Annotated in this window: 46 protein-coding genes and 3 pseudogenes (1 of these 49 running past the window's edge); 31 read left to right on the top strand and 18 right to left on the bottom strand. The window is 63.4% G+C overall.

Going from position 1 to position 57,671, the window contains the following annotated elements; translation table 11 throughout:
• Positions 1 to 261: 261 nt before the first annotated feature.
• The gene (locus ACP4XC_RS05215; RefSeq protein WP_427173802.1) at positions 262 to 1,125 is read right to left on the bottom strand and encodes an SDR family oxidoreductase; all 864 of its coding nucleotides are present in this window, start codon (positions 1,123 to 1,125) and stop codon (positions 262 to 264) included.
• 98 nt (positions 1,126 to 1,223) lie between these two features.
• Here ACP4XC_RS05215 and ACP4XC_RS05210 point away from each other — a divergent pair, with 98 nt between their 5' ends.
• The 3 genes from ACP4XC_RS05210 (at position 1,224) to ACP4XC_RS05200 (ending at position 2,755) form a co-directional block, all read left to right on the top strand.
• Complete coding sequence (locus tag ACP4XC_RS05210) at positions 1,224 to 1,619, top strand: winged helix-turn-helix transcriptional regulator (RefSeq protein ID WP_427173801.1); 396 nt, start codon at positions 1,224 to 1,226, stop codon at positions 1,617 to 1,619.
• Between the two features lie 168 nt (positions 1,620 to 1,787).
• Entirely contained in the window at positions 1,788 to 2,165 is a 378-nt protein-coding gene (locus tag ACP4XC_RS05205) for a TfoX/Sxy family protein (RefSeq protein WP_427173800.1), read from the top strand.
• Positions 2,166 to 2,302: 137 nt separating this feature from the next.
• Positions 2,303 to 2,755, top strand: coding sequence for a DUF4383 domain-containing protein (locus ACP4XC_RS05200; RefSeq protein WP_427173799.1), 453 nt, complete (start codon positions 2,303 to 2,305; stop codon positions 2,753 to 2,755).
• A 132-nt stretch (positions 2,756 to 2,887) separates the two neighbouring features.
• On the opposite strand, the gene ACP4XC_RS05195 is transcribed toward ACP4XC_RS05200, so the two are convergent.
• Complete coding sequence (locus ACP4XC_RS05195; RefSeq protein WP_427173798.1) at positions 2,888 to 3,574, bottom strand: haloacid dehalogenase type II; 687 nt, start codon at positions 3,572 to 3,574, stop codon at positions 2,888 to 2,890.
• Between the two features lie 287 nt (positions 3,575 to 3,861).
• On the opposite strand from ACP4XC_RS05195, the pseudogene ACP4XC_RS05190 reads away from it, so the two are divergent.
• A pseudogene (locus ACP4XC_RS05190) lies at positions 3,862 to 4,926 on the top strand (tellurite resistance/C4-dicarboxylate transporter family protein).
• A 279-nt stretch (positions 4,927 to 5,205) separates the two neighbouring features.
• Positions 5,206 to 5,377 (top strand): annotated as a pseudogene (locus tag ACP4XC_RS05185) (alkaline phosphatase D family protein); the annotation flags it as partial.
• A gap of 117 nt (positions 5,378 to 5,494) precedes the next feature.
• Here ACP4XC_RS05185 and ACP4XC_RS05180 read toward each other — a convergent pair.
• Together ACP4XC_RS05180 and ACP4XC_RS05175 are read right to left on the bottom strand one after the other, a co-directional pair.
• A complete protein-coding gene (locus ACP4XC_RS05180) occupies positions 5,495 to 7,768 on the bottom strand; it encodes a DUF262 domain-containing protein (RefSeq protein WP_427173797.1) in 2,274 nt (757 codons plus the stop codon).
• Positions 7,765 to 9,504: a DUF262 domain-containing protein gene (locus tag ACP4XC_RS05175; protein ID WP_427173796.1), complete on the bottom strand. Its 1,740-nt coding sequence runs from the start codon at positions 9,502 to 9,504 to the stop codon at positions 7,765 to 7,767. The genes ACP4XC_RS05180 and ACP4XC_RS05175 overlap by 4 nt, the downstream gene beginning before the upstream one ends.
• A gap of 45 nt (positions 9,505 to 9,549) precedes the next feature.
• On the opposite strand from ACP4XC_RS05175, the pseudogene ACP4XC_RS05170 reads away from it, so the two are divergent.
• The 8 genes and pseudogenes from ACP4XC_RS05170 to ACP4XC_RS05135 all read left to right on the top strand — a co-directional run.
• A pseudogene (locus ACP4XC_RS05170) lies at positions 9,550 to 10,155 on the top strand (alkaline phosphatase D family protein); the annotation flags it as partial.
• A gap of 198 nt (positions 10,156 to 10,353) precedes the next feature.
• Positions 10,354 to 12,384, top strand: a complete 2,031-nt coding sequence (locus tag ACP4XC_RS05165; RefSeq protein ID WP_427173795.1) for a hypothetical protein — start codon at positions 10,354 to 10,356, stop codon at positions 12,382 to 12,384.
• A gap of 649 nt (positions 12,385 to 13,033) precedes the next feature.
• Positions 13,034 to 13,282, top strand: a complete 249-nt coding sequence (locus tag ACP4XC_RS05160; RefSeq protein WP_427173794.1) for a hypothetical protein — start codon at positions 13,034 to 13,036, stop codon at positions 13,280 to 13,282.
• Positions 13,283 to 13,325: 43 nt separating this feature from the next.
• Complete coding sequence (locus ACP4XC_RS05155; RefSeq protein ID WP_427173793.1) at positions 13,326 to 18,746, top strand: DEAD/DEAH box helicase; 5,421 nt, start codon at positions 13,326 to 13,328, stop codon at positions 18,744 to 18,746.
• A gap of 512 nt (positions 18,747 to 19,258) precedes the next feature.
• Positions 19,259 to 20,209: a DUF262 domain-containing protein gene (locus ACP4XC_RS05150; RefSeq protein WP_427173792.1), complete on the top strand. Its 951-nt coding sequence runs from the start codon at positions 19,259 to 19,261 to the stop codon at positions 20,207 to 20,209.
• A gap of 8 nt (positions 20,210 to 20,217) precedes the next feature.
• The gene (locus ACP4XC_RS05145) at positions 20,218 to 21,174 is read left to right on the top strand and encodes a hypothetical protein (protein WP_427173791.1); all 957 of its coding nucleotides are present in this window, start codon (positions 20,218 to 20,220) and stop codon (positions 21,172 to 21,174) included.
• A gap of 324 nt (positions 21,175 to 21,498) precedes the next feature.
• Positions 21,499 to 22,431 carry a NaeI family type II restriction endonuclease gene (locus ACP4XC_RS05140; protein ID WP_427173790.1) on the top strand — a complete coding sequence of 311 codons (933 nt, stop codon included), beginning with the start codon at positions 21,499 to 21,501 and terminating at the stop codon, positions 22,429 to 22,431.
• Positions 22,428 to 23,273, top strand: a complete 846-nt coding sequence (locus tag ACP4XC_RS05135; RefSeq protein ID WP_427173789.1) for an HNH endonuclease — start codon at positions 22,428 to 22,430, stop codon at positions 23,271 to 23,273. Before ACP4XC_RS05140 ends, ACP4XC_RS05135 begins: the two co-directional genes overlap by 4 nt.
• On the opposite strand, the gene ACP4XC_RS05130 is transcribed toward ACP4XC_RS05135, so the two are convergent.
• Positions 23,266 to 24,273: a DNA cytosine methyltransferase gene (locus tag ACP4XC_RS05130; protein ID WP_427173788.1), complete on the bottom strand. Its 1,008-nt coding sequence runs from the start codon at positions 24,271 to 24,273 to the stop codon at positions 23,266 to 23,268. The two genes, ACP4XC_RS05135 and ACP4XC_RS05130, sit on opposite strands and share 8 nt — an antisense overlap.
• Positions 24,274 to 24,813: 540 nt before the next feature.
• Positions 24,814 to 25,776 carry a DUF3883 domain-containing protein gene (locus ACP4XC_RS05125; protein WP_427173787.1) on the bottom strand — a complete coding sequence of 321 codons (963 nt, stop codon included), beginning with the start codon at positions 25,774 to 25,776 and terminating at the stop codon, positions 24,814 to 24,816.
• Positions 25,777 to 26,120: 344 nt separating this feature from the next.
• Between ACP4XC_RS05125 and ACP4XC_RS05120 the strand changes: the two genes are divergently transcribed.
• Entirely contained in the window at positions 26,121 to 27,197 is a 1,077-nt protein-coding gene (locus ACP4XC_RS05120; protein WP_427173786.1) for a LacI family DNA-binding transcriptional regulator, read from the top strand.
• A gap of 15 nt (positions 27,198 to 27,212) precedes the next feature.
• The gene (locus ACP4XC_RS05115) at positions 27,213 to 27,434 is read left to right on the top strand and encodes a hypothetical protein (protein ID WP_427173785.1); all 222 of its coding nucleotides are present in this window, start codon (positions 27,213 to 27,215) and stop codon (positions 27,432 to 27,434) included.
• A 259-nt stretch (positions 27,435 to 27,693) separates the two neighbouring features.
• On the opposite strand, the gene ACP4XC_RS05110 is transcribed toward ACP4XC_RS05115, so the two are convergent.
• Both ACP4XC_RS05110 and hisC read right to left on the bottom strand, forming a co-directional pair.
• Entirely contained in the window at positions 27,694 to 29,106 is a 1,413-nt protein-coding gene (locus ACP4XC_RS05110; protein ID WP_427173784.1) for an amino acid permease, read from the bottom strand.
• A gap of 51 nt (positions 29,107 to 29,157) precedes the next feature.
• Complete coding sequence (hisC, locus tag ACP4XC_RS05105) at positions 29,158 to 30,255, bottom strand: histidinol-phosphate transaminase (RefSeq protein ID WP_427173783.1); 1,098 nt, start codon at positions 30,253 to 30,255, stop codon at positions 29,158 to 29,160.
• Positions 30,256 to 30,348: 93 nt separating this feature from the next.
• Between hisC and ACP4XC_RS05100 the strand changes: the two genes are divergently transcribed.
• A complete protein-coding gene (locus ACP4XC_RS05100; RefSeq protein WP_427173782.1) occupies positions 30,349 to 30,852 on the top strand; it encodes an Lrp/AsnC family transcriptional regulator in 504 nt (167 codons plus the stop codon).
• 119 nt (positions 30,853 to 30,971) lie between these two features.
• On the top strand, positions 30,972 to 32,645 hold the full coding sequence (locus ACP4XC_RS05095; RefSeq protein WP_427173781.1) for a thiamine pyrophosphate-binding protein: 1,674 nt from the start codon (positions 30,972 to 30,974) through the stop codon (positions 32,643 to 32,645).
• On the opposite strand, the gene ACP4XC_RS05090 is transcribed toward ACP4XC_RS05095, so the two are convergent.
• Positions 32,642 to 33,718, bottom strand: a complete 1,077-nt coding sequence (locus ACP4XC_RS05090; RefSeq protein WP_427173780.1) for a methyltransferase — start codon at positions 33,716 to 33,718, stop codon at positions 32,642 to 32,644. The two genes, ACP4XC_RS05095 and ACP4XC_RS05090, sit on opposite strands and share 4 nt — an antisense overlap.
• 312 nt (positions 33,719 to 34,030) lie before the next feature.
• Positions 34,031 to 34,642, bottom strand: coding sequence for a hypothetical protein (locus ACP4XC_RS05085; RefSeq protein ID WP_427173779.1), 612 nt, complete (start codon positions 34,640 to 34,642; stop codon positions 34,031 to 34,033).
• Positions 34,643 to 34,871: 229 nt separating this feature from the next.
• On the opposite strand from ACP4XC_RS05085, the gene ACP4XC_RS05080 reads away from it, so the two are divergent.
• Together ACP4XC_RS05080 and ACP4XC_RS05075 are read left to right on the top strand one after the other, a co-directional pair.
• Positions 34,872 to 35,543 (top strand): DUF998 domain-containing protein, encoded by a 672-nt coding sequence (locus ACP4XC_RS05080; protein WP_427173778.1) that lies wholly within the window; start codon positions 34,872 to 34,874, stop codon positions 35,541 to 35,543.
• A 48-nt stretch (positions 35,544 to 35,591) separates the two neighbouring features.
• On the top strand, positions 35,592 to 36,230 hold the full coding sequence (locus ACP4XC_RS05075) for a hypothetical protein (RefSeq protein ID WP_427173777.1): 639 nt from the start codon (positions 35,592 to 35,594) through the stop codon (positions 36,228 to 36,230).
• A gap of 381 nt (positions 36,231 to 36,611) precedes the next feature.
• Here the strand turns inward: ACP4XC_RS05075 and ACP4XC_RS05070 are convergent, their stop codons facing one another.
• Positions 36,612 to 37,967 carry a GmrSD restriction endonuclease domain-containing protein gene (locus ACP4XC_RS05070; protein WP_427173776.1) on the bottom strand — a complete coding sequence of 452 codons (1,356 nt, stop codon included), beginning with the start codon at positions 37,965 to 37,967 and terminating at the stop codon, positions 36,612 to 36,614.
• 379 nt (positions 37,968 to 38,346) lie between these two features.
• Between ACP4XC_RS05070 and ACP4XC_RS05065 the strand changes: the two genes are divergently transcribed.
• The 6 genes from ACP4XC_RS05065 to ACP4XC_RS05040 all read left to right on the top strand — a co-directional run bounded on the left by ACP4XC_RS05065 (position 38,347) and on the right by ACP4XC_RS05040 (position 45,173).
• On the top strand, positions 38,347 to 39,240 hold the full coding sequence (locus ACP4XC_RS05065) for a potassium channel family protein (protein WP_427173775.1): 894 nt from the start codon (positions 38,347 to 38,349) through the stop codon (positions 39,238 to 39,240).
• Positions 39,241 to 39,320: 80 nt separating this feature from the next.
• Positions 39,321 to 39,632, top strand: coding sequence for a hypothetical protein (locus tag ACP4XC_RS05060; RefSeq protein ID WP_427173774.1), 312 nt, complete (start codon positions 39,321 to 39,323; stop codon positions 39,630 to 39,632).
• Between the two features lie 102 nt (positions 39,633 to 39,734).
• The gene (locus ACP4XC_RS05055; protein ID WP_427173773.1) at positions 39,735 to 41,036 is read left to right on the top strand and encodes a hemolysin family protein; all 1,302 of its coding nucleotides are present in this window, start codon (positions 39,735 to 39,737) and stop codon (positions 41,034 to 41,036) included.
• A gap of 76 nt (positions 41,037 to 41,112) precedes the next feature.
• Complete coding sequence (locus tag ACP4XC_RS05050; protein ID WP_427173772.1) at positions 41,113 to 41,865, top strand: ArsR/SmtB family transcription factor; 753 nt, start codon at positions 41,113 to 41,115, stop codon at positions 41,863 to 41,865.
• A 131-nt stretch (positions 41,866 to 41,996) separates the two neighbouring features.
• Positions 41,997 to 42,920 carry an SAM-dependent methyltransferase gene (locus tag ACP4XC_RS05045; RefSeq protein ID WP_427173771.1) on the top strand — a complete coding sequence of 308 codons (924 nt, stop codon included), beginning with the start codon at positions 41,997 to 41,999 and terminating at the stop codon, positions 42,918 to 42,920.
• A gap of 489 nt (positions 42,921 to 43,409) precedes the next feature.
• Complete coding sequence (locus ACP4XC_RS05040) at positions 43,410 to 45,173, top strand: LGFP repeat-containing protein (RefSeq protein WP_427173770.1); 1,764 nt, start codon at positions 43,410 to 43,412, stop codon at positions 45,171 to 45,173.
• A gap of 104 nt (positions 45,174 to 45,277) precedes the next feature.
• Here ACP4XC_RS05040 and ACP4XC_RS05035 read toward each other — a convergent pair whose 3' ends face one another.
• The gene (locus ACP4XC_RS05035) at positions 45,278 to 46,636 is read right to left on the bottom strand and encodes an MFS transporter (protein WP_427173769.1); all 1,359 of its coding nucleotides are present in this window, start codon (positions 46,634 to 46,636) and stop codon (positions 45,278 to 45,280) included.
• Between the two features lie 165 nt (positions 46,637 to 46,801).
• On the opposite strand from ACP4XC_RS05035, the gene ACP4XC_RS05030 reads away from it, so the two are divergent.
• On the top strand, positions 46,802 to 48,133 hold the full coding sequence (locus ACP4XC_RS05030; protein WP_427173768.1) for an MFS transporter: 1,332 nt from the start codon (positions 46,802 to 46,804) through the stop codon (positions 48,131 to 48,133).
• On the opposite strand, the gene ACP4XC_RS05025 is transcribed toward ACP4XC_RS05030, so the two are convergent.
• Both ACP4XC_RS05025 and ACP4XC_RS05020 read right to left on the bottom strand, forming a co-directional pair.
• Positions 48,130 to 48,501 carry a hypothetical protein gene (locus ACP4XC_RS05025; RefSeq protein ID WP_427173767.1) on the bottom strand — a complete coding sequence of 124 codons (372 nt, stop codon included), beginning with the start codon at positions 48,499 to 48,501 and terminating at the stop codon, positions 48,130 to 48,132. The genes ACP4XC_RS05030 and ACP4XC_RS05025 overlap by 4 nt on opposite strands.
• A 25-nt stretch (positions 48,502 to 48,526) precedes the next feature.
• On the bottom strand, positions 48,527 to 48,901 hold the full coding sequence (locus ACP4XC_RS05020) for a cupin domain-containing protein (RefSeq protein ID WP_427173766.1): 375 nt from the start codon (positions 48,899 to 48,901) through the stop codon (positions 48,527 to 48,529).
• Positions 48,902 to 49,020: 119 nt separating this feature from the next.
• On the opposite strand from ACP4XC_RS05020, the gene ACP4XC_RS05015 reads away from it, so the two are divergent.
• Positions 49,021 to 50,832: a RecQ family ATP-dependent DNA helicase gene (locus ACP4XC_RS05015; protein ID WP_427173765.1), complete on the top strand. Its 1,812-nt coding sequence runs from the start codon at positions 49,021 to 49,023 to the stop codon at positions 50,830 to 50,832.
• 46 nt (positions 50,833 to 50,878) lie between these two features.
• Here the strand turns inward: ACP4XC_RS05015 and ACP4XC_RS05010 are convergent, their stop codons facing one another.
• Together ACP4XC_RS05010 and ACP4XC_RS05005 are read right to left on the bottom strand one after the other, a co-directional pair.
• Positions 50,879 to 51,184: an acylphosphatase gene (locus ACP4XC_RS05010; protein ID WP_427173764.1), complete on the bottom strand. Its 306-nt coding sequence runs from the start codon at positions 51,182 to 51,184 to the stop codon at positions 50,879 to 50,881.
• Positions 51,185 to 51,258: 74 nt separating this feature from the next.
• Complete coding sequence (locus tag ACP4XC_RS05005; protein WP_427173763.1) at positions 51,259 to 51,825, bottom strand: hypothetical protein; 567 nt, start codon at positions 51,823 to 51,825, stop codon at positions 51,259 to 51,261.
• On the opposite strand from ACP4XC_RS05005, the gene ACP4XC_RS05000 reads away from it, so the two are divergent.
• Positions 51,800 to 52,207 (top strand): hypothetical protein, encoded by a 408-nt coding sequence (locus tag ACP4XC_RS05000; RefSeq protein ID WP_427173762.1) that lies wholly within the window; start codon positions 51,800 to 51,802, stop codon positions 52,205 to 52,207. The two genes, ACP4XC_RS05005 and ACP4XC_RS05000, sit on opposite strands and share 26 nt — an antisense overlap.
• Before the next feature lie 118 nt (positions 52,208 to 52,325).
• Here the strand turns inward: ACP4XC_RS05000 and ACP4XC_RS04995 are convergent, their stop codons facing one another.
• On the bottom strand, positions 52,326 to 52,811 hold the full coding sequence (locus tag ACP4XC_RS04995) for a hypothetical protein (RefSeq protein WP_427173761.1): 486 nt from the start codon (positions 52,809 to 52,811) through the stop codon (positions 52,326 to 52,328).
• Between the two features lie 70 nt (positions 52,812 to 52,881).
• Between ACP4XC_RS04995 and ACP4XC_RS04990 the strand changes: the two genes are divergently transcribed.
• The 3 genes from ACP4XC_RS04990 to ACP4XC_RS04980 all read left to right on the top strand — a co-directional run bounded on the left by ACP4XC_RS04990 (position 52,882) and on the right by ACP4XC_RS04980 (position 56,513).
• Positions 52,882 to 53,103, top strand: coding sequence for a hypothetical protein (locus ACP4XC_RS04990; RefSeq protein WP_427173760.1), 222 nt, complete (start codon positions 52,882 to 52,884; stop codon positions 53,101 to 53,103).
• A 148-nt stretch (positions 53,104 to 53,251) separates the two neighbouring features.
• A complete protein-coding gene (locus tag ACP4XC_RS04985) occupies positions 53,252 to 54,460 on the top strand; it encodes a mechanosensitive ion channel family protein (protein WP_427173759.1) in 1,209 nt (402 codons plus the stop codon).
• 247 nt (positions 54,461 to 54,707) lie between these two features.
• Entirely contained in the window at positions 54,708 to 56,513 is a 1,806-nt protein-coding gene (locus ACP4XC_RS04980; protein ID WP_427173758.1) for a glycoside hydrolase family 13 protein, read from the top strand.
• Positions 56,514 to 56,917: 404 nt separating this feature from the next.
• Here the strand turns inward: ACP4XC_RS04980 and ACP4XC_RS04975 are convergent, their stop codons facing one another.
• Positions 56,918 to 57,671, bottom strand: partial view of a glycosidase gene (locus ACP4XC_RS04975; RefSeq protein ID WP_427173757.1) — the 3' portion only. It continues 122 nt past the right edge of the window; only the last 754 of its 876 coding nucleotides appear in the window; its start codon lies beyond the right edge, outside the window — the gene reads right to left on this strand; the stop codon is at positions 56,918 to 56,920.

Here is a 57,671-nt window from a genome sequence, read left to right as displayed (position 1 = left end):
GTGGTGGCCTGCTTTAGGCGGGGATTGAAGGTGCTGCATGGTCCCGACAGCCGGCTTGGGCTCGTGCCCCATAGGTCTTTGAATGCCTCTAAGGTGTCCAGGTCCATCAACACAGTGCTAACACACCTTTACCGTGCGCTGCCGCGGGCATGTTCGGCGGCGTCTAGGTTGCCCGGCCCGGAAGGCAGGGCAACCTAGACGCCGGGCCAGCAGAAGGTGCCCACCTGAGGTCGGGGCAGTGCCGCGACGCTCGGCTGCAGATCAGGCGGCGGCAGCTGCTGAGCGGACAGCTTCGGCCAGGGACGTGGCGGGGCGTCCGATAAGCGCCTTCAGGTCTCCGGTGCTGACCAGGAGGTCACCGCGGGCAATCCCCAGATCGGAGTCGGCCAGGATTTCCGCGAAGGCCTCCGGCACTCCAACGCCGGCCAGCATTCCGGCGTACTCCTGCGCGGGGAGGTCCTGGTAGGAGATTTCCGTGCCGGTCGCCGCGCTGATCTCCGCCGCCAGCTCATCCATGGTGAACGGTTCGTCGCCGCCCAGCTCATAGATTTTGCCGGCCTGGTCGTCGGCAACCAGCACAGCAGCGGCAGCGTGGGCGTAGTCGGCGCGGGAAGCTGCGCTGACGCGGCCATCCCCTGCGCTTCCAGCGATCCCACCCTGTGCGAGCGTGCCGGGCAACTGATCGGTGTAGTTCTCCAGGTACCAGCTATTACGAAGGAGAACGAAAGGAACGCCCGCTTCCTGCAGGATGGTCTCGGTTTCCTGGTGCTCCACTGCCAGCTTCATCTTTGTGGTGTCCGCGTTGGCGATGCTCGTGTAGGCGAGCAGTTCAACACCTGCTGCCTTCGCGGCCTCGATGACGGTCCGGTGCTGCTCGACACGCTGCCCCACCTCGCTGCCGGAAATGAGGAGCACCTTCTCCGCCCCCTGCAACGCCTCGGCCACGGAGGCGGGATCGGTATAGTCCATGGACTTGACCTGGACGCCGCGCGCGGCGAAGTCTGCGAGCTTTTCGATGGAGCGGCCCGCGGCCACGATGTCCTCCGCAGGAACGTCGCGTTCCAGCAGGGCCTCGACTACATGGCGGCCCAGCTGCCCGGTTGCGCCGGTGATGACGATGCTCATGGATTTCCTTTCGATTGGGTGTCTATCACCGATCACAACCACGGCATCTTCGACTTACTTCCCAAAAGAGAGTACGCACTTTGAGGTAAGGTACTGGCATGGAAGTTAGTACCGCCGATCCAGCCCCTGCCACGCGGCTCCCCGCCGCCTTGGCCGACGGCGTTTTCCCGGCCGGCTGCCCCAGCCGCACCCTGCTCGACCACATCACCAGTAAGTGGGGCGTGCTGATTCTGCTTGCTTTATCCGAGGGCGGGCAGCGGTGGAGCGAATTGCGACGGCGCGCCGAGGGTGTCAGCGAGAAAATGCTGGCCCAGACCCTGAAGACTCTTGAGCGCGATGGCTTGGTCAGCCGGAAAGCCCAGCCTGTCATTCCGCCCCGGGTGGACTACAGCCTCACGGAGCGCGGCTATGAGCTGAGCGCCCTGCTGGTTCCGCTGGTTGCCTGGGCCTTCGAGAACGCCGACGACATCATCAACGGGCCGCGCACCGACTGACGATGGGGTCGGTAATGCTGCTGATGCATCCAATCGTGGCCGGCGGTGACGGTGGTTGACATTTTCGGGCGCGGAAACGGCCGCGCACGCGGCCTATACCGGCGCCCAGCTACGGGCCTATCCTGCAGGTAAACCCGTCCCTGACAAGCCGTTTTCCGGAGGCACCTCGTGGAAATGCCGAAAGCGTCCGACGCCGATAAGGACCACTTGCGCTCGGTGCTGCCCCACCACCCCGAGGTGGTTATCAAGCCGATGTTCGGGAACCTCGGGGCGTTCGTGAACGGCAACATGTTCGCCGGCCTGTTCGGCCCTACCATCGGCGTGAAGCTCTCCAAGGCGGACAAGGAGACGCTCGAAAGCTCCGAGCTGACCGTGCCGTTCGGGCCGGCCGAGCGGCCCATGGGCAGCTACACGGGACTGCCGGAGATCTGGAACGCCGAGGGCGACGGCGACGAGGCGCGGGCCAAGGCTTGGGTGGAGAAGGCCTTCGAGCACGTGGCCGGGCTGCCGCCGAAGGAACCTAAGGCGCGCGGCAGAAAGGGCTGATGGCGCGGCGGCCGGTGACATAAAAAACCGGCACGCGGCAATCCGCCGCGCTGTGTCCTCCGAATTGCTGGCATAAGCAGCGGACCGGCCGGACACCGGCAGGTCCATCACCGCAACCCGCACTCAAGGAGCCAGCCATGACAACCATGAACCACACCCGCACCGGAACCCGCACCAACGTCCAGAAGGCAAGCCTCGCCGTCGGCGCCGTCTTCCTGCTGGTCGGCATCCTGGGCTTCGTTCCGGGCATCACGAGCAACTACGACCAGCTCGCCTTCGCCGGCCACCACTCCGAGGCCATGCTGCTGGGCCTCTTCCAGGTTTCGGCCCTGCACAACATCGTCCACCTGCTGTTCGGCGCGGCGGGCCTCCTGCTGGCCAGGTCGGCCACCGGCGCCCGTTCCTTCCTCCTCTACGGCGGCGTCATCTACCTGGTTCTGTTCGTCTACGGCCTGGTGGTCCCCGAGGATTCGGCCGCTGACTTCGTGCCGCTGAACAGCTTGGACAACGTCCTGCACCTGGTCCTCGGCGCCGGGATGATCGCCCTGGCCTTGATCCTCACCAAGGGCCACGCCACGGCACGCGCCTAAGCCAGACTTCGCCTGGAGTACCGCACCTCCCGACGACGCCGCGCCCACCGGGATCCGGTGGGCGCCGTCGTCGGAGCGTTCAAGGGTGCCCCCCATGGGGGTATCCGGGCCGCCCGCGGCTGAACCGGCAGCTTAACGATCCGCCGGGGCTCCCAGGGCTTCCGGCAGCTCCGTCAAGGAGGCAACAGTGACGTCGGGCGCGGCGAAGTAGGTCGGGTACTTGGCCCCGGTCCGGTTGATCCACGCTGTCCCGAGCCCGGCCTGTGCCGCGCCGTGGATGTCCCAGGGGTGGACGGCAACGAGCATCATCTCCCCCGGATCCGTGGCGCAGGCATCGGCGGCGTAGCGGTACGCGGCCCGGTCCGGCTTCCACGCCGGGGCGTCTTCCACGGACAGCAGACGTTCAAACTGGTCCAGGATTCCGGCCGGTGCCAAGAGTTTCTCCGCGACCTCGGCGGAGCCGTTCGTCAGCGTGACCAGCCGGTATCCGGCCGTGCGCAGCGAACGGACACCTGGGGCAACGTCAGGGTGCGGGCGCAGCTCGCGCATTCCCGCCAGAATCCGCTTCACCGCCGGCTCCAGATCTGCCTGGATGCCCGCGCCGGGGAGGAGCCCGCGCAGCACCTCCGCGCCGATCTCGGCAAAGGTTGCATTGCTGCCGGCGGCGGCCAGGGCGAAGCCGTCCCGCAGCAGCGTGGCGAACCAGAGTTTCGCTAGGTGCGCAGGGGCTCCGACCTCAGTGAAGCGCTCTGCCATCGGCGACATGTCCGAGAGCGTTTCGTTGACGTCGAAAACAATGACTGCCAGTGCGCTGTTCACGGGTTCTCCTTCATCGACACATCATCGGTCACGGCAGACGCAAGAGCCGTGCCTTAAGCATGCACCAGCACCTTCACCGCCTGACGACCTCCCTGAGCACTAGAGACAATGTCCTTCCGGCCGTATCTATCACCGGTTTCCAGGGGGCGGATTCAGCGCGACGTCGCAGCACCGTGGCGCTTCCATGCTGCCCGCTAGGAGCCGCCGGGGGCTGGAATCAGGCGGGGGCATCCTAAGGCTTAGGTGGAATCAGCAAGCCCTAAGCTGGGTGCCATGACCTCTGCCCGGTGAAACGCAACCCCCTCGGCTCCCGCGTCTCCCAAGCGGTGCAGACCCTCACGCCGGGGTACTTCGCCCTCACTATGGCCAGCGGGATCATCTCGGTGGGTCTCGAGCTCGAAGGCTTCGACGCACTCTCCGCCGCACTCCTTGTGGTCTGTGCGGTCTCCTACGCCGTGATCCTGGTTCTCAGCCTGGTGCGGCTGGCCAGGTTCCGCGCCGACATGCGCCGCGACTTCCTGGACCCCGCCCGGGCGTTCGGATTCTTCACCTTCATCGCCGGCACGAATGTGCTCGGCGTGCGCCTGGGGATGGCAGGGTGGACGGGGACGACGGCGGTGCTTTTCGCCGTCGCGGCGCTCGCCTGGGTGGTGCTTGGCTACGTTGTGCCGTGGACCGCCGTGCTGGGCCGGGAGGAGCGCCCCGTGCTGAAGGACGCCAACGGCAGCTGGTTCATCTGGTGCGTGGCCAGCCAGTCGGTGGCGGTCGCGGCGGCGTCGCTGGAGCCCCTGGCCGCGCCGGACCTGCGCGCCGTCCTGGCGCTGGCCGCCGTCGTCGCCTGGTCGGTGGGGCTCATCCTGTACGCCGCGGTGGGGATCTTCGTCTCGCTGCGGCTCATGACCTACCCCATCCGGGCCGCGGACCTGCGCCCGCCGTACTTCGTGGCCATGGGTGCCATGGCGATCAGCGTCCTCGCCGGTGCACGGATCGTCTAAATGGCCGGCGCGCCGATGGTGGATGCGACGCGGGGGCTCGTGGCCGGTTCCTCCGTCGTGTTCTGGGCCTTCGCCTCGTGGCTCTTCCCCGTCCTCCTCGCGGCCGGATGGTGGAGGCACGTGATCCACCGCGTGCCCCTGTCCTACGAACCCGGCCTCTGGAGCGTCATCTTCCCCCCGGGCATGTACGCCGTGGCCGGGATTTATCTGGGGCGCGCCGACCGTCTTCCCCTTGTGGCGCTGATTGGCCGCACGGAGCTGTGGCTGGCTGTCGCCGCATTCCTCGCCACCCTCGCCGCGATGCTGTGGCACCTGTGGGCCACGCTCGTGCGCCCGGGCCGGGGAGGCCAGAGGTGACGCGGCCCTCTTGCCGGCCTGCCTCCTAAGGATGCACCAGCACCTTCACCGCAGCGTCCTTGTGTTTGATGAGGGCATCGAAAGCCCTGCTCGACGAGGTCTCCGGAACAGCGGCGGCTGTTTAGGCGGCGGCGCTGTCAGCTCTCTTCCAATTCACCGCGGACGAGCCGCCGCGTGACATCGGTGAGCAGCTCGACGCCGCGCAAAGCGTCCACGTCGCGTTCCAGGCCTACTACGAGAACATGCCGTTGCGGCCCTCGTCCGTGCCGTCCGGGTTCGAACCTGAAGTTCTACAACGACAACCGAGGCTACTTGAACACCCGCCTTACCAAGGACGCGGTGATCGCTGACTCTCGGGTGCTGGACCATCACGATGCGGGGGCTCTGGTGAGCACGAAGGCTTCGTTTTGAGATTCGGGACGGGGTTCCGGGGCCTCAGGCACGGGGATAGCAACTCGCCAAAGACACGCACGCACGACGGCGGGGCGTCCAGCAATTCTGCCGAACGCCTCGCCGCTGTTATTTGCACGCAACGAGTCGAGACGCAGGGTTCGGGGGGATCTGTCAATCACAGTCCCGCGTCAAGAAGCCGCCGCATGATTTCTGTTCCGATCGCGATGCGGTCAAGCGTGTCGATTCCGCCCACCTGTTTGATCTCGATGATGCCGTCGTGCGGCGCACCGAGCTGGCGCCGGAGCGAATCGTACAGCTCCGCGAAACCGTCCCGCGCAGGTCCTGACAGTTCAAACCCTCTGGACACTGAGCGAATCCCGATGCCGCTGCGCCTGAGCCGCAGCCATCGCGGAATGGTCTCGTGTCCGGTGAACCAAGGGTCATCGACATCGTCTGGGTTACCGAGATTCCGCCAAATTGCGAGGAGGTAGGGATCCCGGTACCTGCTATTGAGCGTGCTCGTACCACCGCGGAGCATGCACAGCGAGTAGCCCAGCGCTCCGCCTTCTGAGTAGTAGATTCCCGAGCCGCCCTCACGCATGGCCGAGTATTTCACTAAGTAGTACCGCCAGTCGAAATAGAGCTCCGATTCGCGCTGGGCAAGCCATTCGGATTGCACTGCCACTAGCGTCGTCTTCAAATCGTCGCCATCATCGATGGCGTCTAGGAGCTTGGCAAAAGCGGAGCGCGTTGCAGAAAGTGCCTCACGGTCTGCGCCGGTAAGCAGTTCTCGCCACGCATTTTCGAAACGCTTGGACCCTGTTCCGAATTGAAACTTTCTATTGTTTGTCGTCCTTTGATACGCGCCGGCCGCTAGGAGCGCTCCAGTAGCCTCGAGCCAGGACTCGGGCTCTGACGCCAGACGAAGGAACGCGTCGGACCGAGCACCGAACTTCGCCGGATCTAGCCAGAAGGCGCCGATCGACCCACGCAGGAGGTGATGGTCTTCCAGGCGATGAAGCGTCTCAGTGAGCTCTGGGTTTGCGGCCAGGAACTCCCGTTTCAGCAGTTCGTCCTCGACCTGCTGTTTATTGAAGCTGTCAATTTCGCCGAGAGCGCCGTCGCGCACAAGTCGTTCGACGTCTCGGAGCAACCTAGGCATCCGGTCAACGCGTAGCTCATTCGTGGAAGCTTCTATGAGATTACGCAAGGAGCGGATCCGGGCCTGAAGTGCGCCTGTCTCCTCCATGAGATGGAGGAGTATCGCGAAGAGCAGGAGGCTCTGCCCGAACGTGAAGATCCTTGTTCTGCCGCTTGTATCTCCGAAAGTGCGGCAGCAGCTGTTGAACAGGTTGATCCGCGGGTCTCGGAAGAACAGCGCAACGCGGTCGGCTTCAACTTCGTCCGGCCGCTCGGTGGTACTCCTGAAGAGCCCGCTAAATACGCCGGCAACGTCGCGGCCGACCCATACGTCGAACGCCCCAAACAGGAAGTCCAATGACTCGGCCCACTTGGGATTGGCCCCACCAAATACCCGCTCAGTGCGACGGCTGAGACGTTCGCGACGCTCACGAACGTCGCCATCAGGATCGCGCCACTCGCACAACTCGGTGATGAAGCCGATGTAGCGCATGAATTCGTCGTCGACCAGGTCGTCGTCGCCGCGGAATCCCCAGAGTAAGTCTGACCACGCGCCGTCAACATTTAGCGCAAACTTCTCGGCGCGGTCGGTGGACTCGATAGATTTCTCAAAATGCGCTTTGAAGGTTTCGAACTCAGTCAGAGGCTTCCCACGTGAGTTCATCTTGATGTAGAGATCCGCAGCCGAGCCCATGTCAGGCGGTGCGAGCAAGAGGAAGGTCACCGCCGGCTCGATCGGGTCCACGAGCCGCGACCAGGCCAACTTGGCGTCCGCTGTCCGGAATTGCACGTGAATTGCGTCGAGCATGACAAGCATGGACTGGATTGTTGGATCGTGGCGCCAGACGAAGAGGTACCACGGCTGATCAGAGAGCCAGGCTGACGGCTGCTCTACAGCGTCTGGCAGCGGGCCCATCACAAGCCGTTCGCAGAATAGCCGTGCACTCGGCCGAGTGGCGTAGGAGAACTTCATCCATGCCTGAGGAGAACGAAGCTCTCCCGCTCGCGATGCGAGATACCAGTGCAGCAGAAACAACGTGGTGAGCCGCTGCTGACCGTCGAGAGGCTCCAGCACACCGGACTTCACTTCGCCGTAGACGAAGTCAAGGTCGACCGGAGCAGGTTTCTCCCCGGCGACGGCCACGTGCAGAACGTCGATGAAGTTCTGGCGGATCTCGTCGACAGCGACACTTTCTCGGCCCTGCGCGTAGTCCCGCTGAATCAGCGGGATCTCGATCGCATGAATCTCATCTGTGTCGTTGGGTAAGAAGATACCGGTGAACGTCGTGGACCGGCTTTGGATACTCATGCTTCGCTCACTTCTTCCGTCAGATACGCGCCGATTTCATCGCGGAATGCGTCGAGATAGGCGCGCCGATCCGATGCGCCCCAAAAGTGGACCTGCTGGGCACTCTCGTCCGTGTAGTACTTCAGGAACACATTTCGTGTACACACAGGGATATATGAACCCAAGCGGTCCCTTCGGAGTACTTCAAGCCGCTTTACTTCGAAGACCGCGTTGCTCAGCGCGCTATTGTCTCGGCTGTCGAGAAGAGCAAGGTTGTCAATGACGTGCACGTCACCCTCCGCGCCCTCATCACCGGAAGAAAAGATCGTGTTCACCTCGCGCTCCAGCTCCCGGAACGTTTCACGGCTGATCGTCGGGATCGCGTCGTCAATCCGACGGATAAGGTCGCTACGACGGCTCTCGTCGAGCGGCAATCCGACTAACGCGTCACGATGCAATCGGAGCCAGCTCGACCATTGCTCGCCGGTATTAAGTGCTTCGGCATTCTGTGCGTGAATGTGCTCCAGCGACCACGCGCCTGCCGCGTGAGCACAGAATGAATAGCGTTCCGAAGAATGCTGCATTTTTCGAATTGTTTCGACGTTCATCAAGAGCAGTGCCTGCGACGCCTTCTCCCGTCCCGCCGCGCTCTCGTAGGAGAGCCCGGATAGTGCTGTATCCGTCAGGGCCAATTTCGTCTTGATCATGTCGTCTAGCGTCGTTTCGAAGCTGCTCCTGGTCTTGCCCTCCGCGGCGACAACGAGTTCGCTAAAAGGCGTCCTTGTCGCAACCAAATACCCGACCTTATGGAACAAGTTTCGGTCCTCGAACCAGCCAAGAATCAGGGAATGAAGATCAATGACTCTGTTCCAGAAAGTCTTGTAGTTGGCGTCGATCTCCGCTCGCAGCGTACTAAACGTGTGAAAGGGCGCACGCTCGCGTCCTCTCGGCCCGCCTGCAAGGGTGTCGAGCAGCAGGCTAATGTGAGTCGCCTGACTGTTCGCGTGGCCCGCGACGAACGCCCAAACCTCAGGCGTGCGGAGATCGCGCTCGAATGTGTCCCACTGCGCGGCGATCTCCTGCGACCGGTCGGGCTGTCCCGGCGAGCCCTTGGCGCGTGTCAGCAGGAGCGCCTTGACGAGTTCGGCATCGGTCAGCGGGATGCGGCCGATGTTCAGCCGCGTGAATAAATCAGTCGAGTTCGTAGCTTCCGGCGCCTCGTACCAGATCACCTTCACGCGGCGCGAAAGATCAGTGTAGAAGTCGATCGCCGCCTGAATCTCCCCGGGCCCCAGTGCCTCAAACCACGATCTGATTGTAGAAGCAGCCTTGTGGATGTGGAAGAAGTCGATGTTGCGTGTGCTTCCCACCTCATCTGGATCCTTCAGATAATCCTGGCTCCCGACTCGGGTCTCGTATTCGAGCTCGAACCGCGCATTCGCCGACGGTAAGGATCGGCGGATGTCCTGCAGAATCAGGAACAATGTCGTAAGTCGCTGCTGGCCGTCTACAAGTTCCCAACGACCGTCGGTCATGCCTTTCACGACGATCGGCTGCAGATAGTACGACGACTGCTCACGACTGTTGGCAACATCATCGAGGAGACGGGTGACCTCGTCGACGCCCCACCGGTATCCGCGCTGATAGGCCGGGATGAAGAACTTGCCTTCTATATCGCCTACGAATCGCTCTTCAAGCAAACCTGTTGTCTTCACAATCGTCCCCATGTACGCAACTGTACCCAGTGCCTCAAACATTGAATGCAGATTCCAATGGCGTTTCACTAGGGCTCGGTTTTGGAGTTCCGGCAGCGCCGTGCGGCCGCGTTCCAGTCGAACTACAAGAACATGCCGCTGCGGCCGTCGTCCGTGCTGGCCTGGTTCGACATGACTATTTACCGCAGCAGCCAGGGGGCCGGCTGGCCAACTTCCACATGATGGATGGGACCGGAACCAGGCGCCGGAGATCGACGACGTCTCCATGGACGTGTGAGACGGCTACGCGCGACACGCAGGGCTGGGTGAACGCGAACGTGCGCAACTCCGTCATCCTCACCGGAGACGTGCACCGCAACTGGGCCAACGACCTCAAGGGTGGACTCCAAGGATCCCCCGTCGTCCGTGGTGGGCTCGGAACTGGTGGGCACGTCCACCAGTAAAGGCACCGGCTCTATCCCGAACCCTGTGATGGCCTGGAACCCGTACCTGAAGTTCGCCACCGACAACCACCGGCTTCCGGATGCTGGATTACGTCACGACCCCGGGATCTCCAAATCGACGACGGCCTCGTTTGAGATCCGGGATGGGGTCCGGGGCCGAAGGCGCAGGGATGGGCCCGGCAATCCCCCAGTCGAGTGGCGAAACGTCCGCCCCTCAGCTTTCGAACCACCATGGCGAACCCCCATCTGAGTCCGCTCCGCTGGGAGTTTCGCGGCCCTTGGAGGAGCACGGTCTCGAAGCCACCCGGAAATAGCCGACGACGGCGGCCTCGTCTTCAGTCTCTGGTTCCGAACACGGACCGCAGGTAAGAGTTGGCATCCGCCTATTTCTTGGCCCGGTCAGCGTGGGCACCGATTGATGTCAGTACCAGCAATTACAATCATGCGCGTGGGGGACAACGAACTTTCGGTGAAAAATATGGACTACGACGAGTGGCAATCAAAGCTGTCTGAGGAATTTTTTTCGATGGACGAGCCGGAGCAGCCCGTCGTCATGTTTCTCGATGACGAGGAATTGATGCGGATATATCCTTCCATATATGAGCCTGTGGCGTCGCTGCGCTCTGCTGTTCTCGCTGAACTGAGGCAGACCGACAAGTCATCAGTATTCGAACCTATTGATCGCCGGCTCGTCTCCTGGAGGCGGGGTCCGCAGGATCAACCACCACCTGTGCTGCCCCTGTTGGCCGTGACGGTCATCGCAGGATCCCGAATGCGAAATGACGGGCAGTTCTCGTCTGTCGCATATTATCCTCGGCTGGTCAGCCTGATGACGTCTGGGGCGAATAGCCTCACCGCGGCGGGTATCCAGAAGAACTTCGATTTCGTTGCGGACATGTGGCAGTTGCTCGATAACTGGATAGAGCGGAACCAGCACCTCGTGGGCCGCAGTACCATTCGCACCCATGACACATTCAAAAAAATCGGCTATCCACTATCGCAAACGGTCCTGAAAGCGTCTGACCGCGACCGATTGTCAGGTTTCTTAGACAGGCTTCGTGTTGATCGGAGTGCCAACCCTTCGCCCGAGCACTTGCTAGCCCTGCTCCGCCTGTGGCTAGACAAGCCCCGGGGTTTCTCGAAGACGTTCGTCGATCTAGTCCAAAAGAACCCGGGCAACCCTCTGCTACTGGGCGTGATCGCCAAAGTAGCTGCTGAACAACCCTCGGGTTCTACTGTGGTTGGAAGCCTTGTGCGATTAGAGCTGAGCATGAGGATTAACCCTGACGACTGGTCAGTCAGCTGGGTTGTGCCACTTGATTCGCGGTTGGAAGCGGATGAACTCAGGCAGAACAACGGTTCAGTCCTATGCATAAAGAGGCCTGACTACGGATCCGTTTACGACGTTACGGGCAGTCCGCCGGGAGGCGCTGCCCTGATCAATAACCGCTATAAGGCAGTGGGATCGAAGTCCATTCTTTCGAAGCACGTACGTCAGCTGTGGATCTTGAGTATCGATCCTTCATCGGGCCACTGGCAGTCTGTGAGTGATATTCGTCCAGATGAGGACCACCTGCTTGTTGTGCAGAACTCCGATGCGGCGGAAATGGACGAGATTCTCACGACAAGTGCCGCATCTGGTCACTGGAAATTGCGGGGTGACGTCTTCCCCGGATGGGCAGTGTATGTGGATGTGTGTTTAGTAGAGCCGGTTGACGTGACGGCGGCAGGGTCGTTCAAGAGCCTCGGGCAGCTCCTGAAACCACGCCCCAGCTCGCGGCCTAAACTCGCGAACGGTCTTGAACTTCGGACGGATGTCGGTGGCCGCCACTACCTACGCGGGGGTGAACCAGATGTGCAGCTCCCGGACGAAGGCTCTGATGAGTTCGTGGAGATCGTCCTAGATGACAACCTTCCCGGAACACGAGTGAAGGCCAATGGTTCCCTGTTTCCCATTCGGCTCGCCGGGCCCCTGACTGAGGGGAAGCACGTAGTTTCTGTCGCTGGTACGACCTTGCCGTTTTTCGTCCACTCAAGCGGCTCTGCACCTCGTTGGGAGGGCACGCAAACCGAAGGCAGCGAAGTCGTGCGGCCTGGCATGACTCGGAGTGTTGGCCCCCCTGGATTCGTGCTCTGCAGGAGGGGAAAGGACGCGGCTGTATGGTTCGTAGCTCCCTCGGGCCGAGTGCGAAGGTGTGGGGAACCTCCTGTTCCCGCCTTCATGGCACGGCTTGGATTCCCGGAATCCTATCGGTGGAAGACCGCTATACCTGAGGGGACAAGTTGGGTTCTAACAGAGCGGGCAGGTAAGTTGTCCCAGCCTCAGCAGATCACAGCTGATCCACCCCATTTTGGGTCCATAGACGGTCTGGCCAAAGCTTTTTGGAGACGAGCCGCCACGGGAACCATCCGTAACCCCGACCAGCAGTGGAGATCTTATCTGTCACAGTCGATGGAGGACAGCATCTATGCGCGGTGATCTCGTCCTCGAGTGGTTGAGCTTACGTGGCCATGGGAGTCTCGCGGATGTCACTTCCTCAGTCGCTGCGTTGCTGGACGGAGTACCACGCGCCAGGAGTTATGAGGCGCGGGCATATCTACGACGTTTGGAAGTATTGGGGCATGTCGATTTGTTGTGGCCAGAGGGCAAGTGGCAAATTCGACCCACAATGTTGACGCAACTTCCCGGTTCTTCAGCCCTCGCCTTGGTCATCGGTCAACGAACACCGGAACTAGAGGACCGGCTCGAAGCGAACGCGGTATTGCACAGGCGGGAACCGCATGGAACCGGCTTTACCTCGCTCGGCGATCCAGAGCTTCTTCTGCTTGAATACGACAGTGAATCAGAGCTCCAAGAGACAGCCGCCAACGTGGGAGCAACTTTCGCCCCATGTACTGCTCTGTCCATGGCCGCGGATCTTCCCCTGCTAGTTCAAGGAGCCCGATCAGCGGGACCCAACACTTACGGGCCTCCGGTTCAAATGTTCGATGCCATTAGGCAGGAGTTCACTCATGTGGAGGCCTTCCTCCGGAATGGCCTCTTCAGGCAAAAGGTGCACGGACGGAATCAGTATTGGCTATTCAGGTCTGGGCACTGGTCGACAGTTAGCTACGCGGAGGGTATGTGCTTGACCATGGCCGAAATCGGCACCAAAGGTCTGCGGTTGACCATCCAAGAAGATGCCGAAGATCCCATCGGATCATTGACTGTCAGCCCCATGCTGCCGCTACCGGTGCAACACCGGCAAGCGCTGGCCCTGTGCAGCGGGGTCAGCCCCGTCAAGCCTCCGGGCGGAGCGTGGACCTATGAGAATGTACCCAACTCTGTTGCTTTAGCCGTCGCTCGATCGATTCACCAACACCTGCAAGTGCGCTAGAGAATATGCAGCGTTCCCGCTCGTTCTACAGAAAGCCGACATCATGCCTTTAGACATAGTAGAAACGTTCAACCACTTGCGGGAGTCATATTTTCGTTATTACGACACACCGTTCGGACTTGCTGATGAAAACCTTGAAGCAGAACGACGTCGGATCCTCGACAAGGACAACGGCGTCTATAGGGAACCCTTCATCGAACTGCGCCCCGAATACATGGCCTCCACGAACTCCTTCGATGATTCAGTACAACAGGCCCACGCCTCGAAGGACCTGGCTGAGTTCGCGCGGACCGGTCTCATCCCTGCGGATCGGGACCTGTACACCCACCAGGAGTCAGCCCTGATCTCGGTCGTAAAGAATAAACGCAACGTGGTGGTGACCGCAGGCACCGGCGCAGGTAAGACCGAGGCCTTTCTCCTGCCTCTCATTTCTAACCTTTTGGCCGAATCAACTTCCTGGACCGGTCATGGATCATCGTTCGCGACATGGTGGCGAGGGGCAAATAGTCCGTTCGTGCCACAGCGGGAGACAGAGGCTGGACGCACCAAAGCTGTCCGCTCCATCATTTTGTATCCGATGAACGCGCTGGTTGATGATCAGCTCATCCGGCTGCGGAAGGCACTGGACAGTGACGCGGCCCGGACGTGGTTGGATAAGAACAGGCGCGGGCACCGCTTTTACTTCGGTCGGTACACTGGGGCAACGCCCGTCACAGGAGCACTGGACAATAATGTCGCCGTGGGGAATCTACGCTCATATCTTCAAGATATTGATCATCGCAGTACCCAGATGCAGCAGCTCGATGACGAGTCTAAATACTTCATGCCCCATCTTGGTGGAGCTGAAATGGTCTCCCGGTGGGACATGGCCCATGCTGCCCCCGACATTCTCATCACCAACTATTCGATGCTCAACGTCCTGCTCCTGCGCGAGCGTGACAGTCGGTACTTCGACTCAACCCGTGAGTGGCTTCAAGCCAGTTCTGACCATCGATTCACATTCATCGTCGATGAACTGCACTCCTACAGAGGTACCGCCGGCACAGAAGTCGCGCTGCTCATCCGCAATCTGAAAATGAGGCTCGGACTGGCTGAAGACTCCAACCAGTTCCAAGTCATCGCCGCCTCAGCCTCTTTGGAATCTGACCGGGACGAAGCCTTCGTCGAGGAATTCTTTGGTGTGCCGCGCGAATCATTCGATTTCCTTTCCGGACAGCTCATCCGCGCACAGGATCCGGCTCTTGACCTGTCGGAAACGGCATTCGCAACCCCGGAGGGCGTCCCCGGCCACACGGACGAGCTCACGGGAGCCAGTGCCCTGAGTAACGTCTTCTTTCTGGCCGAAAGTGGGGAGTCTCAATCAAAACCGCAGGCGAAGTCTCTTAAGCAGATGGAACATCACCTATTCCCCGCGCTGCCTGAAGATTCGCGCCGTCAGGCAGTACAGAAGCTCTTGAAAGCTGCAGCAACCTCTCCAGAGAAGACAGGCGCGGTCAAATGGCCTTTACTGCGAAGCCATCTTTTCTTCCGAAACGTACCGGGTATGTGGGCCTGCACCGACCCGACGTGTCCTGAAGTTCAGGAAGGAGGCAGTCAGACGCGTCCTGTAGGGCGCCTGTACTCCGAACCGGTCAGCCGGTGCATATGCGGCTCCAGAGTACTGGAATTCCTGTACTGCCAAAATTGTGGAGACGTCTTCCTGGGAGGGTACGTACCCGCCGGTTCGACCCAGCCTCCGGGAAAATCAGTAACCCTGCTGGCAGACCTGTCCGACATCGAACATCTACCCGATCAGGTGGGTCTCGAGCGGACAGCCAATAACTACCTTCTTTACTGGCCGCAGAAGCAGAACCCGGATCTGGAGGATCGGGAATGGACTGCAGACAGCAAGAAAGTAGAGTACGCATTCAGACGCTCAATCCTCAGGCCCGAGACGGGCGAGCTCCGTCCGACCGGAAGTAATGACCACACAGGCTGGACGTTCCAGGTGGCCACACCAGCAGGCAAGCGCGGCCAGAACTCGGGCGTCTTCAAACGGAACCCCGAGCAGTTGTCGCCGTTCCCGACGCGGTGCCCTAATTGCGCCGATGACTGGGAGATAACCCACACCGCTGACGGGCCTGTGGCAGCGTCAGACAAGAAACGTCAAAGATCACCCATTCGGGCCATGCGCACCGGTTTCGAAAAAATTAATCAGGTGCTCATCACAGAACTGCTCCAAGACCTCGAGCCTGCGAACCGGAAAACCATCGTCTTCACTGACAGCCGACAGGACGCCGCCAAGTTATCGTCCGGAATCAGCCTCCGGCACTACCAGGATCTGTTGCGGTTGCTCCTCCGTACAGAACTTGCGGCATCAGATCAGGTTGCAGCCGATATTCCGTTAGCCAAGGAACATATCGTCGACGGAAAGAAGACCGCAGAGTCCAAGGACGCGATCAAACGCCTGCGCGCCAAGGATCTGAACGCATTCACCCTCCTGCAGGACGTGTGGGACCTTGAGAGTGACGTGCCGGAAACGGAAGCCATCCGCCGGCTTACTCAATCTCCTTCTCTTCCCGTGCTCACTGACCGTGTTAGTCAGCGGCTGGTGGAGATGGGTATAAATCCCGGCGGTCCATCGGCTTCCCTCCAGCAAACTGACGAGAAGGCCCCCTCATCCTGGTCGCTTATCTACCGCTGGGATCCTTCACCAGCACGGAAAACGGACCTATCCACTGCCCAGAAGAAGCTCGAGGGTGCCATAGACAAAAACGTGCAGAAGGAGATCATTGACGGGTTATTTTCTGGGGTAGGACGCGACTATGAGTCTCTAGGTTTAGGTTGGGTTGGACTCGTAGGATCTGTCAGCGCCACTGAGAATGTCCCATTCTCTCCGGCTGCCATCGCACAGTCCAGCCTGCGCATTCTTGCAGGAATGCGCCGATTCGCCGGTATGAGAAACGTATCCGACACGCCACCGAGGAAGCTGAAGACCTTCTGGCAGGCAGTCTCGGTGAAGTTCGACATGGACGTCGATGACGTTCAGACGTCGGTCAGTAAGGTATGGAGCGACGCAGTATCCAACTTCCTCATCCACGCCGAGATGGCAACCATCTACCAGCCCTCCACTAGTGAATGGATATGTCAGAACTGCCGACGGCGGCACCTGGTATACGGGTGCGGGCTGTGCACGTACTGCGGTAAGGACCTCCCAGAGGCAACGGCTCATGGGACAGAACTTGATTACTACGGGCATAAGGCCACCTATGGCCAGGGCCAGTTCCGTCTTACAGCGGCTGAACTTACCGGCCAAACCGATCGGCTCGCCGCGCAATCCCGGCAAGCCCGGTTCCAGAATGTTTTCCTCAACCAGACGGAGAACAAGCAGTCCGATGGGATTGAGCTACTCTCCGTCACAACAACGATGGAAGCGGGCGTCGACATTGGCGCGCTCGATTCCGTCATATTGGCCAACATGCCACCTACCCGTTTCAACTACCAGCAGCGGGTAGGGCGTGCCGGCCGGCGTCTGACGCCCATGGCGGTGTCACTCACCGTGTGCAGGGGCCGCAGCCACGATGAGTACTACTTTGGACGGCCCGAACTCATCACTAATGAACCAACACCCCAGCCTTACCTGGCCCTCAACCGTCCCGAAATTTATACACGTGCTTTGAGAAGTGAAACGCTTCGGCGTGCATTCATCGGCTTTACTGGCACCCTTTCTCTGGATGACGGATTCTCCGGATTGGGTAACAACACACATGGCCAGTTCGGATTGGTGTCGGACTGGGCCCGGGTGAAGCCACTGCTAAGTCGGTGGCTCAATGACAACTGGTCAACAGTTGAGGAGGCGGTGACCGGTTTGGCGACGTACACGAACCTAAGCCAGAATGACTTGGACGTGGCACGTGCCAGTATCGCCTCCCTGCCTGAGGATATTTCCGTGGTGGCCTTCAGTGACATCCCCGGCCATTCCGACCTTAGTCAGCGGCTGGCCGAAAGCGGCCTCCTCCCGATGTTCGGGTTCCCCTCAAAGGTTCGGGACCTCTACCTCAAGAAGCCAAGCACCGCTTTCCCCTGGCCGCCGGACAATGTGATTGACCGCGATGCTGCGATGGCAGTTAATCAGTTCGCTCCCGGCAGTGAGCTGGTGCGCGACGGGAAAATTTATCCCGTCATCGGAGTGGCCTCCTTCTACCCCGCTGGTCGCACCGTCACGGCTGAAGACAATGCATTGGGCGACCAACGACTAATCGACGTATGCAGGCAGTGTGCATACGTGGAAGAAAAACCAACAGGCTCAGAATACGCAGCAGGCAATTGCCCGCAGTGCGGAGCTGACCCCGGAACCTTCAGTACCATCGATCTCCGGGAACCCAAAGGATATCGCGCAGGCACCCCCCGAGACTTCGACGGCAACTTCTCCTGGTCACCCAAGTCGACCTCTACCCGAGCCGTGGCCGATCTCCAAAAACTGCAACCCGTTTCCCTCCCCGGTTCAGTCGCATACTCGGGCCGCGGGAAGAGGTATGTGATCAATGACAACTCCGGCAAATCCTTCCAGTTCAAGCAAGCCCTCCCGAACGATTACTGGGGCGGCTACATAGCCATAGCTCCTGACGGGACGAGCGCGGTGCACACCGACCAATCCGAACCTTCCATCGCTGCTGCGCTGGGAACTATTCAACCGACGGACTTCCTGTTCTACGGCCCGCAGGCGGCAGTAATCCCGTCTCAGGGGCTACGGCTGGATCTGAGCAGCGGATTGCCTCAACAACACGGCGCGTATGACTCTATTCAAGGCCGCCGAGCCGCCTGGTACTCACTAAGCTTCCTGATGAGGACAGTGGCTGCGAAAAAGCTAGACATTCAATCCCAGGAATTCAACGCCGGAATCTATACCGGGCTGAAGGACGGTGAACCCACCACGTTCGCTTTCCTTGCCGACACCTTGGAGAACGGCGCGGGCTTCAGCAGCCACCTGGGAAAACCCGAGATCCTTCACGAATACCTTGCTGACGTTGACACATACCTGGACGAGCTCGCAGGTGAACACTCACTGGAGTGCTCGTCTTCTTGCTACCGCTGCCTGCGCGACTATTCGAATATGGCGTACCACGCACTTCTTGACTGGCGTCTAGCCAAAGACCTGAAAGCAGTACTGGATGGGCGGAGCCTGACCATTGAGCTGGACAAGCAACGGCAAGCAATCAATAACTGGGCGGCGGTCTACAACGTCTCTACGCTCAAGAACACTTTTGCCGCCTGCGCTTTGTGGGACAAACCAGCCGCCGAGGGACGCATCGCGGTAATCCTGCGGCATCCCCTGGAATCAGGAGAAGTTGCCCTTTTGTCGGACAGACTGGCAAAGGCAACAGCACAAATCAATGCAGAACATGTCGGCCTAGATGGAGTGGTCTATGTCGATACGTTCATGCTCGACCGCAATCCAAGTCGAAGCCTGAGGTTTAGTGCTTGAACATCCGGTTCCGACTGAAAGTTACATGCGGCACTAGCAACTCCCGGAGGTCGAGATGTTGAATCTCGCAGGAGAGCCCAGGGCTGAATCAGCGGTGTCGAGGACCGATGCCACTGGCCTGCTGATCTCCTTCTGGATCCTCCTTGTTCGGGGTTGTAGGATTCTTGTGTTAAGGCCAACCGAAAATTGGGCCAGAACATGATCCGCGAATCAGCGCAGTGGTCAGCCCCCTTCATCAGGTCAACCCAACATCGGGAGGCTCCGATGCGGTGCGCTGAACAGTAGCCGCAGTACGGGTCGGATCCACCCCGGGACTGGCGAAGACTTTCCTCCACGCTGCGATTCAGTAATCTCACTCAACATGTGACTTGTGGAACCAGGCCTGTTCGACGGCTAGATGGCAAGAATTCTTTGGGTCATGTAAATTCATTCCAGAACAGTCGCCCACCGGGAAGCGGAACTCATCAATGCAGCGTCGACCAAATACTCAAACTGTACAGTGGTTTCTTGAGATGGACGCCTCCAAACAGCTGGACCTTGACCCCAAGTATCAAAGGCGATCAGTCTGGAACGATGAGTATAGAAGATTCTATGTAGATACTATTCTTCGTAACTATCCTTCGCCTGCCATATATCTGGAAATAGAGACGCGCCCAGCAACACCGACGATGTACCATGTTATTGACGGAAAGCAGCGACTAGAGACTCTAATTTCATTTACTAAAGATGATTTTCATATCGGAAGCTACTTTGCTAGCGAAGGATTGGAGAATGCATATTATTCCGATCTTCCTCCCGAGCTGCAAGATTCCTTTGTCGACTACGTTCTGAGTGTTGAAAACATTACACGAGCGAATTCTGAAGAAATCAAGTCCGCCTTTGAGCGGCTCAACAAAAATACCGCAAAACTAAATCGGCAGGAACTTCGAAAAGCCCAATATGAGGGCGCCTTTATTACAAAAATGACTGTCTTGGCTGAAGATCCCTTCTGGACCACGGTCGGTGTGGCGAGCCGAGCTAGAATTTCCCGGATGCTGGATGTCGAGTACGTCTCCGAGATCTACTTGCTGACTATGCATGGTATTCAGGATGGCAGCCCGAACTCACTCGATAAATTCTATGCAGAGTACGACGAGGAGATACCGTCGGAGGACTCAAGCGACATTCGATACTACGCTGCACTGCAGTGGTTGAAGGAAATCGACATCCAAGGGACGCGATGGAACAATTTGGGTGACTTCTATGGAGTCTGGGCCGCCGTCCTAGACCTAATTGATAAGAATGAACTGCCCGATCACACCACGGCCCTCGATCGCCTCAAGAAGTTCAGCGAGCGTGTGCAGGAGCCCAGCGCAGACGTCGAGTTGGAGTACAGTGACGCGGTGCGGCAGGGTACGAACAAAGAAGCATCTCGCAGGACCCGTGCAGCAATTGTCACACGCATCATTCTCGACAAGCTGTAGCCAGATCGTTGCGGATTCCGGACAGCGTCGCGTTTGCCTACGACAGCGCCCTAGACACAATAAACTCCCTTGCGGAAGTAGCTGGCACACGACTCCAAATCATATGTAAAGAGAAGAACTGGCTATTTGACCAGCGGATAAAGTCAATTGAAAGTTGTCTTTCAAAACTAGAGACGGGATCCGCTCCACTCGATCAGCTTCACGATTTCTACGCGACGACAGTTGTCGTTCCTACACAGAATGAGATAGAGCCCGCCTGCCAAGTCCTTCTGTCGGAATTTGAAGCCTCGATCAAAGAAAAGCCAATGGCTGCGGCCGAAAGTTTTGTCTATGACGATGTTCATATCATTGCGCGCCTTGAAGGCAAGGTGAGTCCCCGCGCCGTTCCTTCTACAGCCGTGCTCCGACGAGAATTCGAGATCCAAGTAAGGACCGGAGTTCAGTTCGCTTGGTGGCGAGCAACCCACGACGCGATGTATAAGAGCAGCGACTCGGCATCTCACGGCTGGCAAATGCGTAGGACTGCTGGTCAGGCCAGGGCGGCCCTTGAACTACTCGACGGCCTTCTGTCCGATCTCCCGAGAGCTGCCTTACTGCAACGCGCGCCGCAACACCCTGATGTCGACGACATGCTCGCACAAAAGTGGCTAAGCTTGTGGCCGATCACGTCTCGGCCTAGAGACGCCTATCGCTATTGCCGCACGGTTGATCGACTCCTGAAAACTTGCGACCTCACATTCGACCAAGTGGACTCCGTGATTATGGCAAGTTCCTTCTCTCCCATTGTGAATGAGAGGGAAATTACGCCAACTCAAGCCGTCCTGGTTGCAATCGAAAGGATCATTGGCGCTTCACTTGGTAGCTTGCTGCTGAGCGCCAACGGGAAGGTCTTGGTGACCGATGAATTGATTCAAGTTGCTCCTACTTTGGCTGGCCTTCCGAACGAAGTCGTTGCTAAGCCATAGGCCCGATACAGGACAGCATAATGATCTGATGACCGAAGTGTGTTGAGGCAGTGGGCGAAGAGGAAGGATCGCCACCGAAAACGCCGCCAGCTCGCCACGCCGTGGCCGCCAATAACAGCGGGCTCTTGGATGCAAGGATCTGACCGAAAGCACAGCACCGATATCAAAGTGATAAATACGTTGGATTTTTTCCAGCTGAGCTGAGTTTGCGACGAGTGTACTACCAAATCTCACTACGTTTATCCTACGTTTGCACACGAAGGTTACGGATACCGATCTATTCTCTTTTCTGACGCGCCGTGCCTGTGCAATAGGGTAATGGTCATGTTGCCCTTTGAGCTAGACGAGCTTTCCGCCGCTGAAGACCTTGAACTTGAAGCAGTCGCCGCGACACTCCTGGCAGCGGACCCCGACGGCAGCCGGATGGCCCATGTCTTTCGATCCACCTTTGACCAGCTCTATGACGGCCAGAGGACGGGGCGCTATCGCTGGGATCAGCTGTTCAAGACGGAGAAAACGCACTACGGTACCCTCATCGAAATCAACCTGCAGCGCGAATTTGGCTTCGATGATGGCCAAATCCTGGACTATACGATCGCCGGGTACGAGGTCGATAGCAAGTACTCTGCAACAGCCCAGTGGATGCTCCCGCCTGAGAGCATCAACCATCTCATCCTGGGTTCCGTTGCAAGCGACGAAAAGTCCGCTTGGAGCATAGGACTTGTCCGCGCCACGCCAGAAAACCGCAATGTGGGCATGAACCGCGATCAAAAAGGAAGCCTCAACGCGCTCGGCAAATCCCGCATCAAATGGCTGTTCAGAGACGCTCCTATGCAGCCAAACATCCTATTACAGCTTCCGGCCGCACACGTAGCTAGGATCTTCGCTCCACGAAGCGGCCAGGCTCGGGTCAACGAGTTGTTCCGTGTAGCTACCAACATGCGGATCTCTCGTAACATCATCGCGACCGTCGCCCAACAGGATGATTTCATGAAAAGGGTCCGCGAGAACGGCGGCGCACGCAGTGTCCTACGGTCGGAGGGCTACTTAATACTCGGAGGTGATTACAGCGCGCAAACGGCCATCGCACGATCACTCGGCTGCACCGTGCCAGAGCCCGGCGAGCTGGTCAGCATCCGCGTTGGGCCTGTCGACTTCGCAATGGCGAACTCAGTCAATCTCGAGGGCCGATACTGGCACCGCATTGAAGACGACCATACAACTACAACGCCCGCACCCAAAGTCCTCGCCCAGTGATCGCTGACTTTCTCCTATTGCCGCAGCCTGGCAGTCCCGAGCTTTATGATTTGATCGCGTCCGACCAGCACCGAGTGCTATACAACTTCCTACATGATCGAAAAGACGATCCCCCAACGATGGTGGAAATTCGGGCTCATGCTGCCACCGTCGCGGGCGCCAGCCGTTCCCAAACAGATCGTCGAGTTCGCGACCTTCGAGACGTCTACGGGATTGAGGTGTCTTGTCGGCGCATCAATGGCAAGTCGAAGTACATTCTCGAAGGACTCCGAGATCCTAGCGTTCCTCGAAGGATCGCAATCTCACGCCGCCTTCGGGCTCAGGTCCTCCTCAGCCAGCGGTGTGCGCAATGTGGCAAGACGCCGAATGACGACGCAATCAAACTTGAGGTTGACCACAAACTTCCCCTCACCTGGGGCGGGGACAGCGACATAGATAACCTCCAAGCTCTATGTCACGAATGCAACAACGGTAAGCGCGACTACTTTACATCTATCGATCAACACGCAGATAAGATGCGGGCCGCCGCTTCCTGGCTCGAGCCGCACAAGCGTATCGGTGAAGCGCTGAAGGCCTTTGAGGCAGCCGGTGAGTTGGCGCCGAGCCAGATTATCGCCGTCGTCGCTTGCATGCACCAGTTCCAAGAAGACTGGCAGAAGCGCATGCGCGAGCTAAAAGAACTCGGCTGGCAGTACAGAGTCCACTATCGATACGAGGACGGACGCAAGCGTAGCCACTACGAGCTAACAGCCTGGACGCCATGGCCGCATGGCGATATCGCCGCGGAGATTCGCCGGCGCGAAAGGGCGCGTAAAGCCGATAAGAAGTCGGCTTCTAGCTAACAGCGCGTAGGTGTCGCTCCACCGACTCCTCAAACTGATTGTTGGCAGGAGCCTTGACGCCCAAGGCAGTGGCTATGGAAGTCCCGATGGCTGCTGCAACCGGCGGCGGGAACGCATTCCCAATCTGTCGGTAGACGGACGTCTTCTTGCCAGAGAACTGCCAGTCCAGAGGGAAGCCCTGGATGCGGGCAACCATTTCGTTGGTCAGGCGAGGAATGTGGTTCATCGGCATCTCAAACCCCGGAACTTCATTGGCGATGCCTTTGCCGTCGACCCCGAGCTGAAGCCAAGCCGCTTTAGCCCGCGTCGGCCCAAGGTCAGCGCCCCCATGCTTCTTGGAGCCGCCGACAACAGTCGGGGCAATACCGTTTGCGTTCATAGCCCAGGCCGTAGCACCGGCCCAGCCGCCGCTCTCCATCATCGGCAGAAGTACTTCTCCGACGGTCGGCGGTGTGCCATGTGCAGCGGGCCAGTCAAACTTCTTGTGGTAACGCTTCTTTACCGCCACGAGAATGAACCGGGGTCGGAGCTGAGGGACGCCAAATTCGCTCGAGTAGAAGAGCTGCCAGTCAGCCTCATAGCCAAGCCCTTCGAGTGCATCAAGAATCGACTGACGGTAGGTCGAAAACCTAGCCGATGCTAGGCCTTTGACATTCTCCAGCATTACGGCAGAAGGCTTAGCCTCCTCCACGAGGCGTAGCGCTTCTGGAAAAAGATCACGCTCGTCGTCGGCGCCAAGCTGCTTTCCAGCGATGCTGAACGGCGGGCAGGGTACTCCCCCAGCGAGCAGATCGATCCCTTTGTAGTCCTTGCCGTTGACTTCTCGGACGTCACCATGGTGAACGTCCCATGAGGGTCGATTGAGGCGGAGGGTGGCGGCGGCGTCCTTGTCGATCTCGACGGCAAGCGAATGACCGAACCCAGCTTGCTCCAAACCAACTGACTGACCTCCAGCTCCGGCACAGATTTCGAGCACAGTAAGTTTGGAGGTCGTAGTCATGTCGTCCATCATCTCATTTCGACTGGGCTGGTCTTTGCCATTTAGGCATCTGCGTCTCACCATGCCAGAGGCCTCCGACATTCGCGGGCAGCATGCGATAGGTTCCCCAGCCGCGTCTCCTTGCTCGTGACTTCGACGATTTCTTGGGCGCTAGGAAGGGCTTCGATCGACATGATTGGGCAGCCAGCTGTCGGCCAAGCCGGGCGGCGCGTACGGAAACCGTTAGCCACGCACGGAGGGGTAGGGTGCGACCTCCTGCATTCCCGACCCGCAACCTTCGCTCAAGGAACTAGCCATCTCGACATAAGACACAGATAGACAACTGGGCGGAAGCCATTGATGGCTCGCATGCTGGCCCCACTGTTCCCCAACAAATCATGAGTTCTGGTGTTCATCCGGGCTGAAACTTGTGGCGGCCCGAGCTAGCGTGATCCATTAAATGCGCGACGGCCGGTATGCGCTGGCCCTGGCTGGTTTTCCCTCTGCGAAGGAAATCTGTGGTTCAGCGTAACTGAAGTGTTTGAAGTGTGCCACGGACGCCTAGGCAGGACGCGGCAGCGCCGTAAAGCCGTTTGATTCTAGGATGCAGCTAGCGTCGAGATTCCCGCGCAACCGAAACCAAGCCGGGTCATGCCCGAAGTTGAAAACGCGAACCAGATGGTAGGCGTCGGCTTGCTCTTTGGAGACTTTCAGCTCATTGGTGGTTACGAAAAACGGTGTTTCGGCGCGTGATCTTGTGGTTTTCACCTCAATCAGTTTTTCTTTGCCGCTCTCTTCAAACGAAAGGATGTCATAGCCGTCCCCGTCGCCCCGCGACTGGCTGACGTGATCGATCTTTCTAGCCAAATTGGCTTTGCCTGCCTTGACGAGTCGCCGATATTCGAGGTCGGCTACCGCAAGCTCTCCTGCCAGCCCGAGCGCGCGATTTCTTGCTTCAATGGCCGCGTAGTCCGGGCGGAGGGTCTGTGCGCTGGTCCACCTCGACGATTCCGGGAGAATGATCGAGGGGACGCTGGCACTATTGAAATCAAGCGTGCTAACGGGGCTCGCCTGGGGCGCCTGTAAAGCTTCGGCCAGCACAAGCTCAATGAGAGATGCGCTGGATGCCAACTGGCGCTGAACCTCGGGAACCAAGGACTGCTGATAGTTCTGAGCCGGCTGGTAGCCGCGAATGGGCCGCAACCCGAGCTTCATCAGCACTGCGGAGATGTTCTGGTGTTTAAATTCAACAGCTGATTCAGACCGGTTAGAGAGCAGTGGCAAGAGCGCCTTCCTGAAGTGGCTCTTAACGTAGGGCTCGCCGGACACCTCCAACCGCAACATGTCCAAGTAACTTCGGACGGTCGCCGCCACCTCACCCTCGGACCAATCCGTTGGCTTGCTTGCCATGCCGTCCCCCAGTTTCCCAAAATATCGTTTGCTGGCCCAGGGTACATCACGATGTTGGGCATCGGGCATCTCTGGCCGCACGCGAATAATGTAGTCGCTAAAGGCAACGGTCACTGGAGCTCCCCGCGGATGGGCTTCGGCCAGCAGTGTGCCAGCCCAAGCCACAAGCCAGCCTGCACGGCTGCCTGCCCTGAGGACGAAATCGCAGGGGGAGGCACTCGTTGAAAAGGTCCAGGGAACTAATGGTCAACGAGTCCGCCGGGGCAGACGGAAGGTCGGTGGCAGGACTTGGCCTATGCGGTGCCGGCTCTACCCCCGTTTACGAAATGCAACGCGATCCCGCGACCACCCCTTACTGTTGATCCCGCAAGCAACGAAACCGTTTACGTAAACCGTTTGCGTAACCCGCTACGCATCCGGGCCATGCAGCGAGCAGCCACCCTCAGGGAGGAGGAACAGTGGTCGCTATCCGCGATGTCGCCAAGCACGCCGGCGTCTCTCCGGCCACCGTCTCCCGGGTTGTCAACGGACTCGTGGGCTACTCCGACGAGACCCGGGAACGGGTCGAGACCGCAGTCAAGAGCCTCAGCTACGAAACGGACTACCTCGCCCGGGGCCTCAAGACCCGGCAGACCTCCGTGATCGGGCTGCTCGCCCCGATGGTTTCGGATGCCCTGGCCTCCCAGGTCATGCAGGGTGTAGAGGAGGAAGCACAGGAACGCGGGTACGCGGTGATGCTCGGCCGCACCGGCGCCAAGTCCGCCTACATCGCCGGCTACCTCCGGACGCTGCGCACCTACCGGGCCGCGGGCGTCATCCTCATCTCCGCGGTGATCACGCCGGAGACCAGGCAGCTACTGGGGGCCAACGTTCCCATCATCTCCGTCGCCATCAGCGACAGGTCGGGCTCGCCCAGCGTGGCCATCGACGACGAGCAGGCAGCCTATGACGCGACCCGTCACCTGCTGCGCCTCGGCCACCGGCGCATCGGCCTCCTGACCGGGGATCCGGCGTCGATCTACGTCGCCCGGCCCCGCAACCGCGGCTACCTGCGCGCCATGACGGAAGCCGGCTGCACCCCGGTCACCGCCACCGACAGCTTCTTCTACGAAAGCGGCGCCGCCGGCGCCGCAGAACTGCTCCGGCAGGAACCCGGCCTCACCGCGATCTTCGCGATGAGCGACGAGATGGGCGCCGCCGTCGTCAATGAGCTGCAGCGGCGCGGGCTCCGGGTGCCGGAGGACGTCTCCGTCCTCGGCTTCGACAACACTTCCACCTCTGTGCACGTGAACCCACCGCTGAGCACCATGGCCCAGCCGCTCGAGAAAATGGGGCGGATGGCCGTGAAAAAGCTGCCCCGCTCCCGCGACCTCGGGCCGAAGATCATGCCGCACCGGCTGATCGAACGCGGCTCCACCGCGCCGCCCTGGACCCCGGTACCGCGTCATTGCCTACTCGTTTCGCGGCATCGTCCGTGGGCTCCTCCGGGCTCGAAGCGACGGTCAGCGCCGTCGCCGACCTCGGTCCACGGCTGACGGTGTCCTTGAAATATGCCGAAGACTGCCTCGGGCAGGACGGAGTCGCGGCCCATCGCGTACAGCAGGATGGAGGCGCTGGCCTGCGCGGCGAGGCCGGAGGCGAACTGCACCAGCATCGGCCGGCCAGGAACACCACGCCGAACAGCTGCCCGCCGATCTGCAGGGGCGATGGAGCTGGCCGCGGAGACCGAGTCCTCGAACATGCCGCCGGGGTGGACCAGCTGGGTCACGTAGAGACCGCAACGAAGATGCCGCCGCCGGTCAGCGCACGAGCACGATGGCGCGGGGCACGGTCCTGCAAGGTTCGACGGTTTCCTCGGTGAGAGTGGTGACAGCGTCGAACCCCCAGGAACGAGTATGCGACGATGGCGCGCCGGCGGAAATGGTGGTGAAGCTGGCGGTGTCGGCAAAGCATTGCGAAGGGCGCGCCCGGCCAGACCGGACGCGCCCTCCGCGTGCACCAAACCCGCGATGTGGGTTCACAGCACCTGATTCAGTCGATGAGCACCGGCTGCTTGGCACCATCCGAAGCTTCGACAACCGGCGAAACCTTGCCGTTCCGGTGATGAAGCCAGTTCGCCGCCGCCAGAAGCGCCACTAGCGTGAAAGTGCTCAGGAGCTGGGGACGGGAATCCTCGCCGATGAAGCCCACCGTGAAGATCGCCGCGAGGATGACCAAGCCAAAGCACGTGAGCCACGGGAAGCCGGGCATCCGCAGGGGAAGCTCCGTTCCCTCGCGGTCGGCGCGGAGGCGCAGCGCGAGCTGGGCGAGAAGCGCAGACGTCCACACCAACAGGCACGTCGAACCCACGATGTTGAGCAGCACGGGTAGGACCTTCTCCGGGAAGGCCAACTCCAGCACAACCGTGACAACGCCGAAAGCGACGCTGGCCAGGACTGCGACAACCGGCACACGCGCCTTGGACACCGAGGCAAGCAGGCGTGGTGCCTCACCCCGCTCGGCGAGGGAGTACGCCATCCGCGATGCTCCGTAGAGGTTGGCGTTGAGGGCGGAGAGCAGTGCTGCGACGGCTACCAGGGTGATGGCGGTGGCCGCGCCGGGCATGCCGGCGGCGTCCAGCACCGCGGCGAACGGGCTCTTCAGCCCCGCCGAACCGACGGGAACCACGGCTGCGATGACGAAGATGGCGCCGATGTAGAAGACCAGGATGCGCCACAGCACCGTGCGGACCGCTTTCTTCACGCTGCGGGCAGGTTCGGCCGTCTCAGCTGCCGCCACGGACACGATCTCGGTGCCGCCGAATGCGAAGGCCACCACGAAGAGTGCCGTGGCAATCCCGGCGAAACCGTTGGGCGCGAATCCGGCTCCGGTGAAGTGTCCCAGACCCGGCGACTGGACGCCCGGCAGCCAGCCGAAGAGCAGGGCGGCACCCACCAGGAGGAACCCGACGATTGCCGCCACCTTGAGCAGCGCAAACCAGAACTCGAACTCGCCGAAGTTCTTCACGCTGGTGAGGTTCACGGCGGTGAGCACCACGATGAACACGAAGGCCATCAGCCATACCGGCAGGGCGGGGAAGATGGTGGCCAGCAGGCCGGCCGCACCGAGCGCTTCCGCGGCGATGACAACCACCAGCTGCAGCCACCAGAGCCAGCCCACGGTGGCACCGGCCACCGGACCGTAGGCTTTGGCGGTATAGACGGAGAAAGCGCCGCTGTCCGGGTTGGCAGCGGCCATCTCGCCGAGAGCCCACATCACCAGGATGATGAGGGTGCCGGCCACGAGGTAGGAGATCAGCACGGCCGGCCCGGCGGCCCGGATGCCTGCGCCGGAGCCGATAAAGAGGCCCGCGCCGATGGCACTACCGAGCCCCATCATGGTGAGCTGGCGGGGTTTAAGTGCGGCGCCAAGTGGGCGGGCAGACGTCATTGTCTGTTGTTCCATGAGGGTTCCTCTGGTTGTCGGTGGAACGGATTGGTAAAGATCAGAAAGTTCCTAGGCTGCGTGGGCTTCCAAAACCCGGAGCACGCGATCGTTGGAGGCGGGGCCGGCAACGGTGATCCGCACACCGTCCCCCTGGTATGCCCGGACCATGATGCCCGCGCGGTCAAACGCGTCCACCAGCCTCGCCTTGAGGCGGTCCTCCGCACGGATCCACAGGAAGTTGCCCTGGCTCGCCTGCAGTTTCCAGCCCTGGGCTTCCAGCTGCGCGGCCATCCGTGTGCGCTCCTGCCTGACGGCGGCCACCCGGGCTTCCATCTCGTCCCCCGCGTCAAGCGACGCGATGGCCGCCTTCTGGGCCAGCGCGCTCACCGAAAAGGGAAGGGCGGTCCGGCGCAGCCCCTCGGCGATGTCCGGCGCCGCCACGGCGTATCCCACCCGCAGGCCGGCGAGTCCGTAGGCCTTCGAGAAGGTGCGCAGGACGCAGACGTTCGGGTACCGACGGTAGAGCGCCAGGGAATCGGGGCCGCTGCCCGCTTCGGCGTATTCCACATAGGCCTCATCGATCACCACGAGGATGTCGGACCGGACCGCTTGCAGGAAGGCCTCGACCCGTTCGTGGCTGATCGGCACGCCGGTGGGGTTGTTGGGGGTGCAGAGCAGGATCACCTTGGTGCGGTCAGTGACGGCCGCAGCCATGGCCTCGAGGTCGTGGCCCTCGGCGTCGTCCAGCGGGATGCGGACCGGCCGGGCGCCCGCCAGTTCAACCAGGATGGGGTAGGCCTCGAAGGAGCGCCACGCGAAGATCACTTCATCCCCGGCGTCGCACAGTCCCGTGATGATCTGCTGGAGGACGCCGACGCTGCCGGGTCCCACCGCCACCTCTCCGGCTGTGACGCCAAGGTGGCGGGCAATCCGTTCACGGAGTTCGACGGCGGCACTGTCAGGGTAGCGGTTCATGGTACCGGCCGCTGCGGCCACCGCTGCGGCGGCAGCGGGCAGTGGCTCGTAGTGGCTTTCGTTGCTGGCGAGGGCTGCAACGTCCACGCCGGCGCTGCGCCGGCCCGGGACGTAGGGCGGGAGGCCAGCCACCGCGCCACGAAGGGCGGGGAGCACGGTGTCCGGTGCGGTTAGGAGCTGATCACGGGTCATGAGCACCGATCATGGTTGTGATTCGGCCCACAATGCAAGATACGCTCAACCCATTGGGACTTCTGCTCAACTTCAACAGTCTGTGGTGAAAATATGACTATCCCGAACCCCCGCACCGTGGATTCCCTCGACGGCAGGATCATCCTGGCCCTCGACAAGGACCCGGAAGCCAGCGCCCTAGCACTCTCACGGACGCTCGGCGTAGCACGGAACACGGTGCACGCCCGACTGGCACGGCTCGAGCGCAGCGGCGCCCTCCGCTCCTTCAGCCGGAGGCTGGATCCCGCCGCACTTGGCTATGACCTCATGGCCTTCCTCTCGCTGTCCATCAGCCAGACTCGAACAGGCGCGGTGGAAGACGGGCTCGCCGCGATCCCGGAGGTCATCGAGGTGCACGCCACCACCGGGGACGCGGACCTCATGGCCAAGGTGGTGGCACGCAGTACGGCCGATCTCTACCGCATCACCAACCAGATCCTGGAAATCGAGGGGATCCAGCGGACCAGCACGGCCATTTCCGTTCTGGAACTCATGCCGCCCCGCTACGACGGTCTCCTGAGCCGGCTCTCGGAGCAGGAATCCCGCCCCTCCGATTAAGGGCGGGTGACGCACACCACAAGTGGGCATATTTTCACTTCTGCCACCCGCGCCTGCCAAATATCCCATCGTAATCCGCGTCTCTTGCCTATTTGTGGGCCAGCGCACAAGATTTCTGCATGACTTCACTTACCGTCTCCGGCCGCGTGGCGCAGGTTCTCAGCAGCTACCTCAGCGATGTCTTCGGCGTCATGGGCAACGGAAACGTCTACTTCCTGGATGCCGCGGAAAAGCTGGGCCTCCGCTTCTCCGCCGTCCGCCATGAAGGCGCCGCAATCGCCGCGGCCGACGCGTACTACCGGACGTCGGGACGTCTCGCAGCGGGCACCACCACCTACGGCCCCGGCTACACCAACGCACTCACCGCCCTCGCAGAGGCGGTCCAGGCACAAATCCCGGTCGTACTAGTCACCGGGGACGCTCCCACCAGCGGCGCCAGGCCATGGGACGTGGACCAGGCGGCAATCGCCGCAGCACTCGGCGCGGCCACCTTCACCGTCACCCGCGACGCCGCGGGCTCCATCACGCAGCAGGCGGTGGAATACGCGCTGACCAGGCGCACCGCCGTCGTCATTGCCATTCCCTACGATCTCGCGGCACTTGAGGCGGCAGACGAGGAACTTCCGGCGCCGCTGGCACCGGTGGTGAGTGACGACGTCGACGGCGGCCTTGGGCAGGTAGCCCGCCTGCTCGCCGGGGCGAAGCGGCCGCTGATCCTCGCCGGCCGCGGTGCGCACCTCGCCGGAGCCGGCCCGGAGCTCCGGGAACTCGCCGACCGCCTGGGCGCGCTGACCGCCGGAACGGCCCTGGCGCTCAACCTCCTCCAGGGCGACGGATACCTCGGCGTCGCGGGCGGTTTCGGCACGGACACCGCGGCCGGGCTCATGGGTGAGGCCGATGTGGTCCTCGTGGCCGGGGCAAGCCTGAGCGCCTTCACCATGCGTTTCGGGCACCTGCTCGGCCCGGACAGCACCGTCATCCAGATCGACTCAGCCCTGCAGCCGACGCACCCCCGGGTGGATACGTTCGTCAGCGCGGACGCGAAGACTGCCGCGGGACGCATTCTGGGGATCCTGGATGGCACGTCCTCGCCGAACGCCAGCCGCGCAGGAGAGTGGCGCGCAGAAGCCCGCAAACGAGTGGCCGAAGGACCGGCCCACCACCCAGGCTCCGACGAGACCGCGGATGGCCGGCTGGACCCGCGTTCCCTCGCAACCGCTTTGGACGCCGTGCTGCCGGAGCGACGCACGGTGGTCCAGGACGGCGGGCACTTCCTCGGATGGGCACCCATGTACTGGCACATCCCGCGGCCCCAGGACCTGGTCATGGTGGGGACCGCCTACCAGACCATCGGGCTGGGCCTTGCCAGCGCCGTCGGGGCAGCCCGCGCAGTGGAGGACGGCCGCACCCTGGTGCTGGCCTCCGGCGACGGCGGTTTCCTGATGGGCCTGTCCGACCTCGAATCGCTGATCGGGGCGGCGGCCAGCGCCGTCGTGGTGATCTACAACGATGCCGCCTACGGCGCCGAAATCCACCAGTACGGCTCCCAGGGCCTGACCGAAAAGCCCATGCTGATCCCCGAGGTGGACTTCAGCGGCGTCGCCCGCGCGCTCGGTGCCGAGTCGGCGATCATCCGATCGCTCGCAGACCTTGAGTCGCTCAAGGACTGGATCGACGCCGGCGCCAGGGGAACCTTCGTGGCCGACTGCCGGATCACGTCGAGCGTCCGGGCACCGTGGATGAGCGAATGGATGGAGGCCTCGCAGGCCGCGAAGGCGGCGGTGGCGGGCTAGCGCCGAACAAGCCGCCACAGGGACGTGACCTCGGCCGTGCGCGCCTCGAACAGAGGATCGTCGCGGTCCGATGCCTTCGGATGCGTTGGCTTGGTGTCCAGCCGTTCCACCACTTTCAGCCCGGCCGCCTCGATGGCGGTCAGCAGATCCTCACGCGTCCGCAGGCCAAGGTGCTCGGCCAGGTCGGAGAGGACCAGCCAGCCCTCCCCGCCCGGTTCCAGATGGTCGGAGAGTCCGTTCAGGAAGCGGAACAGCATCCTGCTCCCGGGGTCGTAGACGGCGTTGTCCAGGGTGGAGTGCGGCGTGGCCGGAATCCAGGGCGGGTTGCACACGATGAGGGGTGCCCGCCCAGGCGGGAACATGTCGGTCAGGACGGCCTCAGCACGGTCCTGGACACCGAGGTTCCGGAAATTCTCAGCGGCGCAGGCGATTGCACGCGGTTCATTGTCAGTGGCCACCACGCGGCGGACGCCACGGCGCGCGAGGACGGCAGCGAGCACCCCGGTGCCGGTTCCGACGTCGAACGCCAGCGTCTCAGAGGACAGCGCGGCGGCGGCCACGAGATCCACATACTCGCTCCGGGTGGGGAAGAATGTGCCATAGTGCGGGTGGATGCGGCCCTGCAGGGCATCGACGTAGACGCCATTACGTCGCCACTCGTGGGCGCCAATGGCCCCGACAAGCTCATGCAGGGACACAACGGAAGATTCGCCGATCTCACCGTACGCTTCAGCGGCGGCCTGCCGGATGTCCGGTGCGCGGCGCAACGGCACCACCGGACCCGGATCAAGAGGAATCAGCAGCAGGCCGAGAACGCGTGCACGGTGCGAGCGGGACTGGCGGTGCCGATAGAACTTATCGGCCGGAGTTGCTGCGATCTCTTTCTTTCCGGCGCCTATCCGCCGGTCCAGGGCGTTGAGGATCTGCCGTGCGTTGTGGAAGTCGCCGTGCCAGAGCATCGCGATCCCCTGTGACGCCATCCGGTTCGCATCATCGGCCGTGAGGGAGTCGGATACCACTTCGACGCGCGTCGGCGCCGGTCTGCCGTTCGCCGAACGCCATCGCGCGGTCATCCTGATCCCGGCCTCGGCCCAAGTCACAACGGCCGGCTCATCCCCTGCAGCTGCGCGCACGGGATTGGGGACCGGCGTCGGGATTCCCACGGGGGCTGGTGTGTCAATGCTGATAGAGGATCCATTCCGAGCATTCGGGAGCCGATCGCAGACTGACCATTGCGGTGGCGATTCGACGACGTCCAAGGCTGCGGCCCAGCTTCCAGACCCCTCATCCGGCTGCACGCCGGGCTTGGTCGATGGCCGCTGGGGCCCTTGAACTACATTCTCAGGATACAGGGGTGCCGCGGCCGCGCTGCGAGACCCCGCGTTTTAGGTCGTCAACCGCTCAGTTGCGTGCTTGTTCAGGGGCGTCCGTGCAGGGATTTCAGTGCCGACGGAAGTCCCTGCAGAGATCTGCCGCTTGACCTGCTCAAGCTCATCTTTGAGCAGATCAACGGTGGCACGGTATTTTTCGAAGTCCGCCGAGCGGCGCCTCGCCATGGCAAAGCTGATGACTGCGGCGAGAATGGCAAGCGGGAACGAAAGCAGCAGGGCCCAGCCGGACACGGCAAGGAAGTCCAGAGCTACGGGAAGTGCCTGCTTGAATGCCAGGAAATCGTTCACCCCACCGACCACTCCCTGCAGAGCGGAGTCCAGTGGGCCAAGGTACTGCCCCACGATGGGCGTCTGGGAAAACGACGGAGCGCTCAACGGCGCTTCTCCCCCCGCCGACCAGCGCGAATCACGGAAATTGTTCAGGACGTAGATCCCTGCACCCGCATTGAGGGCCGCGAACAGCAGAACAGCTCCAAGCGCAGTCCAATGAAGCCTGCGCCAACGCCAGAGGCCAGCCACAAGCGCGAAGACGGCGGCCGCAATCCAACAAAAGCTGCGGAGTTCGTCGCGGCTCAGGCCGCCCAGTAGATCCAAGGTATTCCCCACTTAGTGATGCTTGATCGGTCCCAAGCAATGCCTGTTCAGGTCCCAAGGGAGCCTATCCCAGTCACCCCAGTCATGCTGCGGTAGTTACGGGCGAATGGCAAAGGCCGTTCGGCCCTAACTACCTGCGGCAACCGGCCTAAAGCTTTAAATAGATAAGGTGCTGGGGCGGACGCCCGCGGGCCCCTGCACCGAGCCTTTGCCAGACCGCGGGCTCTGAGGACATTCGGACATGTCAATCGACAAGCGCCGGCTCCCGCAGTTCAAACGGGTTACACCGCCGGGAGGCCGCCGCGTTGACGTCCTGCGAAAGGCCCTTCTCGCCGCAGGAGCGCTGTCTTCACTGCTCTACGTGGTCGCCACAGACGTCGTTGCCGCGTCTATGTGGGACGGATACCGACGCACCGAACAGATGGTGAGCGAGCTCTTCGCCGTCGGCTCCCCCGGCCGGGACGTCCTGCTCCCATTCACGTGGCTCTACACGGCGCTGTTCACCGCGTTCGGGGTAGGCGTCTGGAACTCCGTGCGCGGCAACCGCGCCCTGCGCATCGGCGGCGGCCTGCTCATCGGGTATGGGCTCTGGAACATCATGGGCGCCCTCTATCCGCTGACGCTAGGGGACGATGCTTCCATTCCCATGCATATCGTGGCCACCAACATCCAGCTCGCCCTTATGGTCGCGGCAATGTGTTTTGTGGCTGCGGGATACCCCGGCCGGATGCGCGCGTATTCGATCGTCTCGCTTGTTGTTTCCGCGGTGATGGGCGTGGTGGCGTTCATGGCGGCCCCAGGACCGAACCTCGTGCTGGGCATCAGCGAAAGAATCAGCATCGGGGCGTTCCTGCTCTGGGTCGCCATCCTCGCGGCCGCGCTGTGGAAGCGGCCTGCGGCTGACCCGTACTAGATGGTGGCGCGCTCCGAGGCCGCCCTGTTTCCGTGGAAGTATTCACCTATGACTATCGACGGCGACACCGCCAAACTCCTAGCCTTCATTGACTCCCACGGCATCGACGCCTCGGCTGAGGTCAGCCGTGGTTGGGCTTCCGTCGGAGCGATCATTGTCGATGCCTCCTTGCAGCGACGGCAGAATTACGAGACAACAGTAAAACCGCGCGTTGACGCCCTGGTTGCCGCATGGCCCGATGCACAAACCACGAGTGGGTTCCGGAAACGTCTTGCGACGGGAAGCCTCTCGGAAGTCATCGATTGGCCGTCGCCGGGCCGTCTTGCCCAAATAGACGACTTAACACGTGTTTTTGAGGATCAGGGCGTCGAAACTGTGGAGGAACTCCGGGCCAGACTCGTTGACCCAGCAGAACGGCCGGTATTTCGTGATGCCCTCGCAGGTGTACGTCATGTAAGCCCCAAGACGCTGGACTACATCGACGTTCTCAGTGGACTCCCAACCCAGGGGACTACTGACGTGCGGATTCGGAGAGTGGCCGAGGCCGCAGGCATCGAGGACACCTCTTACACCAACATGTCGGCCGTGATCCGCGCTGCTGCAGACTCACGTGCGTGGCGTGCTGAAGACCTCGACGCTGCACTATGGCACGTCGGTATTGAGAGCACTTCAGCGGCATCCGACTAGGGAGTTCAGAACTCGCACCTTAGTCGATGCCTTGGTCAGCCATTTCCGTGGCCGTCTACGGGCTGTTTTGCGGCGACCAACATAGGTTAGGCAGCTGACGAAGAGTGACTTCACAATTAGCTGTCGTGGCAATGAATGCTGGCAGGCGATAAGAAGTTGTCAAAGTCGTATCTCCTTGCGCGGTTGCGAAGCCCATACGGCCTGTATTTCAGGCGGAAACCGCCACGATAAGTGGGGCAGGTGCAACCATCCTGTTGAACTTGTGCTGCACAATGGCTGAACCCATAGTTCGAGAGATGTTCAGCCGCTGAAGGACGTCTCATAGTGAATGCCGTGGCTACCTCCGAAGAAGGTAGCCACGGCTTTCACAGCGTCTAAAACCTATTTCTCGCACGCAATCCCGTCGGAATCGCGGTCCAGGGCAGCCCGGTAGCCTGCCTGCCCCGCGTAGATGGGAGCGGCACCAGCCACTTTCGCCGCCGCGCAGTTGGCGTAGTAGACAGCCGCCGGGGCGGGAGCAACAGGAGCAGGCGCCGGCGCAACAGCGGCCGGAGCTGGCGCCACCGGGGCAGGTACCGCCACAGCAGGGGCGGGCGCGACGGCTGCAGGCTCAGGCGCAGGAGCCGCCGCCACAGGCGCCTTCTCATTCGTCGGCGCCAGCTGGCCCGAGCAGTCGGCCAGAATCCTGGTCATCGCATCATGCTCCGCCTGGGTGACCCACTGGCTGTACGTCGCCTTTACCGAAATCTGCCGGGCAACGTATTCACACCGGAAGCCCTTGTTCGGCGGCAGCCAGGTGGCGGCGTCGCCGTCGCCCTTTTTGATGTTGGTGGGACCGTCGGTGGCCTGCAGGTTCAGTGGATCGTTGGCGAAGGCTGTCCGCTGTTCTGCAGTCAGCTGCTGTGCACCTTTCTGCCAGGCATCGCTGAGGGCCACGACGTGGTCTATCTGGACAGCGGTGCTGGTAGCACTCCCCCGCAGGAAATTGATAGTTGTGCCGGTGTACGGGTCCGCCAGCGTCCCGGACTGCACCTTGCACGGCACACTGTTCGTGTAGGTGATGCCCGTCAGGTCACGCTTGAGGATGTCATTGCGCGTGTCGCAGCCGTTCCGGTCAACGTCCGCCCAGGCCTGCCCGAACAGCGCGCGGTCATAACCAGTCTTGGGCGCGCGACCCTTGACGGGAAGAGTGGCCAGCAGGTCGATCGCCTTGGTGGCGTACGCCGGCTGTGACTTCGGCGCCGCCACGGCGACGCCCTGCGCCACCACAGACGGGTTGTCCGGGTCCAGCGGCTCACCCGTCTCCTGAACGGTTGGAGCGGTCGACGGCGTCACGGCCGCTTTCGCTGTCTCGCTCGCCGTTGCTGTGGCAGGCGAAGCGGTGGCATCGGACGAGGCGGCTTCCAAGTCCGCAGTCGCGATGCGGGGCATGGCCAGGCCACCTGCGATCACTAGGGCAACAGAGACTGCGATTGCAGCGGCTCCCGCCTTGCGCCTGGCCGGAAGCCATGCCCAGGAACGGCGGTCGGTGGCCAAGACGTAAAGGCCGGTGAGCGCCAAAGAAATGGCCAGGAAAATCAGAGCGCCACCCAGGCCGCCGCTGAGACCGCCGAGGAGCATAAAGAGTGCGGTGATGAGGCCAACGATGAAGGTGGATATGCCCGGCTTCTTCGGCGGCCTCGGACCCGGTCCGGCACCGGTTTGTGCTGGACCGAAAAGGCCCACGTAATTCGACATTGTTTCCCCATAAACAAAGGCCCGGCAATAGCCGGGCCTCATTCTTAAGCCTAAGTTCTTACTCATGAGGATCATATTTCTCCGCGGCCCCATAACCTGTGAATCTGCGGAGATCTTCACATAATCTTGATGAAGTCTTGAGCCAACCCAAGAATGTTTGTAATATACGGCCCGGCCCCTACCCCTAGGTGACCGCAGCACCCACCAAACCGAACAACGTCCCGGCCGCCAAGGCTCCCCCTTGACGTCATCCCGGTCCCCTCTGCGCGAGGGAACCGATACTGCCGGCGCGCCCACGGGCTCCCGGCACTTTGATGGTTGCCCGCTGAACACCCAAAATACGGCTGCTCCTCAGGAAGTGCCGCCTCTAAGATGAGGCATGGACTTCGAGGACACGCTCTGGACGGTTTTGGGGGCCGGGCTGGTTCTGCTGATGCTCGTTGACGTCTTCCGTACGCTGCTTTATCCGCACGGTTCCGGCCCTGTAGGCCGGACGATCATCCGCGGCTTCTGGCTGGTGTCCAGAAAACTGCGGGGCCGGGGCTCCTTCATCGCAGCACCCTTGGCGATGGCCGCCGTCATCGGCGCCTGGGCGGGCCTGGCGGCCATCGGCTGGGCCCTGCTCTACCTGCCTCATCTGACGGACGGCTTTGTTTACGGACCCGGAATTCCGCTGCGCGCCGACTTTGCCGAAGCCCTCTACATCTCCCTGGTCACTCTCTCCACCGTGGGCTTCGGCGATATCGTCGCAATCCATCCGCTGCTCAGGCTGGTGGTGGCCTTCCAGGCCGTCACCGGTTTCGGTCTGCTGACAGCGACGGTCACTTGGATCCTCCAAACGTACCCGGCCCTGAACCGCCGCCGGGCCCTTGCCCACCAGCTGACCCTGTTCAGGGAGGCTGCAGGTCCGGCCGGTGTATCGGCGCTGGATCCCAGGCATGCTGCCGGGCTGTTGGAGTCAATGGCAGCAAACGTGGCCTCGGTGAGCATAGATCTGCTGGCGTTCCATGAAACCTACTACTTCCGTGAAGTGGAGCAGCGCGGCTCCTTGCCGGCCACGGTGGCCTACGCCCAGGACCTGGCGACCCAGGCCCGGCTCAGCGAGAGCCCCGAACTCCAGTTCGCCGGACGGATGCTCCACGCGGCGCTGGACGGCCTCGCGGAGGTCCTCCGCGGCAAATTCGGCCACGCAGGAGCAACGTCGTCGGACGTTTTCGACAGCTACGAGCTGCACCACAGACACCGGCGGCCGGAGAACCCGTCCCCAAAGTAGCGTCACCGTCCCTCCCTTGTGGGCGCCCCGCCAGAGCAGTACCATCCCCTCACCGAACACCTCCGTGGAAGTGGGCATCGATGCTCGAAACCGCAGAAAACCCCGTGATCAACCGACGCCGCGACCTGATCACAGAGCTCCTGGGTGTTTGGCTGGTGCTGGCCGTCTTCCTGGACGGCTGGGCGCTGCCGGTTGCCATGGTGGGCTTCCGTCCCATCGCCATCGCCGGAGCTGCCGGAGCCACTGTGGCCGCCATCGTGGCGGACGTGCTGCTTGCCCGTCTGCCAAAGGTCTGGTTGGACCGGCGGCTGCCCGCGGTGACAGCCGGAATCGCGGCGCTCCTGTGGACGGGCCAGCTGGTGGCTTTCGCGGTGGCGGACGGGATCCGCTGACCCGTATCGCTCTGGCTGGGGGCGGTGGTGCTCAGCGCAGGGGTGGCAGCAGGCCTGGCCCTTCTCAGTTCATGGGGACCCGCGGTTCGGTAGTGTCAGGTCATGGACAGTGGCACATTGGTCAACTTCGCCTTGGTTCTCTTTTTTGTGCTGCTGGGTGGAGTCTTTGCAGGCACCGAAATGGCGCTGGTTTCCCTCCGCGAAAGCCAGGTGCGCCGGATTGAAAAGGCGGGGAAACGCGGCGCCAAGGTTGCAACTCTGGCCCGGAATCCCAATCGCTTCCTCTCCACCGTCCAGATCGGTGTGACCCTGTCCGGCTTCTTCTCAGCCGCCTATGGCGCATCCACCATTTCACCCGTTCTAGTGCCCCTGCTGGAAGGCATCGGGTTCGGCCCCGCGGCTGAGCCGGTGTCCTTTATCAGCGTGACGTTGCTGGTGGCCTATCTCTCCCTGGTGCTGGGCGAGCTGGTACCCAAGAGGCTGGCCATGCAAAGCGCTGTGGGCTTCACGAAGGTCCTGGCCCCGCCGTTGATCATCCTCTCGGAAATCATGCGGCCCGTCATCTGGCTGCTGTCCGTTTCCACCGATGCGGTGGTGAAGCTGTTTGGCGGTGATCCGCACGCCAAACGGGAGGGCATCAGCTCCGAGGAACTGTGGGACATGGTGGCGGAGAGCGACCTGCTGGAGGAAAGCAGCCGGCGCATCCTGACCGACGTGTTCGGCGCCGGGGACCGCACGCTCCAGGAGGTCATGCGCCCCCGCACAGAGGTGACGTTCATCGACGGCACCATGAGTATCGCCGACGCACGGAGCATGGTCCGGGACGGCCCGTATTCGCGTTTTCCCGTGATCGGCAAGACCCCGGACGACGTCCTGGGCTTCGTCCACATCCGTGACCTGATGCCCCGGGATGACAAGCAGGACCAGGGAATGGTGAAGGACATTGTGCGCGAGATCTTTCCGCTGCCGGGAACCAACCGGGTGCTGCCCACGCTGTCCCGGATGCGCAGGCTGGGCCACCACATAGCGCTGGTGGTGGACGAATACGGCGGCACGGACGGCATCGTCACCTTGGAAGACCTGGTGGAGGAACTGGTGGGCGAAATCTACGACGAATACGACACCGCGGCCGACCACGAGGACCGCGTCACCGTGGCCAACGGATCCATCGACGTGGACGGCGGCCTGATCCTGCAGGAGTTCGCGGCAGCGACCGGCATCACACTGCCGGAGGGACACTACGAGACAGTGGCAGGGTTCGTCATCTCCCGTCTGGGCCGCCTGCCCGTCGTCGGGGACCGGGTGGAGGTGCCGGGCCACGTGCTGAGGGTGCTCGCGATGGACCGGCTCCGGATCGCCCGGATCCGGGTGACCCCGGTGGCCGGACCGACGACGGCGGCCTGACGGCACCGCGTGACAGGGACCGGACAAACGTTGCGCACTCTAGACATGTGACCAATCGGTCACCTATTCTGGAGCCGTGGACGCCGTATTCAAGGCCCTGGCGGACCCCACCCGCCGCGACCTCCTCGATGAGCTCTTCCGCGAGGACGGGCAGAGCCTGCATTCGCTCGAGGCGCACTTCGACATGACCCGTTACGGGGTCATGAAGCACCTCAAGCTGCTCGAGGAAGCCGGCCTGGTGGTCACCCGCCGTCGTGGCCGGGAAAAACTGCACTTCCTCAATCCGGTGCCCATCCGGCTGGTCCACGACCGCTGGGTCAGCAAATATGCCGAACCATGGGCCGCTGCCCTCAGCGACCTCAAATCCAGATTGGAAAGTCCCATGGAAAAAATCTTCGAAATCTACATCAAGACCACGCCGGAGCGGCTCTGGGAAGCCATCACCGACAGCGAGATCCGCGGCAAATACCAGTTCGGGAACACCATCACGTCGGACTGGTCCCCGGGCGGCCGCTTCGAAATGGGCAATCCTAAAGCCGGCGGACTCCTGGGCGAGGGCGAGAACGTGGAGCTGGATCCGCCCCGCAAACTCGTCCAGACCATGCGCGCACTCTGGGGCGAGGACGTCAAGGCCGAGGGAACCACCCGCATCACCTGGGAGATCGAGCCGGTGGGCGATTCCTGCCACCTGACCGTCACGCACGACCAGCTCCGCGAAGGCGCCAACGAACAGCTCTACGGCGGCTGGCCGATGATCCTCTCCGGCCTGAAGACCTGGCTGGAGACCGGCGAAGTGCTCACCACGCCGGGCTCGCTCATGTACACCTGAGGCAACCGGCCCCTGCCGGGGACGGGTCCCTTCCCAGCGCCCCCGGCTCGGTCCGCTTCCATCAGCGTCCGCGGGATGCCAGAGTGAAACGGTGTCGCTCAAGAGGCTGCTTTCGGTATTGAATAGCCAGCATGACCGAATTTGAGGACCAGGGACTGCCGTTGACGGCCCTTGCTGTGGCTGCCGGCCGGGCTGTGGAAACCACCCGGCCCGATGCCCTCGCCGCCGACCCGTTCGCTACCGGTCTGGTGGAGGCCGCCCGCTCCCACGTGGACTTTCCCACGGTATGGCCGGCACACCCGGAAGCCGCCCCTCCCCTGCAGCAGCCGCTCCTGCTGGCGTCCATCTACATCGGGCTGCGGACCCGGTTCATTGACGACTTCCTGGAGCAGCGCCAGCAGACCGCTCAGGCGGTGATCCTCGGCGCCGGGCTGGATACGCGAGCCTACCGGCTCAGCTGGCCGGCCGGCGCCCGCGTCTATGAACTCGACCTCGCCAACGTGCTGGACTTCAAGGCAGCCGTGATGGCCAGCTTCGCTGCCCGACCGGCCTGCGAGCTGGTGTCCGTGACCGCAGACCTGTCGCAGCCGTGGGAACAGCCGCTCCTCGCCGCGGGCTTTGACCCGCAACAGCCCACCACATGGGTCATCGAGGGCCTGCTCCCCTACTTGAGCGCCAATGCCCAGCTAGCCACGCTGCAGGCGGTGCTGGCGTTGTCGCCGTCGGGCTCGCGGGCCGTGATCGAACGGGCGGTACCATTGCCTGCCGGCGAAGATGTGGAAGCGAAGCTGCGCGACTTCAGCGCGCAGACCGGCCTGTCCATGGGCGAACTGCTGGCCCGGGCGAATCCGCCCGATCCGGCGCGGCTGCTGGAAGCCGCCGGCTGGGAATGCTCGGAGCATCCGATCCGGGAGCTGTGCGTCCGCTACGGCCGCACCATCTCGCTCACGGCCACCGACGGGTCCGCGCAGGGGCGGCCGCTCAAGAGAGAGTCACAAGACACCGGTCAATCCCGCGGCGGCTTCGTGACCGCCGGGCTCCCGGCGCACACCTGACCGCCATCGTCTGACCGCCCCGACCCCAGCCACGAACCGACGCCGACAGCTGCACCCGCCGGCGCCTCCCGCCGTCGGGCTGGAACGACGGCGGGAGGCACCGGGAGCCGGGGACCGCAGGCCAGCCGCCAGGCGGCCCAGGATCAGCGCCGGAAATGCTCAGAAAGGGGCGGAACGCCCTGTTAAGGCAGACAGTATTCCGGCCATTTTTACGTGTCAATACGCCGTGAATACGGGCAGCGAGCGCCTTCCGCCGTCGGCTGGCAACGACGGCGGCCGCTAACCGGGAGATCCCGAACCCACGTAACGTCCCACACAGGCGCATCATCCGAGCTGTTACGTCACTTTGATAACATGGCCCCCAACAGCGCCATGGTGTGTCATACGCCACAGCGGAAGATCTGCTTCGGAGCGGTCTCAACATGATCACAGTGTTGCCGCCGCACCGGGGCCGGGCCGGGAAGTCCAGGCAACGCGAGATGACCGTAAATGATTAGCCGCACCCCCACGTCAACCCGGAGCCGGTTCGTCATGCGCGCCCTGATGGGAGCCGTATCGGCACTTGTGCTGCTACCGGCCACAGGCGCTCAGGCCACACCACTCCAAATCCCGAAGCTGCAGGTACCTGCCGTCACAAGCGTTCCCTCGGCGGCCACCGCGGACATCCAGTCAGCGGCCATCGGCTCCGGACTCGGCCCGGCGACGTCCGCCGTGATCTGCGGCCTGGCCAACGGGGGCTGCTATCAGGCCTACCAGTACGGCGAGATCCACTGGTCCCCCGCCACCGGCGCCCACATCTCCACGGGCGCCATCGGTACCGCGTGGGCCGCCCAGGGCTGGGAGAACGGCCCACTGGCCTACCCGGCCTCCAACGAGGCCAAGGGCCTGGCCGGCGGCGGCGCGTACCAGAGCTACCAGTACGGCCAGATCCACTGGTCCCCCGCCACCGGCGCGCACCCCACCACCGGGGCGATCGGCGCCGCCTGGGCAGCCCAGGGCTGGGAAAACGGAACCCTCGGCTACCCCGTCACCAACGAGGGCACCGGCCTGGCCGGCGGCGGCGCCTACCAGGCGTACCAGCGCGGGCAGATCCACTGGTCCCCGGCCACCGGCGCCCACCCCACCACAGGCGCTATCGACACCGCGTGGGCCGCCCAGGGCTGGGAAAACGGGAAACTCGGCTACCCCGTCAGCAACGAGGCCACGGGCCTCACCGGCGGCGGTGCCTACCAGAGCTATCAGGGCGGCCAGATTCACTGGTCCCCCGCGACCGGCGCACATGCCACCACCGGCGCCATCGCGGCCGCGTGGGCCGCCCAGGGCTGGGAAAACGGGAAACTCGGCTACCCCGTCAGCAACGAGTTCGTGAACGGGCCGGGCAGCGTCCAGCAGGATTTCCAAGGCGGTTCCCTCACGTGGTCGGCCGGCAGCGGCGTTGGCCAGCCGTCGTCGTCCGTCGCGCCGTCTGCGCCGGTGTCATCGCCATCCGGTGGTAAATACCCGGTCCACACGAACATCGTCTCCACTACCTTCTGGGTGGGCGAGATCTTCAACGCAAGCGTCTCGGACGGCTCGCAGGTGTGCTCCACCTACGATTCCCAGTGGGCCTACCGCCACACCGGAGTCAAGCCGTACGTGACGCCGTCCACGGCATCGGCCTGCCCGGGCAGCAGCTACGGCGGCTGCGACGGCGTGAGCTCCGGGACCACCGCGGCCACCTTCGTCTGCACCACCGAACGCCGGACCGCGGCGAACGGCTACTTCCCCACCACGCAGCCCACACCCAAGCAAAACCCGTTCTACCTCGACCTGCCGTACGACGACGTGAACGATCCCACCGCCTTCGCCCGCCGCTGCACGGACATCCCGTGGGCCGCCGCGGACAACGCCGCCACCGGCGTAAACAACTGCGCCAACAGCAGCTACAGCTACATGAAGAACCGCTGGGTCCAGCTCACGGGCCCGAACGGGAACACCTGCTACGGGCAGATCGAGGATGCCGGCCCCTCCAGCGGCTCGCTCTACCACGACGCCGGCTACGTCTTCGGCAGCGGCAACACCCGCCCCTCCAACACGCAGTTCAGCGGGGACGCGTCGCAGGGGGCCGGGATGGATGTATCACCGGCCCTGAACGGCTGCCTGGGCTTCGCCGACCTCGACGGCGACAACGATCACGTCTCCTGGCAGTTCGTGGACTCGCCCCCGGCCGGCCCGTGGACCAAGGTGGTGACCACCAGCGGACCGGCGCAGTAGCGCCTGGCACTTCGCCGGCGGGAGCGGCCCACAGCCGCCGGCGGGAGCGGCGCACTAGCGGCTACGGATGTCCGACGTCGGCGCCGCGGCTCGGGCCCTGCCGCCTACCGGCGCTCCCGCCACATCAGCGACACCGCAAACACCACCGCGCCGAGCCCCAGCATCACCAGCACCATCAGACCCCAGTTGGCCTGGTTGACGCCGGTGCCGTAGAAGATGCCGATCATCACGGTGGCTGTGATGGCGCCGAAGTAGCGGCAGGTCTGGTAGATCCCGGCCGCCACCCCGCGCTCCTCCGGCCGGGTGGACAGGTACATCCCCTGGCTGGAGGCGATGCTGACCACCCCGTACGGCACCCCCATCAAGGCGGTCAGCGCCAGCACCAGGGGAACGGCGAAGGAGGTGGTGAGCAGCCCCATGGCGGCCGAGGCAAGCCACAGCAGCACGACGCCGACGATCAGCACCCGCTTCACGCCAAAGCGGTCCATCGCGCGGACGGCGAACGGCGTCGAAATCACCGAGACGGTTGCCAGCGGCAGCATCATCAGGCCCACGATTCCCGGATCGTAGCCGCCGGCTTCCTGCAGCAGTTGCGGCAGGCCGAAGAATGAGAAATAGTAGACGCCGCTGAACACGGCGAAGCCCAGATAGACCAGCAGCAGCGGCCGGTTCCGGCCCAGCAGCCGCAGGTCCAGGAAGGGCGGGCTGAAGCGCAGCTCGCGCCACGCGAAAAGCACGGCCACCAGCAGGCCTGCTCCCAGGAGCCACCAGCGGTAATCCGGCATCACGTTCAGCAGCGCCATCATCACCAGCACCATGGAGCCGACGAAGGCCAGGATGCCGGGAATGTCCGAGTCCCGCAGCAGTTCGGACATCCGGCCACGTTCGCGGACCTCGTCGGCCGGGGCGTAGCGCCACACGATGAAGATGGCCGCGAGCGCCAGCGGAACATTGATGAGGAACAGCGCCTGCCAGCCCACCAGGCTCACCAGCAGCCCGCCCACCACCGGGCCCACGGCCGCGGCCGAGGTGTTCGCCATCTGGATCCTGCCCAGCGGCCGGCTGGACTTGGCCTGCGCCAGCTTGGCCAGCGCGCCCACCATCACCACGGCGCTGGGGTACGCGGTGGCCGTGCCGAGGGCCATCACGGCGCGGGCCACGCACAGCAGGACGAAGTTCGGCGAGAACGGGGCCAGCGCGCACGTGACTGCCACCGATGCCATCCCCAGCAGAAAGAGGCGCCGCGGGCCGAAGCGGTCCGCGAACCTGCCCATCAGCGGCTGGCCGGCCGAGGAGGTCAGGTAGAAGGAGGTGATCACCCAGGTGACCGTGGCGACGTCGAGCGAGAAGTCCGCGCGAAGCACCACCAGCGCGACGGCGATCATGGACGAGTTCAGCGGGTTCAGCGCGGTGCCCAGGCTGAGCCCGGCGATGGCGAGGCTGGCGCGGGAAGGATTGTTCACGCCCTACAGTCTTGCGCATGGTTGCCCCGGGCCACGAAATCAGGTGTCCATTGGAAAGTCATGTGAAACCCCTGCCCGGGAGTGGATAAATCAGGTAAGTTCAGTGAAGGCCCGGTGCGACGCAGCGCCGCTTCCGCACCCTCCCCCTTGAATGGATCCTTTCCCATGTCTTCCGCTGCTTCCGCGGCCAAGCGCGACCGCTTCCCGCTCGCCGCCCTGATCATCCTGGCCACGATCGGCTTCACCGCCATCACCACCGAACTTTTGCCCTCGGGACTGCTGCCCCAGATCAGCGCGGGCTTGAATGTGTCCGAGCCCGTGGCGGGCTACCTCACCGCGGGCTACGCGGCCATCATTGTGGTCACCGTGATCCCGGCCGCCCGGCTGCTGGCGCGGGCGCCCCGGCATGTTCTGCTGGTGGCACTGATCCTCACCTTCGCCGCCAGTAACGCCCTGGTGGGCATCGTGTCGGATTTCGGCGCGGCCATGGCCGCACGGATGGTGGGCGGGATCGCCCACGGGCTGCTCTGGTCCACCATGGCGCCCTACGTGTCACGGATCGTGCCAGCGCACAAGGTGGGCAAGGGGCTCGCGATCGTGTTCAGCGGAAACAGCCTGGGCCTGGCCATCGGCGCGCCCGTAGGCACCGCCCTGGGCGGCTTCCTCGGCTGGCGCGCCTCCTTCCTGGTGCTGGCCGGCTCGGGAATCCTCCTGGCGCTGCTGGCCCTCTGGCTGCTGCCGGCGGTGCGCTGGAATCCGGACACGCCGCGCCCCTCGCTGCGCATGGCCGTGGCCCAGCCGGGCGTCAAGACGGTGGCCATCGCCTGGCCGTTGCTCCTGCTGGCGCACTTCGCGCTGTTCACCTACATCGCCCCGTTCATCCGTGAAGCGGGCCTGCCCGACTACGGCATCACCCTCTCCCTCACCGTGCTGGGCGTGGCCGGCCTGGTGGGCGTCTGGATTGCCGGGATCACCGTGGACTCGCGGCCGCGCCGTTCGCTGCTGATCACGACGGCGGCAGTGGCCGTTGCGATGCTCCTGTTGCCACTTCTGGGGGTCACCATTCCGGGAGCCATGGTGCTGATGGCGGTCTGGGGCGGCGGAATAGGGGCGATCGGCATCTACAACCAGGCAGCCATTCTCCGCGCCGGACGCGACTACCGCGATGCAGCCAACGGCCTCACCGTGCTGACCATCCAGATCGGCATCACCATCGGCGCGGTGTACGGCGCCGCCGCCCTGGTCACCGCGGGTCCGCTGCTGGTGCCGGTGGCGGCCGCCGTCCCTGTCATTGCGGCCCTGGTAATGATCCTGACCGGCCGGGCGCACGCCTACGCTCCCGGGCCGAAGGAATCACGGCGTTTCCGGTCCGGGGGTCCGGGAACGGGCGGGGAGTCCGGGGGGTCCGGGGAGTCCGAGGAATCCGCAGAGCGCGCCGAGCCCACAGCCCGGCCGTCCACCGCCGCCGGGCCCGAAGAGCGCGCCACACGCTCTTAGGAGCCCTTGACCCACGCGGTCACCCAGGGCTCCGCGCCGGCTTTGCCCACCCGCACCCACCCATCCCGGGTCAGATCCTGCTGTAATTCCGCCAATGCGGCCGCCATTCCCGGCGCCCATCGTTCCTCCGGCGCCATGGGACCGACCGGCCGCGCAGCCGGAAACGTGGAGCTCTTGTAACGGGTCTTGCCGTCCACCTGCCCCACGAAACGTAGCTGCATGCTTCCATACTGCGAGCCGAGCGTCGTCAGGATCCTGGCCCACCATGAGGTGCTGCCGATCTCCTCCAGCGCTATGGTGAGCTTCTCTTCGGACGGGCCCTCCCCGGGTAGGCTCTGTCCAGGCCGGCTCGAACCGGAGGTGGTCATCGCTGGCCCGCACCCACATCGGTGATCACGGCGCCCCTTCCGGGCGGGCGGGCTCCCGCTTGGTGCCAGAGGCAGACTTCGCCACGGTGAACAGGAACGTTGAGTCCTCGTCGGCTTCCAGGCTGTGCAGCCCGTCCGGAACGATCAGCAGATCCCCCGGCTTACCCTCCCACGAGTTGGCACCGGAGCGGAGCCGGAGCAAGCCCTGAAGGACAAACACGGTGGCGTCCCCGGGGTTCTGGTGCTCACTGAGCTGCGTCCCGGACTTCATGGCCATGACAGTTTGGCGGAGCACTTTCTCGTGTCCGCCGTACACGGTGTCAGCGGCCCTCCCGTTGCTGGCCGCGACGGCCGCCGCAAGCTGTTGCCGGGCCAACGCTTCAATCGATATCTTCTGCATGAGGGCCACGGTACCCAGAACTTAGAAGGCCGGGAAGAGGATATAGGCCCGACCCGCTACTCTGGATTCCACGGCTGATGACACCCGGCCGAGGATATCGTTGCCCCGGAGCCGCCATCATGACAGAGGCCATCGCCGTCCCCGGCGTCAAGGAAGAAACCGCACCCGCCGCCGCGGCCGCCGCCGCGACGCAGCAGCCGTCCCGCGCGGACACACACGAGGCGAACACGCACGACGCCGACACCGGGCTCCGCGAGCTCGCGGCGGACAAGTTTGGCTTGCCGCAGCTCCGCGAGGGCCAGCTGGCCGGGATGCGCGCACTGGTGGCGGGACGCGACGTCCTCGCCGTAATGCCCACCGGCTACGGAAAGTCGGCCATCTACCAGGTGGCAGCAGCTCACCTTCACCGCAGCGCCGGCCACGGCCGGGCACCCGCCCCCGAACAGCCCGGCCCCACCGTCGTCGTCTCGCCACTGATCGCCCTCCAGGAGGACCAGCTCGACGGGCTGCTCGAGGCCCTGGGCGCGGACGCCGCCGCCGCCATCAATTCCTCGCACAGTGCCTCCGAGCAGGAGCGCGCCTGGGAGTCGGTGGAGCGCGGCGAGGCCACATTCCTGTTCCTGGCGCCCGAGCAACTGGCCAAGGACAGCACCGTGGAACGGCTCGCGGCCCTCAACATCCCGCTGTTCGTGGTGGACGAGGCGCATTGCGTGTCCTCGTGGGGGCACGACTTCCGGCCGGACTACCTGCGACTGGGCGACGTCCGCGAGCGCCTGGGCAATCCCCCGACGGCGGCCCTCACCGCCACCGCCTCTCCCCCGGTCCGCGAGGAGATCCAGCAGCGCCTCCGGATGAAGGACCCGCTGGTGCTGGTCCACGGCTTCGACCGGCCCAACATCCGCCTGGAGGTGGTCCGCCATCACGAGGACAAGCAGAAGCGCGCCGCCGTGGTCCAGCAGGTCGCCGGGCTGGTGCCCGAGCTGAAAGGTCCCGACCTGCTCTACGCCGCCAAACGCAAGGACACCGAGAAATACGCCGCCAAGCTGGCCAAAAACGGGCTCCGCGCCGAGGCGTACCACGCGGGCAGAACGGCCGCCGAGCGCGAGCAGATCCACCAGCAGTTCATGGATGAAGAACTGGAGGTGGTGGTGGCCACCACCGCCTTCGGCATGGGGATCGACAAGCCCAACGTCCGCTTCGTGATCCATGCCGACATTCCCGAGTCCCTGGACAGCTACTACCAGGAGATCGGCCGGGCCGGACGCGACGGCCAGCCCGCTACCGCCACTCTCCACTACCGGTCCGAGGACCTCGGGCTACGCCGGTTCTTCGGCACGCACAAGCCGGACGAAACCTCGCTGCTGGCGGTGTTGAAGGTACTGCACGACGCCGGCGCCCCTGTTCCGCGCGAGGACCTCGCCGAGCGCACCGGATTCCCGCCGCGGCGCCTCACCGGGCTGCTGAACCAGCTGGTGGAAACCCGCGCCGTCAAGGTGGGCAAACGCGGAGTCCGGCTGAGCGGCAAGGCGGATCCTGCGCAGGTGCTGGACCGCGCCGTCGAACTCGCCACGGCCCGACAGCGCATGGACAACTCGCGCATCAACATGATCCGCGGCTTCGCCGAGACGGACGGCTGCCGCCGCCAGTTCCTGCTGGGCTACTTCGGCGAAAACCTCCCGGAACCGTGCGGCAACTGCGACACCTGCGCCGCCGGTTCGGCGTACGAGGAAGACTACGACGACGACGCGGTAGGCCACGGGGCGGCCGAGGCGTTCCCGCTGAATTCCACGGTGCTGCACCCCGAGTGGGGGCGTGGGCTGGTGATGCGGCATGAGGACAGCGTGATCACGGTCCTGTTCGAGCAGGAAGGCTACAAGACCCTGTCCCGGCAGGCCGTGGAGGAGCAGCAGCTGCTCAAACGAGTGGACTGAGACACGCTGCGTCGCCTCAACACAGGACGTCGCCTCAATACAGGGCTCAGTACACCACGTCGAAGCTGCTGAACTCCCCGGTGGCCGCCGACACGGACTCGTCCACATGGTCCACGCGGCCCGGCGCCTCCGGGGACCTGAGCCAGCGCCTGAACTCCAGCACCAGGGCCTGCGGGCCCTCGGCGACGACGGCGACCGTACCGTCGTCGTCGTTGCGCACCGTGCCGGTGAGCGAAAGTTCCTCAGCCTTGCGCACAGTCCAGTACCGGAACCCGACGGCCTGGACCATACCCTCCACGCGTGCCTTCAGCCGGACGTTTGCCCCGGTGTCCCGATCTGCAGATTCAGCCATGCACCCAATCTAGCGCCGGACCGCGGAAGCCCGACAGGGACCTTCGTTCAGCTCCCGGCCCAAGCGCGGAGGAGCTACTTCGCCGGGCGCAGCGATGTGATCATCCGCCGGATGTTCCGGTACTCCCCGGTCTCCACGTACAGCTTGGCCTTCTGCAGGTACGGCAGCGATGGACTGCCGGGCGTGGTGTTGTTCGCCGGGTTGTAGCCGCTGGCGAACGTGGCACCGCTGGGTGGCCAGTTGAAGAACAGGAACAAGGGACACGCCAGGGTACCGGCCTCTTCCGGCATCATGGTGATGCCGTAGGCCGCCAGCGTGGACCGCGTGGGGGCTGCCGCGGACGCGTCGCCCCGGGTCTCAAAGACGTACCTCGGAGCCCCCTCGTTGGGCACACCCTTCTGGGCCAGCGCCGGCATCTGCTCCGAGTCGAGCACGGAGAACGGGACTTTCTCCAGGCACTCGGATCCGGTGATCACGTTCGTCTGCAGCGTGGCCATGGGCTTGCCCGCTGCGTTCGCCACCTCCACGGACGTTCCGCCGGGCGCCGGCTTCCCGGGCGTCCCCTTGATGCTCCAGTCGCCGGGGTAGTCGAACGTCAGGGTGCCGTCCGACGTCGTGAACGTCTTCCAGCCGGACGGCACCGCCGACGCCGGGAAGCTTGGATGGCCGCCGGGGGCGCCGGTTGAGGTGCTGGTGGGGACCGCGGAGGATGCGCCTGTGGCAGTGGGTTCGGCGGTTGCCGACCCGCCCGGGGATGGCGGGGCTGCCGCGCCGGGTGTCGACGCCGCGGAGGACTGCACTGAGCCGCTCGGCGACCCGGTGGGTGATCCCGCGCCTGGCGGCGCCGGCGGTCCGCAAGCGACCAGCAGAAGGGAGAGCCCGGCCGCGGCGATGACCGCGGCCCCGGAAGACGCTGACCTGGACGACGCTGACCGGGGCCCTGCCCGGGCCGTCGCCACCCCGGCCACCGTTGGCCGGGCCTTTAGCGCTGGGCGCATGCCTGCCTCCCTGCAGGACGGATGATGACTTAATTCTCGCGCCGCCCGGCAAGGACCGGAATCGATGCAAGGAGGTTTGCGGCCGAACCGTTGCCGAATCCCGCTCACCGGCGCGGCTTCAACCCGGCCCTGCCGCTGCGCCGCTACCCCACCGGGTGCAGCGAGGTGATCATCTTCCGGATGTTCTTGTACTCCGTGGTCCCCTTGTAGATCTCCGGCGTGTCCACGTTGGGCTCATTTCCCGGTGTTGTGTCGAAGGGGTCATAGCTGCCCGAGAACGATGCCTGGTTGGGCGGCCAGTTGAAGGTATGGACAATCGGGCAAGCTGTCGGTCCGGTGGGATCCGGCGTCGAGGTGATTCCGTACTCGAAAATGCTCGTCAGCTTGGGATCCGTGGCCTCGGCATTCATCCGCGATTCGAAGGTGAACCGCGGGGTGACGCCCGCCTGCGCCAGTGCCGGCAGGGGTTCAGAGTCCAGAATCGAATAGGGGTACTTCTGGGCGCATTGGCCCGCAGTGACCACATTGGTGCGCAGGGTGGCCAACAACTTACCCCCGGGGCTCCGGATCTGCAGGAAAACGCCGCCGCTGGACGGCACATCACCGGCCGGGTCCTTGATGGTCCACACGTCGGGCAGGTCGAAGGCCAGCTTGCCATCCTTCGTCGTGTAACTCTTCCAACCCGCCGAAGTCGTGCTCGTGGCCGAGGCGCTGGCGGACTCGGAAGCGCTGGTGGACGCTGAAGGCGAGCCGGTGCCGCTGGCAGTTGCGCTGGGGGTCGTGGCCGCGCTGCTGGATGGCCCGGAGGTCTGTGGTGCGGGGGCGGACGGCCCACAGGCTGCCAGCATGAAGGCAAGGCACAGTATTCCTGAAATCGTTCCGGAAACCGCCACGACGGACGAACGCATCTATTTCTCCTGAACTTCATGAGACCGCGAATAGTTCCTCAATTGTGAACCCGGGGCAACCCCTTCCCAAGCCATAAATCCAATCGATGCCTAAATGTTGCAGCTCACTTAACCCCCTCAGGGATTTCGGCGCCCGGCCGAACCGGGGTAAAGCTTAAGCAATGCAAGAGCTCCTAAACCCAGCAATGCCCTTCCTGGCCATGGCCTGCGCCGTGGCCGCCGGCCTGGTCCTTTCGTGGCTGATCCGCAAGATCGTCCTCCGGCTCAACCGCCGCCGTCCGGAGCTGCAGGCGACCTCCCGGGTGGCCCGGCTCCCCCTGCGGTTCGCCCTTTGCCTGATCGGCGTCCGGACCGCTTTGGCGCTGACCGTGCACGAGGGCGGGTGGCGCGGCCGGGTGGACCACCTCCTGCTGATCGCCCTGATGGCATCCATTGCCTGGCTTGCGGTGGCCATGCTGCTGATTGTGGAGTCCATGGTGCTTTCGCGCTACAGCGTGGACGTTGCGGACAACCGGCGCGCCCGCCGCCTCCGAACCCAGATGATCCTGGCCCGCAGGATCGGCGTGGCCCTCATCGTGGTGCTGGCCCTGGGCAGCGTGATGCTCACCTTCCCCGCCATCCAGGCACTGGGCGCGGGGTTGCTCGCCTCGGCCGGGGTGATCTCCATCGTGGCCGGCCTTGCCGCGCAAACCTCCCTGGTGAACGTGTTCGCCGGCATGCAGATCGCCTTCACCGACGCCATCCGCGTGGATGACGTGGTGGTGGTCCAAAAGGAGTGGGGCCGGATCGAGGAAATCACCCTGACGTACGTGGTGGTGCACATCTGGGATGACCGCCGCCTCATCCTGCCCTCCACCTACTTCACCACCACGCCGTTCGAAAACTGGACGCGCCGGCAGTCCGAGGTGATGGGCACCGTGGAGTTCGATCTCGACTGGCGCGCCCCGGTGGAGGACATGCGCGCCGAGCTGAAGACCGTGCTGGCCGGAACGGACCTCTGGGACGAACGGGTGGGGATCCTGCAGATCACCGACGCCACCGGCGGCTTCGTCCGGGTGCGCATCCTGGTCAGCGCCGCGGACAGCGCCGCGCTGTTCGATCTCCGCTGCCTTGTCCGCGAAGCCATGGTCACGTTCCTGCGGCAGGGCCATCCCGAGTCACTCCCCCACACGCGCTGGGAATCCGTGGGAGCAATCCCGCCGGCCAAGCAGGCACCAAAGACCGCCGGCGTCTCCCGGCCGCACACGGACCCGCACGAGTCCCAACTGTTCACCGGCTCGGTGGAAGCGGTGGAACGCTCCCGTGCCTTCACCGGCCCCGGCGAGGACGTGTTCGAGGACCGCGACAAGACCCTCTCCTCACGGAACTAGCCCCGCTCCCCACGGCATCAGCCCGCGTTAAGGCTCGCCGCCCCGGGAACTACCGCACCGTCGTCGGACGTTCGAGAAGGCCTTTCCAGCCCGCCCGATCTGTTCAATAATCAAACCGAGCCCCATCAAACCGAACCCCATCAAACCGAAACCCCGGCACCCAGAGCCACCGCGGCACCGCCGCACCGCCGCCGCCCCACCGAGTCCCACCATCAGAGCAGCGCAAGCAAACTGAGGAGACCAGGCCATGACCACCCACGTGGATCCCACAACGGAACGTCCTATCAGCGAGGCAGCGGACGCCGATGACGAGGTGACCACGGATCCCGGCTGGTTCCGGAAAGCGGTGGTCTACCAAATCTATCCGCGCAGTTTCGCCGATTCGGACGGCGACGGCATCGGCGACCTCCCCGGCATCATCAGCAAGCTGGACTACCTGCAGAAGCTGGGGGTCGACGTCCTCTGGCTTTCCCCGATCTACACCTCACCCCAGGACGATAACGGCTACGACATCAGCAACTACCGCGATGTCGACCCGATCTTCGGCTCCCTGGCGGACCTGAAGAAGCTCACCGACGGGCTGCACGCCCGGGGCATGAAGCTGGTGATGGACCTGGTGGTGAACCACACCTCCGACGAACACCCCTGGTTCATCGAGTCCAGGTCCTCCAAGGACAACCCGAAGCGGGACTGGTACTGGTGGCGCCCGCCGAGGGAGGACAAGGAGCCCGGCGCCGGCACCGCCTCCACCGGGGCCGAGCCGAACAACTGGGGTTCGGCATTCTCCGGGCCGGCCTGGGAGTACGACCAGGTCACCGGCGAGTACTACCTCCACCTGTTCTCCAGGAAGCAGCCGGACCTGAACTGGGAAAACCCCCAGGTCCGGGCGGCCGTGTACGAGATGATGAACTGGTGGCTGGACCGGGGCGTGGACGGCTTCCGGATGGACGTCATCAACTTCATCTCCAAGAACACCGCCCTGCCGGACGGTCCGAAGGCGGATGGCATGCTCTTTGGCGACGGCAGCCCCTATTTCATGTCCGGGCCCAGGATCCACGAGTTCTTGCACGAAATGCACCTTGAGGTCTTCGCCGGCCGGGACAAGCCGCTCCTGACCGTGGGCGAGATGCCCGGTGTCACCGTGGAGGACGCCGTCCTGTTCACCGACCCCGCCAGGCGGGAGGTGGACATGGTGTTCCAGTTCGAGCACGTGGCCCTGGACCAGGAGGAAGGCAACAAGTGGCGGCCCAAGAAGCTGCGGCTCACCGACCTGAAGGAGTCCCTGGGCCGCTGGCAGGAGGGCCTGGCCGAGACCGGCTGGAACAGCCTCTACTGGGGCAACCACGACCAGGCCAGGGCCGTGTCCCGCTTCGGCGATGACAGCCCGCAGTACCGTGAGCTCTCCGCCAAGATGCTCGCCGGGATCCTGCACCTGCACCGGGGCACGCCGTATGTCTACCAGGGCGAGGAACTGGGCATGACCAACATGAGCTTCGGGGCCATCAGCGACTACCGCGACATCGAGGTCCTCAACCACCACCGCGAAGCCACCACCCACCTGGGCCACACCGACGCCGAGGTCCTCGCCGCGCTGGCACCCCTGAACCGGGACAACGCCCGCACCCCGGTGCAGTGGGACGCCAGCCGCCACGGAGGCTTCACCACCGGCTCCCCGTGGATCGCGGTCAACCCCAACACCAGCCACATCAACGCCGCCGCCCAGGTGGACAACCCGGACTCGGTGTTCAGCTTCTACCGGAAAGTCATCGCCTTCCGGCACACGGAACCCGTGGTGGCCGAGGGTGATTTCAGCATGCTGCTTCCCGAGGACGAGCACGTTTACGCGTTCCGCCGCTCACTGCCCGGGAGCCAGGCTTCCGCCGGTGTTGAACTGCTGGTGCTCGGCAATTTCTCCGCCGCCGAGCACACAGTGGACATCGGGGACGACACCTGGGTCAGTGCGGAACAGGTTTTGGGCAACTATCCAGATGATGCCTCACTTCATCTTCGGCCCTGGGAGTTGAAGGTCTTCCGCAGACAGGGCCACAGCTAAGCATCACTTCAAGCCAAGCATCAGGTCACCAGCCAAGCAAGGGAGCACACCGTGACTATTCCACCGTTGCCCGAACCCGAGCCTTTCCCGCCGGAACCGGGCCCCTCGGGACCACCGGACCCGGACAATCCGTTTCCGCCCAACCCGCCCGATCCCACGCAGCCGCGCCCGCCGCGCCCCGAGCCTCATCCGGGGCCAGGACCGGGACCTGGGCCCTTGCCGCTCCCGGATCCCGGGCCGGTCCCGCCGCCGCCTCCGCCGCCAAACCCTGATCCGACGCGGTTCTAGCGGCCTGGTTTCAGCGGCCGCAAGAACCGGGCCTTAACGACTCCAGGCAGGTGACCCTGACTGGCCCGTAGGGGCCTCTCAGGGTCAACTGCCTGGAGTCAACTGCCTGGTCGGACTCAGATCAGGGTGATGTCCCGTGTCCGGTGATCGTAGTTGAACGTGATGCGGCCACCACGGTGGTGGAGTTCATGGTTGGCACCGTCAAAAGCGCCGAAGGCGCCGTAGTTCTCGTCCCACGACCGGTTGAGCGCGATCTTGAAGTTGTAGTGCCCGGCCGGGAGATCGGCCGTGAGCTTCCACAACTGGTCTACTGCGTCGAGCTGCATCTGGGATTCGTCGTACTGCGGCGCCCAGTTCGCGGGCGCCCCGAGCAGGACATTGAAGTCGCCGGCCACTGCCACAGCCTCCGGCTGCTCGATCGTTTCCACGCTCGACGCCGGGGCGGCGGCGGGAGCGGTTTCAGCCTCCGCCGCGGGTGCCTTTGCGGCAGCTTTGCGGGTGCGTACGGCCTTGGCCACGGGGGCCACGGCGTCCTCAATCAGTTCGGCGGCCTTTTCAACCACCTTGGCCGCCTTGGACGGCGCCTTCTTCTTCGCGACGGCCTTGGGCGCAGCCTTCGCAGGCAACGCGGTGGGCACCGGCACGTCGTCCGGCACGGGGGTGCCCTCAGCAAGCGCGGTGGCGAAACTGTCAACGTCCGGGAACGCCACGGTGGCGCGCAGGCCGTCTTCGGTGATGGTCCAGCCGCTGCGACCCTTGACGAGCCACCCGGCCTTCACGAGCTTGCTCGTGGCCGTGGTCAGCGCCTTGTGTCCACGGGGGATGCCTCCGCTGAGCAGTTCACTTTCCTTCTCGTTCAGCGGGACGCGG

The organism is Arthrobacter sp. 92, assembly GCF_050260325.1.
Classification (GTDB): Bacteria; Actinomycetota; Actinomycetes; order Actinomycetales; family Micrococcaceae; genus Arthrobacter.
The sequence above is the reverse complement of the archived record's forward strand: the minus strand, read 5'-3'. Positions and strand labels throughout refer to the sequence as shown.

Bases quoted from the DNA above. Each gene is read 5' to 3' on its own strand.
- ACP4XC_RS05070 (WP_427173776.1), bottom strand. From the start codon at position 37,967: ATGTCGAATTACGTGGGCCTTTTCGGTCCAGCACAAACCGGTGCCGGA.
- ACP4XC_RS05215 (WP_427173802.1), bottom strand. From the start codon at position 1,125: ATGAGCATCGTCATCACCGGCGCAACCGGGCAGCTGGGCCGCCATGTA.
- ACP4XC_RS05100 (WP_427173782.1), top strand. From the start codon at position 30,349: ATGACTATCCCGAACCCCCGCACCGTGGATTCCCTCGACGGCAGGATC.
- ACP4XC_RS05090 (WP_427173780.1), bottom strand. From the start codon at position 33,718: ATGACCGCGCGATGGCGTTCGGCGAACGGCAGACCGGCGCCGACGCGC.
- ACP4XC_RS05080 (WP_427173778.1), top strand. From the start codon at position 34,872: ATGTCAATCGACAAGCGCCGGCTCCCGCAGTTCAAACGGGTTACACCG.
- ACP4XC_RS05140 (WP_427173790.1), top strand. From the start codon at position 21,499: ATGTTGCCCTTTGAGCTAGACGAGCTTTCCGCCGCTGAAGACCTTGAA.
- ACP4XC_RS05065 (WP_427173775.1), top strand. From the start codon at position 38,347: ATGGACTTCGAGGACACGCTCTGGACGGTTTTGGGGGCCGGGCTGGTT.
- ACP4XC_RS05130 (WP_427173788.1), bottom strand. From the start codon at position 24,273: ATGACTACGACCTCCAAACTTACTGTGCTCGAAATCTGTGCCGGAGCT.
- ACP4XC_RS05115 (WP_427173785.1), top strand. From the start codon at position 27,213: ATGCCGAAGACTGCCTCGGGCAGGACGGAGTCGCGGCCCATCGCGTAC.
- ACP4XC_RS05010 (WP_427173764.1), bottom strand. From the start codon at position 51,184: ATGGCTGAATCTGCAGATCGGGACACCGGGGCAAACGTCCGGCTGAAG.
- hisC (WP_427173783.1), bottom strand. From the start codon at position 30,255: ATGACCCGTGATCAGCTCCTAACCGCACCGGACACCGTGCTCCCCGCC.
- ACP4XC_RS05020 (WP_427173766.1), bottom strand. From the start codon at position 48,901: ATGCAGAAGATATCGATTGAAGCGTTGGCCCGGCAACAGCTTGCGGCG.
- ACP4XC_RS05040 (WP_427173770.1), top strand. From the start codon at position 43,410: ATGATTAGCCGCACCCCCACGTCAACCCGGAGCCGGTTCGTCATGCGC.
- ACP4XC_RS05110 (WP_427173784.1), bottom strand. From the start codon at position 29,106: ATGGAACAACAGACAATGACGTCTGCCCGCCCACTTGGCGCCGCACTT.
- ACP4XC_RS05175 (WP_427173796.1), bottom strand. From the start codon at position 9,504: ATGTTTGAGGCACTGGGTACAGTTGCGTACATGGGGACGATTGTGAAG.
- ACP4XC_RS05015 (WP_427173765.1), top strand. From the start codon at position 49,021: ATGACAGAGGCCATCGCCGTCCCCGGCGTCAAGGAAGAAACCGCACCC.
- ACP4XC_RS05150 (WP_427173792.1), top strand. From the start codon at position 19,259: ATGGACGCCTCCAAACAGCTGGACCTTGACCCCAAGTATCAAAGGCGA.
- ACP4XC_RS05030 (WP_427173768.1), top strand. From the start codon at position 46,802: ATGTCTTCCGCTGCTTCCGCGGCCAAGCGCGACCGCTTCCCGCTCGCC.
- ACP4XC_RS05095 (WP_427173781.1), top strand. From the start codon at position 30,972: ATGACTTCACTTACCGTCTCCGGCCGCGTGGCGCAGGTTCTCAGCAGC.
- ACP4XC_RS05075 (WP_427173777.1), top strand. From the start codon at position 35,592: ATGACTATCGACGGCGACACCGCCAAACTCCTAGCCTTCATTGACTCC.
- ACP4XC_RS05045 (WP_427173771.1), top strand. From the start codon at position 41,997: ATGACCGAATTTGAGGACCAGGGACTGCCGTTGACGGCCCTTGCTGTG.
- ACP4XC_RS05180 (WP_427173797.1), bottom strand. From the start codon at position 7,768: ATGAGTATCCAAAGCCGGTCCACGACGTTCACCGGTATCTTCTTACCC.
- ACP4XC_RS05200 (WP_427173799.1), top strand. From the start codon at position 2,303: ATGACAACCATGAACCACACCCGCACCGGAACCCGCACCAACGTCCAG.
- ACP4XC_RS04980 (WP_427173758.1), top strand. From the start codon at position 54,708: ATGACCACCCACGTGGATCCCACAACGGAACGTCCTATCAGCGAGGCA.
- ACP4XC_RS05210 (WP_427173801.1), top strand. From the start codon at position 1,224: ATGGAAGTTAGTACCGCCGATCCAGCCCCTGCCACGCGGCTCCCCGCC.
- ACP4XC_RS05055 (WP_427173773.1), top strand. From the start codon at position 39,735: ATGGACAGTGGCACATTGGTCAACTTCGCCTTGGTTCTCTTTTTTGTG.
- ACP4XC_RS05060 (WP_427173774.1), top strand. From the start codon at position 39,321: ATGCTCGAAACCGCAGAAAACCCCGTGATCAACCGACGCCGCGACCTG.
- ACP4XC_RS04985 (WP_427173759.1), top strand. From the start codon at position 53,252: ATGCAAGAGCTCCTAAACCCAGCAATGCCCTTCCTGGCCATGGCCTGC.
- ACP4XC_RS05025 (WP_427173767.1), bottom strand. From the start codon at position 48,501: ATGACCACCTCCGGTTCGAGCCGGCCTGGACAGAGCCTACCCGGGGAG.
- ACP4XC_RS05155 (WP_427173793.1), top strand. From the start codon at position 13,326: ATGCCTTTAGACATAGTAGAAACGTTCAACCACTTGCGGGAGTCATAT.